The following is a 57,671-nucleotide window of genomic DNA, read 5'->3' on the forward strand; positions in this document are numbered from 1 at the left end:
TCCGTCCTGTGCCCCACGCGGCAGCCCGGACCCTGCGGTCCCGGCGGCCGCCCGGGCAGCAGAGTGAGGACAGCAAATGGGCACCGAAACCATGCGACCCGTCCTGGAGATCGAAGGACTGGCACACTCTCTCGGCGCGCGGACTCTGTTCGCCGAACTTTCGATGACCTTGCGGAGCGGTGAATCCGTCGCTGTGACCGGCCCCAGCGGATCGGGGAAAAGCACGTTGCTGTCCTGCGTACTGGGCCTGATCACACCGGCCGCGGGATCGGTGAAGGTGGCGGGCACCGACGTCGTCGGGCTGCGACCCGCCGGCCTGGCCCGACTGCGCGCCCAGACGATCGGCATGGTCTTCCAGTTCGGTGAACTGCTCCCCGAGTTGAGCCCCTTGGACAACGTGATGCTCGCGGCCCTGCTGGCCCGTACCGACCGTCTCGGGGCGCGGGACAGGGCCCGGCGACTCCTCGACGAGCTCGGTGTGCCGTCGGCGACGACGAGCGACGAGCTGTCCGGCGGCGAGCGCCAGCGGACCGCGGTGGCCCGTGCCCTGATCAACGAACCCGCTCTGCTGCTCGCCGACGAACCGACCGGCGCGCTGGACACGGAGACGCGCGACCGCACGGCCGAGCTGCTCTTCGACCTGCCCCGGCGCTACGCGTGCGGGTTGCTCGTGGTCACCCACGACCCGGTTGTCGCCGCACGGGCCGACCGCATACTGCGCCTCGAAGCGGGCGTCCTGCGGCCGACGGCCTCCGGCGCGTCCGCATGACCGCCGCGACACGCGCGAACCCGGTGACACGCGCCGGGGACGGCCTGGCGCTCGCGAGTCGGCTCCTCGCCATCGGGCGGGTGGCGGGCCGGCGCGCCGAGGCCGGCGGCGTACGCTTCACCGCCCTGCTCCTCGCGACGCTGACCCTCGCTCTCGGCCTGGGGAGCCTCGTCGCCGTCCACGCCGTGTACACGGGCAAGGAGGAGCGCCGGACGGCCAGGACTCCCGTCGCCTCCGACGAGGCCCTGAAGGAAACGTCCGACGCCACGGCCTGGCTGGTGGGGTCCGACTCGCTCGACGGCGAACGCCGTTTCAGCGTCGTGTACTTGTCCCCGCTGAAGGGGGACGCGCCCCTGCCGCCCGGGCTCGACCACTGGCCGGCACCGGGCGAGGCGGTGCTGTCCCCCGCCCTCCGGAAGGCGGGCGCCGGTGAGGACATCGACCACCGCTACGGCCCACTGGCCGGCACGATCGGCGAGCGGGGACTGGACGAGCCGTCCGAGTGGCTCGCGTACGTGCGGCCCCGCGACGGCCTGGACGCCGAGCGGCCCCATTCGGTCGTCACCGGGTTCGGCCCGGCGGCCGGGCGGGTGACGAGCGGTCTGGAGCCGGGCACGGGCCGGCTGGACGAGAAACCCGAGTGGATGTTCCAGGCCGCCGTCCTCGGCATGCTCGTCCTGCCGGCCGTCGCCCTGCTGGTCGTGGCGGCGCGCACCGGTGCTCATGCCCGTGACCGCAGGACCGCGCTCGTCGCCGCGCTCGGCGGACGACGGCGGGACCGGGCGCTGATCGCGAGCGGCGAGGCCGGGCCTCCGGCCCTGCTCGGCACGGGCGTCGGGGCTGTGGCCGTCGCCGCGGCCGTCCTGTACGACGTCCGTATCCCCTACACCGACTACGTCCTCTCCTCCACCCATCTGCGTCCGTACGGCTGGGCGGCCGCACTCGCCCCGCTCGCGGCGCTCCTGGTCGTCCTGACGGCGGTGGTGCTCGCCGACCTGGCACCCCGCCGGGGCGCGTCCGGAACGCGGCCGCTCGGCGCGTCCCGCAGCACCTGGCTGCCCCGCCTCGCCGTGCTGTGCCCCCTCATGATCGCCCTGGCGGTGTGGGGCCCCGAGTTCTTCCCGCCGGACACCCCGACGCGCACGCTCGCCAGCTGGGCGGGCATCGCCGGCACGATCCTGACCCTTCCCGCGGCCATCGCGACCGTCACCGCCAAGGCCGGGAACCTGCTCGCCCGGCAGGGACGGAAGCACGACCTGCCCGGAACGCTCATCGCGGGCCGGCGCACCAGCACCCATCCCGGCGGGACGGCCCGGCTCGTCAGCGGTGTCTCGATCGCGCTCATCCTGCTCATGCAGGCCATCGCCTGGCAGGGGCTGTTCGGGGCACAGGCCACCGAGGCACGGCAGACCCTCGACCGCATCGGCCGCAGCATGGTCACCGTGGGCGCCCGCGGCGAGGTGTCCGCCTCCGCCATGACCGCGTTCCTCACCCGCGCCGAGGGGGCCGAGGCCGTTCTGATGACCCTTCGGCGCGACGGCCGGGACACGCGCATGACCCTCGACGGCGACTGTGCCGCCCTGACCGCACTGGGGCTGCCCTGTCCGGCACGCGAGACACGTCTCGACGCGCTCCCGGCGGACCCGCGACTGCGGGAGCTGGTCCGCCGGACCCCCCAACCGGATCCGGAGGTCGTCGTCCGCCGCACCGACACCCGGACGCTGGCGGAACGCGCTGCTCCAGACGTCCCCGGTGCGACCCTCGTCCTCGTGCGCCCGGACGGACAGTCGCTCTCCGTACCCGCCCTCAAGCGCCTGTCGCACGAGGTGTTCCCACGCGGCGCGGCCGTCAGGGCGCCGGACGAGGATCAACTCACCGCGGGCGTCCCCAACCGTGACCAGGGCCGCTGGAGCGCCCTGTTCGGGATGATCGGCATCGCCGTACTCGCCACGACGGCGGGCCTCAGCGCGATGGCGGAGTTCCTGCGGCAGGGCCGCGCCCTCGCGCCCCTGTCCGTACTCACCGGCGGGCTACGGGTGTTCCGTACCAGCGCGGCATGGTCGGTCCTCGCCCCGCTGGCCCTCGCCGGATCCGCGGGCACCGCCGTGGCGACCGCACTCGCGGCGCCGGTCTCCGCCAGCGGCGAGTCGTACATCACCGGAGGGCTGATCCTTTCGGCGACCGGCGTCGTCCTGGTGGTCAGCGTGCTCCTGTGGACCTGGGCCTCGCGGGTCGCCGTCCGGCAGGCACGGAAGTGGCGCCCGAGCGGGGACTGACTCACGCGGCCGTACGGCGAAGCTCCGCCGCGTCCGCCTCGCAGTACGGGCACTGGCCGGGTTCCGGGGCGCGGAAGGCCGTCTCGTCGCACGTGACGCAGAACTGGATCGGGTACGGCCCGGTGGCCCGGGACGGCGTGGGCAGCGGCGGCGGCAGGAGGCTCGTCAGCCGGTGGGACAGCAGGCCCGCCGGGTGTCTGAGCGTCTCGGGCAGGGACCCGAGCAGGGTCCGGCGTACGGCCTCCAGGCTCGCGCCCCGGGCGAACCAGGCGTCGACCCCGGGCGCCAGGTGCTGGATGTCCCGTACGGAGAGCAGCATGCGGGCGTCGTGACGCCGCAGGTCGAGCAGGAACTCGGCGGCGGGGCCCTCGGGGAGGCGGCCACCGGGGGCCTTACGGACGTCGGGCGACTCGGCGACGACGGGCCCGGGGGCGGCGTCGGGGTCGGGCTCCGGGTCCGGCTCGGGGTCCGACTCCGAGCCCGGCTCCACCTGCCCCGGCTCGTCAGCCTCCGCAGCGACCGTCACCCCGATCGGCTGGTTGTACGACACCGTCCGGGTCTTGATCTCGCCGTTGGCCTGGCGCTCGCGCGTCCGGGACAGGTAGCCGTGCGCCTCCAGTTCGCGCAGGGCGGCGGCGACGCGGATCTCCCCCTCGGGGAAACGCCCGGCCAGCGCCTTGATGCCGACGGGCGTTCCGACGGGCAGCGACTGGATGTGGAGCGCGAGCCCGATCGCGGTCAGCGAGAGGCGCCCGTGCTGCGCGAGGTGGTTGCCGACGATCGTGTAGCGCGTGGTCTGCGGCACGTTGGCGTGGACAACGCCCGTACGGGAAGAGGGCGCGCTAGGGTGCTGAGTATCCATCGGGAAGGTATCGCTTCCTGTTGGTCAGGCCCTCGCCCAGGATTCCAGTCCGGTCGGGGGCCGATCTATTTTCAGTTCAGTCCAGTTCGCCGCGAGCATATGCCAGGCAACCGCCCCGAAATCCACTCCAGTTGGCAGATTCCCTCGTGTGGGTGACGCCCCCTCAGGTGGACCACTCACAGCAGGTGGGGAGGGGTGGGTACTTTCCCTCGGTACTTAAAAGGACGTCGGGACGGACCACGTCGTGGCCCCGAACGATCCGGTCGTCGGTGACCGATGTCTGCCCCGATGTCTGCCCCGATGTCTGCCCCGATGTCTGCCCCGGCGGACCTGTCGGCCGGGGCGTCGAGCGGGTCTCGTGGGGCTGTCCACACCGTCGGCGAAAGACATCAAGGCGATGCAGCACGATCATGGCCCCGAGCACACCACCGAAAGACAGTCCTCAGCACCCAGGAAGTCGGCGCCGCCGAGCGGGGCAGGACTCGCCGCGCTCCAGCGAACCGCGGGCAACGCCGCGGTCGTACGGCTTCTGCAGCGCGCCGGCCACGCCTACGCCGAGCCACCCGCACCGGAAGCGGAACAACATCGGCACGGCGCGGGCTGCGGCCATCCGCAGACGGCGGAACAGCCCCGCCCGCCCTCCGTGCAGCGCTCCGCCGTCCACGACGTCCTGAAGGGCGCCGGGCGCCCTCTGGACACCCCGGTCCGTGAGGACATGGAGGCCCGGCTCGGCGCCGACTTCTCCGACGTCCGCCTCCACGACGACAGTGCCGCCCGCACCTCGGCCACCGAGGTCGGCGCCCGCGCGTACACCAGCGGCAACCACATCGTCATCGGCGACGGCGGAGGCGACAAGCACACCCTCGCCCACGAACTCACCCACGTCATCCAGCAGCGCCAAGGCCCCGTCGCCGGTACCGACAACGGCTCCGGCCTCGCCGTCAGCGACCCCTCGGACCGCTTCGAGCGGGCGGCCGAGGCCAACGCCACCCGGGTGATGCGGAGCGCCGCGCCCCTGCGCGACGACACCGCCGACCCCCGCCGCAGCACGTCGGAGACTCCGACCGGGCCGGTCGCCGTGCAGCGGATGGACTGGGAACCGGCGCGGCTGCCCCGGCTCACGCGTGAGCGCTCGTTCAACCTCACCGGCCCCGGCCCGACGAGCGGTTTCCTGGCCGACGTCCCGGTTCACGGGGAACACTCGCAAAGGGTCGGCATGGCCGACGTCCTGGTGGGCCAGATACAGCTGAGCGACAACGAAAGGCCGCCGACCCAGTTCGGCACCCAGGAAGACCACATCGTCGCATGGACGCTTGTCAGAGAGACGCTGAAGGCCTTCTCCCACCGCCCCGCACGCTCTTTGATCAATTACATCCAAAGCGGGATCCAGAAGCTTTCCCGGCAATCCACAGAAAGAGGTCTCTACACGCAATCAGTCCTGCCTCGGGCTCCGGCAGACTTTGCGGAGAAGATAACAGAAACTCAGGACCTCATTCGCCAGATGATGAGCAACCCGGCCCTCCTGTCCGAGTGGAGGACCGGCCTTTCCAGGCTCATCAGGCTGTACGTGGAGGCTTATCAGCTCAGCCCTCTCGCCACACAGAAGGGAAATTCCGGGGGACACGGCGAGGGCAGCACCATGGCCTACCTTCGCGGACAGGAGAACCTGCCGGCTCATCAGAGGGAGCCCGCGCAGACGTTGGAGAGTTATGTGAACTCCCTCCACGAAATGCCGAGGAATCAGCAGCTGACGGCGCGCACCCGGGCCGAGCTCTGGGAAAACATCGGGGTGGCCTTCCCCGGCGTCGCGGGGTCGGCAGGTCGGCAGCCGTACGCCCTGCCCCAGCAACAGCAGCCCGCATACACGGATGCGAACGTCCAGGGTCTGATCGAACCCGTGCACTTCGGCAGGCTGGACTCGGGCTTCACCGTCATGCTGTCGGTCGAGACCTACAGCGACGGACTGCAGTACGTCGACGAGGCACTCATGAGCCAGAGGGAGCGACCTCCGACCCAGTACGGCGGAACGACACAGAGATCACACACGATCGCCTGGAAACTCACCCATGAAGCGGCTGTCAATTCCCTCAACGGAAAGTCTGTCGGCGACGTACTGGCATGGGCGGAAAGAACACTTCAATACTGCGATCGGTCCGGCGCTCCAAAGGGTGAAAATTCGGACTGGGTGAGGCTCGGGGCCCAACTGACGAGCAAACTCGCATCGTGTCGCAACGCACTTGCATCCAGAGTTCCGGACCATGTCTGGGCAACCGTGCTCAGCAATCTGGTCCGTGGCTGCCTCACCCTGGAGAATTCCAGCCGCATGGCCACGGGCGGTGGCGCCGCAGATGAGCTGGGAGCCGCTCTGGGGCACGGGGAGGCCGCGCTCCACGCGACATTGCGCCGATACGATTCCAGGCAGGAGAACTACACCCAGGAAGACGCCAGAGAACGAGCCGTCGGATTCTTCGACACCGGCGCCGTGCGCACACGGCTGGTGCGCCAGGTGTCCGATGCGATGGAACAGGGCGCAGGCGCCACCGGCCGGCGATCGCAGAGACACCGCGAATCCACGGGCGACCTCGCGGACGAGGTCGCCCGCCGGTTCAACGAACTGCTCGACGGCCGAGAAGCCACTGCCGTCATCGACCGCTGGGTGGCAACCAGCCGGGAGGCCTACCGGAACGTCGACTACGGGTCCGAGAACGACCTGCGCAACGCGGCACTCGCGCAGCTCCTGGTGCCCCGCCAGGGCCAGAACCGCGGGCTTCCCTTCACCGACGCGGAGAGGAGGCTGTTCCCCAACCGCTTCTGACCAGGCCACCGACCGCCGGGTCGCCCCGCGCCAAGACCCGGCGGCGACCCCGCGGAAGAATTCCGGACCGGGATCGCAACCTCGGGGGGTGACGCACGTCTGGTGGGTTGAAGGCGCCCTTCAGCTGATCCACCAGACCGTGTCCGTCCCCTTCCTCGGGAGAACCCCATGTCCAGCCACAGCAAGCGGACCTTCCGCCCCCGCCCCCGGATCCTGGGCGTCGTCGCCGGTGCCGCGCTCCTCCTCGGCGGCGGCTTCGCCGCGCAGGCCATCGCCGACTCCGGTCCGCGGCCCGCCCCGGCCACGCCGAAGGTGACCGCCCCGGACGCCGCCCCTGAGGCCACCCCGGCCCCGGCCGACGCCCCGAAGGCCGTCGCGCCGAAGGCCGAGGCTCCGAAGCCCGCCGCGCCCAAGGCCGCCCCCAAGGTCGTCGATGCCGCCACGCCTGCCCCGGCGGCCGAGCCGGAAGCCGCACCCGCCCCGGCGCCGGCCGCCAAGCCGGCGGTCAAGCCGGGGGCCGATCCCAGTGCCACTCCCGCCCCGGCCCCCGCCGAGGCCGCGCCCCGCGTGATCAAGCCCGGCACCGGCGTCCGGAAGTAGGCATCGGGACGTAGGCATCAGGAAGTAGCCGCGCCCAGCGGTGGACCGCGGGGCGGGCGACCGGGTCGGGCTTGCGCAGGTCCCGGTCCGGTCGCCCGCTCCTCCCGCAACGGATCGAGGACCGTGCACTTGTCGTACGCCGTACCCGCAGCCGTACCCGTGCCCATGGCCGTACCCACGGACCGGCCGCCGCCCTGGTGGGCCCGGCTGCTCGCCAGGGTGTCCCGGACCCGGGCCGACGACGCTCCGGGGGCGGTACGGGGGCGGCATCTGCACGCGGTGGGCACCTCGTACGACTCCGGACCGCCGCCGCCCACCCTCACCGAGCTGTACCGGGCCCGGCGGCTCGACATGGTGCGGCTCGCGCTCTTCCTGGTCGACGACCTGCACAGCGCCGAGGACGTCGTCCAGGACGCGTTCGCCGCCGTGTACCGGACGTACGGCACCTCCCTCCACGGGCTCCAGGACCCGGGCGCGTACCTGCACACCGCCGTGGTCAACGCGGCCCGCTCCGTGCTCCGCAGGCGCCGCACCGCGCGCGCGTACACCCCGCCCCACCCGGTCGCCGGGGCGCCCGTCGACGAGGGACTGCTGCTCGCCGAGGAGCACCGGCAGGTGCTCGACGCGCTCGCGGAGCTGACCCGGCGCCAGCGCGAGGTCCTCGTCCTGCGCTACTGGTCGGAACTGACCGAGGCGCAGATCGCGCAGACGCTCGGGATCTCGCGCGGCACGGTGAAGTCCACCGCGAGCCGTGCGCTCGACGCCCTGGAGAAGAAGCTGGAGGCGGGCCGATGAGACCGCATGACGAGGAGCCCCGCACCGCCACCGAGGAGCGGCTGAGCGCCGCGTTCGCCGCCCGCGCCGACCTCGTCACCTACCGGGACCTGCGGTGCGACGCACCTCCGCAGGGGCGGAGCTGGGGACTGCGGCGGGTGCGCGGGGTCGCCTTCGCGGGGCTCGGCGCCGCCGCCGCCGTGGCAGCCGCGTATCTGCTCGTCCTGCTGCCCGGTGGCACGGTCGCGCCGACTCCGGCGCCGCCCGCCCGTCCCCCGGGCGTCGGCGAACCCCGGCTGACGCCGCCCACTCCCGCCCCGGCCGACCCGTCCGTCGCCGATCCGGGGGCCGTTCCGAAGCCCGCCGAGCCGTAACCGGCGAACGTGCGCGAAGGGCCGGAACCCCGGTGGGGGTTCCGGCCCTTCGCGGAAGGCGTGTTCGCGCGAACTACTTCGCGGGGACCTCTTCCAGGCACAGCACGAACTTGTCCGACTCCAGCTGCTGCGCGAGCGCCGACAGCTCCTCGCCGCACTTGTTGACGTCGAAGGTGTCGTCGATGACCTTGACGACCTTGAACAGGTCGGCCTTGCCCGAGGAGCAGTCCGTGGTGTCGACCTTGGGGTCGTTGTCCGGGCCCGTCACGGTGACGCACTCGCCGGCCTTGGCGTGCACCGGGGCGTCGCCGGTGAGGTACGGCAGGCCGAGCTTCACGGCGAGGGCGACGGCGATCGCGACGACGACACCGCCGACCTTCTTGAGGATGCGGCTGCCCTTCTTCGCGGGCGCGGCGGGCTGCTCGGGAGCGGCGGGCTGCTCGGGGGTGAAGGGCGCGGGCGGCGTCGTCATGAGGGATTCCTTGGGGACGCGGACATGATCAGACGCGAACGTTACATGCGCCAAAAAGGGCAAAAAGGATCATCAAGATCCACTGACCGATCAGATGCCGAGTCGTGATCCTGTCGCTCCGTCAGGAGCGCGGCCCCAGCTGCCTCTGGTGCTCCAGCGCCCGCCGCAACTCCGCCGGAAGCGGGTGATAAGGCCCGTACGCGCGCTCCGCGTCGAACAGCAGCCGCTGGAGCTGGTCCTGCCCGGCCGCGTGCTCACCCGTCGCCACGAGCAGCAGCGCGATCCGCTGCCGGATGTCGAAGGCGCGGGCCGGATCACCCTCGTAGTACGGCAGGACCGTACGGAACTCGGCGAGCGCGGCCGCCGTCTCCCCCAGCTGCTCCAGGCACAGGGCGGCGTCATAACGGAATTGAAGGGCCTGCGGATCCGCCGGGCCCGCCTCCGCGTCGCGGTCCGCCGCGAGGCGGCGCAGCTCCGGCAGCGCGCGCCGGTACTGGCCGTCGTCCATGAGCGTGGACGCGAACTGCTTGCGCAGGATGCGGACGACCGGCGACCGCTCGCCGTGCTCGGCCGCGGCGGCGGGCAGGATGCCGCCGAGCATGTCCACGGCCTGCGTGAGCGCCCCCTCCCCCAGCAGCCGCTTGACCTCTTCGACGGCGGCGGCGACGTCGGGGCGGGCGGCCCCGACGGAGGGGGGCGGCGGCTGCGGCGGCGCATACGGCGCCCTCGGGTCGGTCCGGGGGGCGGTGGGCGGCAGGGGCGGCGGAACGGGCGGCGCCGGAACGGTCGGAGCTGCCGGCGGCCCTGCGGTCACCCCCGGACGGTCCGGCCAGGGCGCATGCGGGCGGAGGAACGGGCGGGTCGGGTCCATCGGGCCCGCCGGGGCCCCGCGCGCGGGGAGCAGCGGCAGCAGGTGCTCGTACACCTCGTGCGCGCCCGAGGGCCGCTCCCTCGGGTCCTTGGCGAGCAGCCGGAGGACGAGCGCTTCGAGGACCTCGGGGACTTCGGGCCGCAGCTGACGGATCGCCACGGGAGGCTCGTACAGATGCCGGTGGAGGACCCCGAGCGCGGTGGAACCGGCGAACGGCACGTTCCCGCTGAGGAGTTCGTGCAGGAGCACCCCGAGCGCGTACAGGTCGGTGCAGGGTCCCACCGCGCCGCCCATGGCCTGCTCGGGCGCCATGTAGGCCGGGCTGCCGATGGGGGAACCGGTGTGGGTGAGGCGGGTGGTGTCGCTGTCCAGGACGGAGGCGACGCCGAGGTCGAGGACGATGACGGACCCGTCGGGGCGGACCATCACGTTCCGCGGCTTGAGGTCGCGGTGCACGATCGGCACGGCGTGGACGGCGGCGAGGACGGCGCACAGCTGCGCGGCGACGCTGACCGCCCACTCCCAGGGGTACGGGTCGTGCTCGGCGAGATGGTCGGCGAGGTCGGCGCCCGCCACGTACTGCATGACGAGATACAGGTCCTCGCCCTCGCTGCCCGCGTCGTGGACGGTGACCAGACCGGGGTGGTCGACGCGCGCGGTCACCCGGCACTCCCGCACGAAACGGCGGCGCAGCTCGTCGGCGGCGGTGGCCGGGCCCGACATGGTGGCCGGCCGGAGCAGCTTCACCGCGACCCGGCGGTCGAGCCTCCGGTCGTACGCCGTCCAGACCTGGCCCATGCCGCCCTGGCCGATGACGGTGGCGAGCTCGTAACGCCCGCCGATGACCCGCCCGTTCATGCCCGACCGTCGTCTTCTCCGGTGTGCCGGAGCAGCTCGCTCAGCTCGTCGAGCTCGGCACGGACCTGATCGATGCGGGGGGCACTGCGGGGGACGCTGGGGGTGGTGGGACCGGGGAAGGCGCCGGACAGGGGTTCGCCCGCGTACGGGTTCGGGGAGGCGGGCCCGCTGGGCGTGGTGACGGCGGTGCCGTACGCGTACCCGAGCGGCTGGTGCTGCTGCGGCTGCGTGCGGAGCGGATCGAAGTGGCGGATCTCCGCGACCAGGTAGTACGCGATCGAGCCGGCCGACAGCAGCACGATCGCACCGATCCCGAGGAAGGCCTCCAGATCGCTGCTCTCCTTCTCCGCCGTCACGACGATGTACGTGAAGAGCGCGGCCGACCCGAGCAGGGCCAGCACGAACAGCGCCCAGTCCCCCGCCTTACGGGTGACGATCGCGAGCCGCAGCAACGGCGCCCAGCCGAGAAAGCCACAGCTGAGCAGGGAAAGCGCGCAGAACAGCACGCGCAGGGCGACGAGCCCGCCGGGGGCGGGGCCCTTCGGCGGCTGCGCCGGCTGAGGCGACTGCGGGGCGTGCGGGGCCTGCGGAGGGCCGTACATTCCTGCTGCTCCTGCTCGAACGGATCGGGTGCGGAGACGAGCGTATACACCGATTCGGACAGCGGATCCGGGATACCCCGAACCGTTGCCGAGAGGAGTCCCCGCGAGCCACCGCGCGCGCCGGGCGGACCGGACGGATCAGGTGGCCGTCAGGGCGCCACCGTGCCGTCGGCCAGTCCGTCGTACAGGCCCTGGACCAACTGGTCGCCGAGGCGGGAGGTCTCGCGCAGGGCGTCCTCGAAGGCGGCCAAGGCGCGGAAGCGGTCGCCGAAGCGGCGCTGTTCGGACAGCGGCAGGCGCGGGAGCTGGAGGCGGCGGACGTCCACGCGGGTCGCGGTGGAGGCGTAGCTGCTGGCCTGCCGGGTGTTGGCGGTGGCCCGGAGGAAGCCCGCCAGGAACCAGGGGTCGAGAGCCGCCGGATCGGGGCGCAACAGCTGGAGGTTGCGGCCGAGCGCGGCGCCCTCCGCCGAGGCCTCGACGACCCGGACCATCGCGCCGCCGCCCAGGACCGGGACGACCACGTCACCGGCGGCCAGGAGGACGGGCTCCTCGGGCGGGCCGTCGGGCAGGGCGCCCGACGGCGGCTGGGCGGAAAGGACGTCGTGGTCGGTGAGGACGGCGACCGGGGTGTCGGCCGGGGTCGTGCCCGCACCTCCCGCGCGGAGCGTCAGGGCCCCGGCGCGCGCGAGTTCGCCGACCGTCGTGGTGGGCCGGCCGACGCCGACGGTGCCCGCCGGGTCCGTCACGGGCGGCGGCGTCAGTTCCCGCGTACGGCGCAGGGTCTCCGTCAGCCGCTCCCGTACCCCCGTCAGCTGGGCCGCGCCCTCGGCGGCGGCGGGTGGCGGCAGGTGCCGGGCCGGAGCGAGGTCCACGTCGTCGTCCAGAAGCTCGATGACGGGGACGGAGCGGCTCGCTCCCGGCGCCCCGGCCACGGTCCCGTCCCGGTCGAACGGCGTCCAGGCCTCCAGTACGGCGGTGTGCACGGCGGCCCAGTCGAGCCGGTCACGGCCCTGACCGTCCCTGGACGGACCGGTGTGGTCGGAGGCGGTGTCGACGAGGAGGAGTTCGGCGGCGTGGCGCTCGCCGGGGACCGGCTTGCGCAGCACCCACAGGTGCAGCGGGACGCCGTACGGGGGCGCGGCGCCCGCGGGCAGCGCGATGACGGCCCGCAGGGCGCCGCGGCGGAGCAGATCGGCGCGGATCCGGCGGCCCGAGCGGCGGGAGGCGGCGGCCGGCGGCATGAGGAGGACGGCGGTGCCGCCGGGGCGGAGCCGGGCGAGGGCGTGCTGCACCCAGGCCAGTTCGGACTCCGTGCGGGCCGGGAAGCCGTACTCCCAGCGGGGGTCGTACGCGAGCTCGTCGTGGCCCCAGTTGCGCTCGTTGAACGGCGGGTGGCACAGGACGGCGTCGGCGGCCAGCGTCGGGAAGGCGTCGGCACGCAGGCTGTCACCGGTCCGGACCCGGATGTCGGCGTCGGTGGAGAGCGCCAGGCGCAGGGCGGTCAGCGCGGCGAGATCGGGGTCGGAGTCCTGGCCGCAGACGGCACCGGGGTGTTCGACGGCGCTCAGCAGACTTCCGGTGCCGGAGGCGGGGTCGAGAACGGTGAGGGGGGTGACGGTCCCGCCTTCCGTACGGGTCCCGGCTCCGCCTTCCGTACGGGTCCCGGCTCCGCCTTCCGTACGGGTCCCGGCTCCGCCTTCCGTACGGGTTCCCGCTCCGGCTTCCGTACGGGTTCCGGCCCCGGGTTCCGTGCGGATTCCGGCTCCGGCGAGTGCTGCCATGAGGGCCGCGGGCCCGGGTGGCGTCAGTGTGTACTGGCGCGGGTTGGCGTCGAGGTGACGGCCGAGCAGGAACTCGAAGGCCTCCTGGACGCCCGTCCCGGCCGCGAGTTCGGCGGCTCCCCGCAGCAGGGGCATGGAGGGCTTCAACGCGGTCGCGGTGGGAGTGAGGACGGCCCGCTCCGGGCCGATGCGCTCGGTGAGCGTCTCCTCCAGCGCGACCGGCAGCACCTCCACGAGCCGCTCGTCCGGGAGCTCGGCCAGCGACGGCCAGGCCGCCGACCGGTCCCGTACGAGAAGGAGCGCGCAGCCCGCGTGCACGAGGGCGGTGACCGCGCCGGCGGGATGGCCCGCGATCTGCTGCCAGACGCGCTCACGGAGCGGGACCTCGGCCAGTTTTCCCTGGTCGCGGAGCCATCGCTCGACCTCGGCGAGGGCGAAGGACGGACTGGTCTCCGTGCCGCCCACGGGCTTGGGGAAATCGGGATGACGGCGGCGCCAGTTGCTGACGGCGGCCCGTCCGACCCCGGCGAGCCGGGCGATCCCGGCGGCGGTCACCTCTGTTGCGCCCGACTCTCCTGCGCTCTCCGGCACCCGACCCATCTCCCTGGCTCACCCGCTGACGCGTCCTCGTGTGACTCCGATCTTACTGACGAACGTCCGCAGCACCACTTCACAGCGTGAGTCGACCCGTCCCTCGTGAACCGTGTTGACTCGGTTCACAGCCTCTGGTCTGATTGACCCATCGCGCCAGACATCTTCTCTGTCCGGGAGGACACACCCATGTCGTACGACACCCAGGTTCCGCCTGCCGCGCCCCACACGCACATGCGCAACGGACTCGGCACCGCCGCCCTGATCCTCGGCATCATCGGCACGCTCTCCGGGCTGATCCCGCTCCTCTTCTGGCTGGCCGGCATCCTCGGCCTGATCGCCCTGATCCTGGGGCTCGTCGGCAAGGGCCGCGTGAAGCGCGGCGAGGCGAACAACAAGGGAGTGACGCTCACCGGCGCCATCCTGGGCCTCGTGTCCCTGGTCCTCTCGGTCGTCGGCCTGGTCATCACGGTCACGGCCGTCAGCGAGGCGGTCGACGAGCTCGACAAGAGCATCAAGGAGACGGCCCCGAAGGACCCGTCGGGCACCCCGAGCGGCAAGGCCCCCGCGGACTCCGCGTCGAAGCCCCCGGCCGACAAGAGCGGCAGCCTGGCGGCCGGCGACACCCAGGTCTACGAGGACGACGTCGAGGTCACGGTCTCCAGCCCCAAGCCGTTCACCCCCAGCGAGTACGCGGCCGGCCACACCAAGGGCAACAAGGCCTACCAGGTCACCGTCGTCGTCAAGAACGCCGGCAAGGAGAAGTTCGACGCCGTGGCCGTCATGGTGAACGCGCGGGCGGGCCAGGACGGCGTCGAGGCCGAGCAGGTCTTCGACGAGAAGGCCGGCACGGGCTTCGAAGGCACCGTCCTGCCCGGCAAGAAGGCCACCGTCACCTACGTCTTCGACGCCCCGAAGGACGCCAAGAACCTGACCGTCGAGGTCACCCCGGGCTTCGCCTACGACGCCACCCAGTGGGACCTGAAGATCGGCTGACCCGAACCGGCCCGGCCCCTCGCCCTCCCCTCGCACTGCCCCTCTCGGAGACACCACCACCATGCGCGCACACGCCCACCCCCGCCCCCGGACCCGTCGGACCGCCGTCGCCGCCCTGCTGTGCGCGACCGTCGCGCTCGGCGCCGCGGCCTGCGGCCCGTTCGGCGAGGACGAGAAGCCGGCGGGCGCGTTCGGGGACCTGACGGGGTCGCAGATCGTCGACAAGGCCTTCGCGGCGACGAAGTCGGCGAAGTCGGTGACCGTGCGCGTCGACCTGAGATCCGCCGACGAGCCGACGAGCGGCTTCCTCGCCCTCGACACCCGGGGGAAGTGCGCCGGCACGCTGACCCTGGGAGCGACCAGCACGGCCGAGCTCGTCAAGGCCGACGGCAAGAGCGTGTACATGCGCTTCGACGAGGCCTACCTGCGCGAGCAGGTCAAGGAGGAGAGCCCGGAGGTGCAGGAGGCCACGCTCAAGGAGCTCAGGGGCCGCTGGCTGGAGGCGCCGCTGTCCGACCCCGACGCGAAGGACATGCTGGAGCTCTGCGACCTGAAGTCGCTCCTCGGCGGGTTCGAGCAGGGGGCGAGCGGCATCGTGAAGGGCGAGGAGACCACCGTCGACGGGCAGAAGGCCCTGAAGCTGACGGAGCCGGGGGTCGACGGCGAGTCGTCCACGCTGTACGTGGCCACGGAGGGCACGCCGTACGTCCTGAAGATGGTCACGGTGGGCGGCGACGAGCCGGGGACGATCGCGTTCTCGCAGTACGGGAAGCCGGTCGCGGCGAAGGTCCCGGCAGCCGACGACATCGTCAGGACCGATTGACCGGATGACACACGCGGAGGACACGCGTACGGGTGAGGGGCCGCTCCCGGGGGGGAGTGCGGCCCCTCACACGTACGTACGCGAACGTCAGAGGCTGTGCCGGACCCAGACGTTGGGCTCGACGTAGACCGCGTAACCGCGCGAGGCCTCGCAGTGCACGGGGACGAGCGCGCCCTCGACCTCGACCGGGCCGTCCGCGTCGAAGGGGAGGCCGGTCCACTTGCGCCACTGCTCGACGGACCCGGAGACGGTCATCGAGGCCGGGGCCACCGCCTCGATGACACCGCCCGCGCGGACGTGGACGCGCAGCCACGCATCGTGCGGCAGGCCGTCGGCCTCGCGGGTACGGAAGGCGTACTCGTGGATGGAGGCCTCGGCCTCCAGGTGCTTGCCGTTGGGGCGGACCGGGGCGACCAGCTCGGTGAAGCCGCGCCCGGCGACGAGCTCGCGCATGGCGGCCAGCATCCGGTGCGAGAGTCCCTGACCCAGGGTGCTCGTGTCGACCGTGATCTCGATGGCGCTGACGGTGTCGGCCTCCCGGCCGTGCTTCAGGTCGGAGAACGCCCAGAGCAGCACCTCGTCCCAGCCACGGGCGGGCAGCTCGCGGCGGCCGTCGACGTCCAGCCGGAACGGGACGCAGAAGCCGCGGGCGACGACCTTGCCCTCCGTGTCGGTGGCCACGAGCACGTACTCCGGGAGCTCACGCACGATCCGCCCGATGTTCGCCCAGCCCACCGGGTCGTACATCATGAACTCGGGCCAGAGGTCGCGCATGCCCCACATCGGCCCTTCCAGTTCGGGGCGCTCGGCGAGGGTCGATATGTTCAGGTCCATGCGAGCAGGCTAAAGATCATTTCCGGCCACGCCAACCGGATTTCCGGGATCCGGCACGCGCTACGGAAGTTTCTGCTGCGGACACCCGCCGAGGACCCGCTTCATCGCGTCCCGCTCGCCGCCCGTCACCCACACCCCGTACTTCTTCTTCACCGCGATCTGCCGGGCCACATAGGTGCAGCGGTACGCCTTGTTCGGCGGCAGCCAGGTCGCCGCGTCGCCGTCGGACTTGCGGCGGTTGGTGGAGGCGTCGACGGCGAGCAGGTTGAGCGGGTCGTTGGCGAACCGGCGCCGGGTCTCCCCGCCCCACTTCTGCGCCCCCTTCTGCCAGGCGTCGGAGAGCGCGACGACATGGTCGATGTCGACCTTGCTGCGGCCCCGGACGTAGCGGACGGTGGTGCCGGTGTACGGGTCGTCGGTGAGGGTGCCCGAGGCGACCTTGCAGCGGCCGTCCGTGAAGCGGACGCCGGCCAGGTCGCGCTTGAGGATGTCGTCGCGGGTGCCGCAGCCGTTGCCGTCGACGTCCACCCACGCGCGGCCGAACTTCTCCCGCTCGTAGCCGGTCTTCGGGGCGCGGCCCTTCACCGTGAGCGTGTCCACGGCAGCGAGGGCGGTCCCGCGCGCGGCGGGCTTTCCGCCCGTGCCCCCGCCGGATTCCGGGCTGTCAGCTCCGGGCGAGCAGGCGGTGGTTATGAGCGCGGCGACGGCGAGTGCCGAGGCGACCAGGGTCCTTCGATACGTCAACACCCTGGAATCCTAGGCCGAGCGATACGGGGGCCTTCGTACCCTTGGTCACGAATCGGACGGCTCGAAGGCCCCACGGACCGCACCGGTTCACACCTTGCCGATGCCGAGGGTGTTCTCGGAGGGCAGCAGGCCGGAGCCGATCGCGGCCAGCCAGGGGCCGCCGAGCAGCTCGGCGAGCCGGGCGGTGCCGTCCGGGCCGAGGGCGGCCCAGGGGACGGCGGCGAGCTCGTCCGTACGCCGCTCGACCTCGGCGCGCAGGCTGCGGCCCGCCTCGGTGGCGGCCCCGTCCGCGTCCAGGAGACCCCGGGCGATGAGGCGGTCGCGCGCCGCCGCCCACTCCTCGGCGCTCCAGCCCCGGCTCTCGAAGACGGGCTCGGGTGCGGCGCCGATCGCCGCGAAGGAGACGAGCGCCTCGACGGGGTCGAGCCCCGCGTCGACGAGGGCGTCGAGGTGCCCGTCACCCCGGTGTTCGCGCAGGATCGTCGCGGCCTGCCAGAGGACCAGGTGCGGGGCCTCGGGCCGGGGCAGGGCGGCGTTGGCGACGGCGAGCGGGCGGGCGGGGGCGGCGGTCGCCGTCGCCCCGTCGGCGGCCGCGCGGGCGAGGGCGGCGGCCTCGGCGAGTTCGGGGCTCGCGAGGAGCTCCTCGCCCAGGACGGCCCGGTACGTGCGGTCGACGGCCCGGAGCCGCGCGGCGAGGACGTCGGCCGGGGCCGCGGTCTCCCAGACGGCGGGGACGTACCGGGCGATCATCGCGGGGCTGAAGCTGTAGAAGGCGTCGGCCACCCGGTCCGGACCGGCGGCACCGAGGGGAGCGGTGCGCCAGGCGAAGTACGAGGGCCAGCGCTCGGAGGTGTCGTAGCCGAGGGCGGCGGCCTCGTCGAAGGCCTCGGGGGCGTAGTAGAGCAGGGCGTGCAGGGGTTCGAGCAGGTGCCACATCTGACGTACGCGTCCGGATTCCACGGCAGGCTCCTCTTCGCTCACTCACTATCTAGTCAGTGACTAGATAGTGCTCCGCGCGTCCCGAACTTGTCAATGACTAGATGACCGCTAGGCTCCTCCCATGACGAGCACGAGCCGGAGTTCCTACCACCACGGCGACCTGCGGCAGGCGGTCCTCGCCGCCGCCCTCGACGTCATCGCCGCCGACGGCCCCGCGGCGCTCAGCCTGCGCGACCTCGCGCGCCGCGCGGGCGTCTCGCACGCCGCGCCCGCCCACCACTTCAAGGACCGCACCGGACTCCTCACCGCCCTCGCCACCGAGGGGTACGGGCTCCTCGCCGAGACCCTCGCCTCCGCACCCGGGCTGCGCGAACGCGGGGTGCGGTACGTGCGGTTCGCGGTCGAGCACCCGGCCCACTTCCAGGTCATGTTCCAGCCGGAGCTGCTGCGCGCCGACGACCCGGACCTGCTCGCCGCCAAGGAACGCGCCTCGGCCGAACTCCGCGCGGGCGTCGCCGACCTGACGGACGTCCCCGACGCCCGTACGGCGGGCATCGCGGCCTGGTCGCTCGCCCACGGTTTCGCGACGCTGCTCCTCACCCACAACGTGACGGGCGCGCTGGGCGACCGGGACCCGGAGGAGTACTTCCGCTCCCTCACCGGCCTGCTCTTCACCGGCCAACTCCCGCCCGGCGAACCGGAAGACGGGGAATAGCCCGCGCCGGTCAGCAATTGACGGAGAACATGAGAACCACGAACACCCTCCGTCGCACCGCGATAGCCCTGCTCACCACGGCCACCATCGCCCTGGCGCCGACCGCCCTCGCCACCCCCGACCACACGGGAGCGGGCGGCTCCTGGCGCGGCGCCTGGGCCGCGTCCCCGCAGGCGCCGACCGCGCCGTTCGCACCCAACTGGTCACAGCAGGGCTTCGACAACCACACCGTGCGACAGACCGTCCGCGTCACCGCCTCCGGTACGCGGGCCCGCATCGAGCTGAGCAACCGCTACGGCACCACCCCGCTGCACGTCACCGGCGCCACCGTCGCCCGCACGGACAAGGGTGGTGCGGTGCGGGCGGGTTCGGTCCGCACCCTGCGCTTCGACGGCCGTCCGTCCACGACGATCCCGGTCGGCGGGACCCTCCTCAGCGACGGAACGCCGTTCCCGGTCAAGGCCTTCGAGTCGCTGACCGTCACCCTCTACCTGGCGGGCCGGACCGGCCCCGCCACCTTCCACCACGTCGCCGGCGCCACCAGCTACCGGGCCGACGGCGACCACCGCGCGGACGTCGACGGCACGGCCTTCAAGGAGACCGGCACCTCCTGGTACTTCCTCTCCGGCGTCGAGGTCACCGGCGGCCGTGACACCGCCCGCCGCGACGGCATCGTCACCTTCGGCGACTCGATCACCGACGGCGTGGGCTCCACGACGGACGCGGACAACCGCTACCCGGACGAACTCGCCGAACGCCTGGCCGCGGCCGGTCGCCCGCGCGCCGTCCTCAACCAGGGGATCGCCGGCAACCAGGTCGTCAACGACACGACCTGGGCGGGCGAGAAGGCCCTGACCCGCTTCCGCCAGGACGTCCTGAACGAGCGGGGAGTCCGCACGGTCATCCTCCTCGAAGGCATCAACGACATCGGCGGCAGCACCGTGACCTTCCCGGCCGCGCCCACCCCCGACGTCTCCGCGGCCGAACTGATCAAGGGCCACCGCACCCTGGTCCGCCAGGCCCACGCGAAGGGCCTGAAGGTCATCGGCGCGACCCTGACCCCGGTCAAGGGCTCCTTCTACGACACCCCCGCCAACGAGGCCAAGCGCGACGCCTTCAACGACTGGGTCCGCACCTCGGGCACGTACGACGCGATCGTCGACCTCGACCACGCGGTCGCGGACCCGACGGACCCCGACCGCATCCTCCCCGCCTACGACTCGGGCGACGGCCTCCACCCGAACGACGCGGGCTACCGCGCGATGGCCGAGGCACTGGACCTGAACGAGCTGTAGCCCCCGGTCGGGGGTGCGCCCTGGGCGCACCCCCGACTTCCCCTACGAGCCGAGAATCGTCGTCAGGAACTCCCCGGTCCACGCGAGCAGTTCGCGTCCGACCACCGGCTTTCCGCCGATCTTGCCCGCCGTCGGGCGCGGCACCAGGATCTGGTGGACCGCCGGCTTGATCACCGTGCGCGGGTACAGCCGCTTAAGGCGCATTTCCTGCGACTCGCGCAGCTCCACCGGGGCGAAGCGGATGTTCGGGCCCTGGAGGACGATCTCGCCGACGCCGCAGGCGCGGGCCAGCATGCGCAGGCCGGCCACCAGGAGGAGGTTCTCGACCGGCTCCGGCAACTTGCCGTAGCGGTCGGTGAGTTCCTCGCGGACCGCCCGGATGTCCTCCTCCGAGTTCGCGGAGGCGATCGAGCGGTACGCCTGGAGGCGGAGCCGCTCGCCCGGTGCGTAGTCGTGCGGCATGTGGGCGTCGACCGGAAGCTCGATCTTGACCTCCAGCGGGGCCTCCTCCTCCACCCCGCCTTCCATCTGCGCCCGGTAGTCCGCGACCGCCTCGCCGACCATCCGTACGTACAGGTCGAAGCCGACGCCCGCGATGTGGCCGGACTGCTCGCCGCCGAGCAGGTTGCCCGCGCCGCGGATCTCCAGGTCCTTCATCGCCACGTACATGCCGGCGCCCATCTCGGTGTGCTGGGCGATCGTCGCGAGCCGCTCGTGCGCGGTCTCCGTCAGCGGCTTCTCCGGCGGGTACAGGAAGTACGCGTAGCCCCGCTCGCGGCCTCGGCCGACGCGGCCGCGCAGCTGGTGAAGCTGCGAGAGACCGAAGTTGTCGCCGCGCTCCACGATCAGGGTGTTGGCGTTGGAGATGTCGATGCCGGACTCGACGATCGTCGTGGAGACCAGCACGTCGAACTTCTTCTCCCAGAAGTCGACGACGACCTGCTCCAGGGCGGTCTCGCTCATCTGGCCGTGCGCCGTCGCGATCCGCGCCTCCGGCACGATCTCGCGCAGCCGCGCCGCCGCCCGGTCGATGGAGTCGACCCGGTTGTGGATGTAGAAGACCTGGCCCTCGCGCAGGAGTTCACGCCGGATCGCGGCGCCGATCTGCTTCTCCTCGTACGGGCCGACGAAGGTGAGGACCGGGTGCCGCTCCTCCGGCGGGGTGGTGATCGTGGACATCTCGCGGATGCCCGTCACCGCCATTTCGAGCGTACGGGGGATGGGCGTGGCCGACATGGTGAGGACGTCGACGTTGGCACGGAGCTTCTTCAGCTGCTCCTTGTGCTCGACGCCGAACCGCTGCTCCTCGTCGACGACGACCAGGCCCAGGTCCTTGAACTTGGTCTCGGAGGCGAAGAGGCGGTGGGTGCCGATGACGACGTCGACCGAGCCCTCCCGCATGCCCTCCAGGGTCGCCTTCGCCTCGGTGTCCGTCTGGAAGCGGGACAACGCCCGTACCTTCACCGGGAACTGGGAGTAACGCTCGCTGAACGTGCCGAAGTGCTGCTGCACGAGCAGCGTCGTCGGGACGAGGACCGCGACCTGCTTGCCGTCCTGGACCGCCTTGAAGGCCGCCCGTACCGCGATCTCCGTCTTGCCGTAGCCGACGTCGCCGCAGATCAGACGGTCCATGGGGACGGTCTTCTCCATGTCCTCCTTCACCTCGGCGATGGTGGACAGCTGGTCGGGCGTCTCCGCGTACGGGAAGGCGTCCTCCAGCTCGCGCTGCCACGGGGTGTCGGAGCCGAAGGCGTGCCCGGGGGCGGCCATGCGCGCCGAGTACAGCTTGATCAGGTCGGCCGCGATCTCCTTGACGGCCTTCTTCGCGCGCGCCTTCGTCTTCGTCCAGTCCGCGCCGCCGAGCCGGTGCAGGGTCGGCGCCTCGCCGCCCACGTACTTGGTGACCTGCTCCAGCTGGTCGGTCGGGATGTACAGCCGGTCGCCGGGCTGGCCTCGCTTGGCGGGGGCGTACTCGACGAGGAGGTACTCGCGGGTCGCGCCCTGCACGGTCCGCTGGACCATCTCCACGTACCGGCCGACACCGTGCTGCTCGTGCACGATGTAGTCGCCGACCTCCAGGGTCAGCGGGTCGATGGTCTTGCGGCGCTTGGCCGGCATCCGCTGGCCGTCCTTGCCGGCCGCCTTCTGGCCGGACAGGTCGGTCTCGGTGAGGACGGCGAGCTTGAGGGCCGCGTCCACGAAGCCGTAGTCGATGGAGCCGGTCGCCACGTGCACGACCGACGGCGAGATCTCCGCCAGGTCGGCGTCGAGGCGGGCGGCGATGCCCTCGCCGCCGAGGACCTCGACCGTACGGGTCGCGGGGCCGTGGGCCTCCGTGACGTAGACCGTGCGCCAGCCGTCGGCCAGCCAGCCCTTGGTGTCGGCGAGCGCGCGGGCGGTGTCGCCGCGGTACGACTCGGGGGCGTGCATGCCGAGGGTGAGGGTGTCCCCGCCGGAGCCGTCGGCCGTCGCGTCCGCCGCGAACGGCGACACCGACCACCAGGCCATCCCCAGCTCGCGCGCCCGGTCCCGGACGTCCGCGATCCCCCACAGCGAGGCCGCGCCGACGTCGATCGGGGCCTCGCCGCCGCCCGCCGTGGCCGCCCACGACGCCTGGAGGAACTCCTGGGAGGTCGCCACCAGGTCCGAGGCCCTCGTCCGCACCCGCTCCGGGTCGCAGACCACGGCCATGGAACCCTCGGGGAGGACGTCGAGCAGCAGTTCCATGTCGTCGACGAGGACCGGCGCGAGGGACTCCATGCCCTCGACCGCGATCCCCTCCGCGATCTTGTTCAGGAGCTCGCCCAGCTCCGGGTGGGCCTCGGCGAGCGCCGCCGCCCGCTCCCGTACGTCCGCGGTGAGCAGCAGCTCACGGCAGGGCGGCGCCCAGAGTCCGTGCTCGGCCACTTCGAGGGACCGCTGGTCGGCGACCTTGAAGTAACGGATCTCCTCGACGTCGTCGCCCCAGAACTCGATCCGGAGCGGGTGCTCCTCGGTCGGCGGGAAGACGTCCAGGATGCCGCCGCGCACGGCGAACTCGCCGCGCTTCTCGACCAGCTCCACGCGCGAGTACGCGGCGGCCGCGAGGCCCTCCACGATCTCGTTCAGGTCCGCCGTCTGCCCCGAGCGCAGCGCCACCGGCTCCAGGTCACCGAGGCCCTTGACCTGCGGCTGGAGCACGGAGCGGATGGGTGCGACGACGACGCTGACGGGGCCGGCCGCCGGGTCGTCGTCCCTCGGGTGCGCGAGCCGGCGCAGTACGGCGAGACGGCGGCCGACGGTGTCGGAGCGGGGCGAGAGCCGCTCGTGCGGCAGGGTCTCCCAGGAGGGGTACTCGACGACCCTGTCCGGGTCGAGCAGCGACCGCAGCGCGGCGGCGAGGTCCTCGGCCTCCCGTCCGGTCGCGGTCACCGCGAGCACCGGCCGCCCCGAGTCCCGGGCGAGCGCGGCGACGGCGAAGGGCCGCGCGGCCGCCGGGCCGACCAGGTCCACGTGCGGGCGGTTCCCGTCGGCGGCGGCCTTCACGGCCTCGGCGAGGGCGGTGTCCTTGACGACTACATCGAGCAGGCCGTGCAGGCTCATGAAGCTTTCCATCCCGGTGGGTGACGGGGGCGGGCAACGCGAACAGCCCGACACGTCTCACGGGCCGGGGTGGTACCGGACGCGTACGGCCCGGCAAGTGACCAGCCTACGACGTGCCACTGTCACTCGCCCGAAGGAAAGGCGCCACCCGGGAGAGTGAAGCGGCCGGCACCCGGACCCGTCGTAACGACGGGTCCGGCCCCGGTGCGTGCGCACCGGGGCCGTACTCCCCCGTTCCCCCGTTCCGTCCCGCGACCGCTACTCGCTCGCGATCGCGTTCAGGACGTTCATCCGGCCCGCCCGGAAGGCCGGGACCAGGGCCGCGAAGAGGCCCACGAAGGCCGATCCGACGAAGACGGTCAGGATCGTCGACCAGGGGATCTCCAGGACCCCGAGGCCTTCCAGGGCCAGGAGCTTCTGGGCGGCGGTGCCCCAGCCCATGCCCAGGCCCAGGCCGAGCAGCGCGCCGAACAGGGCGATCACCACCGACTCCAGGCGGATCATGCGGCGCAGCTGGCGGCGGGAGAGGCCGATGGCCCGCATGAGGCCGATCTCCCGGGTCCGCTCGACGACCGACAGGGCCAGGGTGTTCACGACGCCCAGGACCGCGACGACGATCGCCAGGGCGAGGAGCCCGTACACGATGTTGAGCAGCTGCCCGACCTGGTCCTGCAGCTCTTCCTTGTAGTCCGCCTGGTTGCTCACCTTGTACTGCGGGTACGGCGCGAGCGCGTCCTTGAGGGCCTGGTAGGCCTGGGTCTCCTGGCCGTCCTTCGCGCTGGCGAGGACCAGCAGGCTCTGCGGCATCCGCTCGGCGGGGACGTACTCGGCGAGGGTGGTGACGTTGGTGTACATCGCCCCCTTGTCGACCTGGCCGGTGTCGGCGGTGATCGCCGCGACCTTCAGCTTCGCCTTCTCGCCGCCCTTGAAGGCGACGGTCAGCACGTCGCCGACCTTCACACCGTGCTCGGTGGCGTAGTCGCTGCCGACCGACATGGCGCCCTTGCCGTAGGCGTCGGCGAGGGTGCCGGCGGCGGTCTCCCGACGCAGGTCCTTCATGTACGACGGGTCGGTGGCGGCCAGGTCGGCCTTCGTGGTCTTGCCGCGGGGGTCGGTGACGGTGGCGTCGACCCACTTGTACTCGCTGACGTGGTCCAGGCCCGGGGTCTTCTCCATGGCGGCCTGGGCCTGCGGCACGATCGGCTGCCCGGTGCCGGACTGCACGATGAAGTCGGCGCCGACGGACCGGTCCAGCTCGTCGGTGGCCGAGGCGACCATCGAGGAGCCGACGACCGACAGGGCGGCGACGAGCGCGAGGCCGATCATCAGGGCCGCGCCGGTGGCGCCGGTGCGGCGCGGGTTGCGGAGCGCGTTCCGTTCGGCCATCCGGCCGACCGGGCCGAAGATCCGCAGGACGACGACGCCCAGGGCGCGGACGACACCGCCCGCGAGGAGCGGGCCGATGACGACGAAGCCGAGGAGGGAGAGGACGACGCCGAGTCCGAGCCAGAGGGAGCCGGGGCCGGCCTCCGCGGCGCGGGCCGCCGCCACGAGCGCGGCCGCTCCGGCGGCGGTGAGGGCGAGACCGATTCCGCCGCGCACCCGGCCGGCCTTGCCGTCGGCGGGGGTGCCCGCGTCCCGGAGGGCGGCCATCGGGGAGACCTTCCCGGCGCGGCGGGCCGGGATGTAGGCGGCGAGGACGGTGACGACGATGCCGAGGGCGAGACCGACGGCCGGGGTCGTCCACTTGACGGTGAGGTCGCGGGTGGAGAGTTCCATGCCCACCGCGGACATCAGCTTCATGAGACCGACGGCGAGGCCGACGCCCGCGCCGACACCGGCGACCGAGCCGAAGAAGCCGAGGAGCAGCGCCTCGACGAGGACGGAGCGGTTGACCTGCTTGCGGCTGGAGCCGATGGCCCGCATGAGACCGATCTCGCGGGTGCGCTGGGCGACCAGCATGGAGAAGGTGTTGACGATGAGGAAGATGCCGACGATGAAGGCGATGAAGGCGAAGCCGAGCATCGCGTACTTCATGACGTCGAGGAAGCTCGCGACGTCCTCGCGGCCCGCGTCGGCGGCCTCTGCGGCGGTCTGCAGCTTGTAGCCGCCGCCGATCGAGGCGGCGATGTTCTTCTTCAGGGCGTCGTCGCTGACACCGGGCTTCGCATCGGCCGTGACCTGGGTGAACAGGCCTTCCTTGCCGAGGAGTTCGCGCTGCGCGGTGGCGGTGTCGAAGTAGACGACGGTGGCGCCCGGGTTGGTGACCTTGAACTCGACGATGCCGGAGATCTTCGCGGTGAAGTCACCGGTGACGGAGATCGTCCGCAGCGCGTCGCCGAGCTTCAGGCCGTGCTTCTCGGCGGTGGCGCCGTCGACGATCACCTCGGTGGGACCGCGCGGCTCATGGCCGGAGGCGATCTCCACCGAACGCAGCTCGTTCGGGCTCCAGTTGACGGCGATGGTCGGAGCGCCGCCGGTGGGGCCGAGGTTCTTGTTCTTCGCGTCGACGACGGTGACGCTCGTCGAGATGACCGAGCCCTGCGCGGCCTGGACGCCCTCGGTCTTCCGGACCTGCTCGACGAGCGAGGCGGGGAAGGACTCGGGGCGGCCGGTCGCCCCGGTCCCGTCCTCGACCGCCGCGCCCTTGGGGCTGACGGTGACGTCGGAGGCGGTCGAGGCGAAGAGCTTGTCGAACGTCGTGTTCATGGTGTCGGTGAACACGAGGGTGCCGCTGACGAAGGCGACGGAGAGCAGGACGGCGACGGCGGAGAGCGCCATCCGCCCCTTGTGCGCGAAGAAGTTGCGCAGCGAGGTCTTCAGGACACTCATGACGTCCGCCCGCGCGCGTCGAAGTCCTTCATGCGGTCGAGGACGGCGTCGGCGGTCGGCCGGAGCATCTCGTCCACGATCCGCCCGTCGGCGAGGTAGAGGACCCGGTCCGCGTAGGAGGCGGCGACCGGGTCGTGGGTGACCATGACGATCGTCTGGCCCAGTTCGTCGACCGAGGTGCGGAGGAAGCCGAGGACTTCGGCGCCCGCCCGCGAGTCCAGGTTTCCGGTCGGCTCGTCCCCGAAGATGATCTCGGGCCGGGCGGCGAGCGCGCGGGCCACGGCCACACGCTGCTGCTGACCGCCGGAGAGCTCGTTCGGCCGGTGCTTGAGCCGCTCGGAGAGACCGACGGTGTCGACGACCCGGCGCAGCCACTCGGCGTCGGGCTTGCGGCCGGCGATGTCCATCGGCAGCGTGATGTTCTCGATGGCGCTCAGGGTCGGCAGCAGGTTGAACGCCTGGAAGATGAAGCCGATCCGGTCCCGGCGCAGCTGTGTGAGCTTCTTGTCCTTGAGCCGGGTGATCTCGGTCTCGTCGAGGAAGATCTCGCCGCTGGTGACGGTGTCGAGCCCGGCGAGGCAGTGCATCAGGGTCGATTTGCCGGAACCCGAGGGTCCCATGATCGCGGTGAACTGTCCGCGGGCGATGTCGACGTCGACGGAGTCCAGCGCGACGACCCGGGTCTCCCCGGAGCCGTACGCCTTGACGACCTGACGCGCCCGCGCGGCGACGGCCGTACGCCCTCCAGTACCCCCGTGCCTGGGGATGGTCACAGCCGTGGTCACGGTTTTCTCCTCGGAGCGGTGAGTGGAGCAGTGGGTGGTTTGTAAGTTCAAGTTAAGAACCGCGAAGGCCGGTTCTCCTCCTCCGCCGGGACGAAGCACCCCTGGCCCGTAAGGGGGAGATGCCCCTAGGGGTTCCTCCACCCGTGGGCTTGGTGGGACCCTGACCCCGAACATTTAGGTGTACGAAGAAAGGAACGCCGCGGTGACGGAGCCGTACGTGAAGGGGGTCGCGCAAGCGGTTCCGACCACCCCAGCCGCACACCGCGGTCCCGTAGTGGCCGCCCTGATGCTCGGCATGGGCCTCGCCGCCATCGACGGCACGATCGTGTCCACCGCCGTCCCCCAGATCGTCGGCGACCTCGGCGGACTCGCCGTCTTCTCCTGGCTGTTCTCCGGCTATCTGCTCGCCGTGACCGTCACCCTGCCCGTGTACGGGAAGCTCAGCGACACCTTCGGCCGCAAGCCGGTCCTGATCGCCGGGGTCGTCCTATTCCTCATCGGCTCCCTCCTGTGCGCGGCCGCCTGGAACATGGCCGCCCTCATCGCCTTCCGCGTCGTCCAGGGCCTCGGCGGCGGCGCGCTCCAGGGCACGATCCAGACGATCGCCGCCGACCTGTACCCGCTGAAGGAACGCCCCAAGATCCAGGCGAAGCTCTCCTCCGTCTGGGCCGCCTCCTCGGTCGCGGGCCCGGCGGCCGGCGGACTCCTCGCGGGGTACGCGGACTGGCGCTGGATCTTCCTGATCAACCTGCCGGTGGGCCTGGTGGCGCTGTGGCTGATCGTCAGGCACCTGAAGGAACCGGCCGCCGCCCGCACCACGCCGCGCGAGCGCGTCCGGATCGACTGGGCGGGAGCCCTGTCGATCTTCGCCACGGGAGCACTCCTCCTCACGGCCCTGGTCCAGGGCGGCGTCGCCTGGCCCTGGCTGTCGGCCCCGTCCCTCGGCCTCCTGACCGGGGCGGCCGTCCTGGGCGCGGTGACGGTCCTCGTCGAGCGGCGCGCTGCCGAACCGATCATCCCCGGCTGGATCTGGCGCCGCCGCACGATATCCGCCGTCAACCTCGCCCTGGGCGCGCTGGGCCTGCTCATGGTCGCGCCGACGGTCTTCCTGCCGACGTACGCCCAGTCCGTCCTGGGCCTCGGCCCGATAGCCGCCGGGTTCGTCCTGTCGGTGATGACCCTGAGCTGGCCCATCACGGCGGCGTTCTCGAACCGGGTGTACGGCAGGATCGGCTTCCGCCTGACGGCCGTCATCGGCATCTCGCTCGCGCTGGCCCTGCTGCTCGCCTTCCCGTTCCTCCCGTTCCCGGGGGAACCCTGGCAGCCGGCCCTGATCATGCTGCTGCTCGGCGGCGCGCTCGGCCTCTTCCAACTGCCGCTGATCGTGGGCGTGCAGTCGACCGTCCCGTACGAGGAGCGCGGTACGACGACCGCGTCGGTCCTCTTCTGCCGCCAGGTCGGACAGAGCGTCGGCGCGGCGGTCTTCGGCGCCGTCGCGAACGGCGTCCTCGCCGCCCGCCTGGGCGGCGGCGACCTGGACACCCTGGCCCGCGCGCTGGACGCCCCCGGCTCCCTGACGGCCGAGACGATGGACGGCCTGCGCCGCGCGGTCGACACGGCGGTGGACTACGTCTTCGTGGGCGCGGCGGGCGCGGCCGCCCTCGCCCTCCTGGTCCTCCTGACCCTGGCACCGCGCCGCTTCCCGGTGTTGAAGGAGGCGACGGGGGACGCCCGGGGCGAGGACCAGGCACCGTAGGGAAGGCGAGAGCCCGCCTTCCGACGCGGACAGGCGGGCTCGCGCGCGTACAAGCGGTGGCTGTACTACTCGGCCGAGGCAAGCCCGACGAAGCCGGCCCAGGCGTCCTGCGAGACTCGGAGGGCCGGGCGGGCCACGTCCTTGGAGTCACGGACGTGGACGGCTCCCGCGCGGGTCGCTACCTCGATGCAGTCGCCGCCCTCGGCTCCGCTGTAGCTGCTCTTGAACCAGGCGAACGCGACCTCGATGCAGTCGCCGCCGTCACCGCCGCTGTAACTGCTCTTGAACCAGGCGAGGGTCTCCGCGCTGTTCATAGCTCTCCCAACAGTTTCTCGATCAACTCCAGTGACTCTCGCGGGCTGAGAGCCTGCGACCGGATGATCCCATAGCGGGCTGCAGCAAGAACCGTCTGCTTGGGGTCGGTCTCCAGGGCACTGGTGCTCTGGGCTTCGGCGTAGACAAATCTCTTGCCGTCCTCGCGGGTGACGACCGTGAACGGCCCTTCCAAGCCCGCGTTGTCCTCACAATCGAGTGGCATGACCTGGATCTCGACATTCCTTTGCCCGCCGATGAGGAGGAGCTGCTCCAGCTGGCCGCGCAGCACCTCCCTGCCGCCGACCTTGCGCCGCAAGACGGATTCGCACATAACGAAGCTGAGGAAGGGTGCGGGGCGGCGCTCGAAGATGGCCTGTCGAGCCAGCCGCGCGGTCACGCGCTGCTCGATGGTCTCGGCGTCGAGCGGTGGACGCCGGTTACTCAGCACCGCTCGCATGTACTCCTCGGTCTGCAACAGCCCCTTGACTGCCAGCGTGTCGTACGCCAGCAGCTCTATGGCCTGCTTCTCCAGCTGCGCCATCCCCTGGAAGAACGCCGGGTACTGCGCCCTCTCCAGCTGGTCTTTCCAGACCTTCAACAGCCCGCCCGCGTCCAGCACTTCATCGGCGCGGTCGATCGCGCGCGGCGGCGGAATTCTCCGGCCCTGCTCGAACGACGCGATGGTCGACGCCGAGTAGCCCAGCCGCTTGCCGAACTCCTCGCGTTCCATCCCCGCCCGCGTCCGCAGCGTCTTCAGGCTCTGCCCGAACGCCGTCACCACGCCTTGCGCGGACTTCTCCGCCGTCTGGCCCGCGTCCACCTCTGGCCCCGACTCCGGCTCCACGCCCGCCTGCTCTTCCGCCACCGCGCCCCGCCTCTCGTACCGGCACCGACACGGCACGTACAAGCTCATCACGTCGGTGCGTCACCAGTGGTCACGCTACGCCACCAAGAGGAGCGTGGGAGCATGACGAGCAACAACCTCACCCCCACCAGCACCACCCAACTCCCCGCGCTCTCTCCTTACTTGGGCAGCAGGATCTTCTCCCTGCGGTTCACGTCGACCGCAAGGGGCGCCCGGCTCGCGCGCCGCCTCGTCGCCGTCCGGCTGGACGAGTGGGGCGTCCCGTACGGGACCGGGCCGCACGAGACCGTCGTTCTCGTCGCCTCCGAGCTGGCGACGAACGCCGTGCGGCATGGGCACGTGCCGGGGCGGGACTTCCGGCTCTCCCTGCGCGTCACCGGCGGGCTCGCCCGGGTCGAGGTGAGCGACACGCGGGCGGAGCGCGTACCGCCCCGGCCCGGAAAGCTCCCCGACCCCGGTCCGGAACTGACGGACGGGGGCCGGGGATTGCTGCTCGTCGACGCGCTCGCCGACCGCTGGGGCTGGTGCCCGAGGCCCGGGGCGCCCGGGAAGACGGTGTGGGCGGAGTGCGCCCTGCCCTGAGGAGCCCCGCCCTACTCCCAGGTGGCCGTGTCGGGGTCGATGCCCCGGGCGCGCGGCGGCGTCGACGACGCGACGGAACCACGGGGCGAGGCCGGGGCGGATGCCGTCGTAGGGGCCGTGTGCCCGCGGCCGGGTGCGTCTAGAAGACGGCGTCGTACCGCGCCCAGCTCGTGGCGTCGGTCTTCACCCCGGCCTTGAGGGGCGCCTTCCAGTCCCCCGTACCGGCGTAGAAGCTGACGCCCCAGGCGGACGGGGTGGGAGTGGTGGAGACCATGAGGTCGGCGCGTCCGTCGCCGTTGGCGTCGCCGACGCCGACGAGGTTCAGGAAGCCGCCCCAGCCGCCGCCGACCCGGCTGCGGGCGGCGAAGGTACCGTCGCCCTTGCCGAGGTACAGCCAGAGGACGCCGTCCTTGTCCCGGGCGAGGAGGTCGCCGGCGGGGCCGCCGGCGAAGTTCCCGACCGCCGAGAGCTCGTTGTAGACGCCCCAGCCGCCGCCCACCCGCTTGGCGGCGGAGAAGGGCACGTTGGCGTTCCCGGTGCCCGCGTAGAGCCACAGGACACCGGACTTGTCGGTGGCGAGGAGGTCGGGCCGGCCGTCGCCGGTGACGTCGCTGCCGGCCGCGATCCGGTCGTACACCTGCCAGCCGCCGCCGATCCGGGTGCGGCCGGAGAGGGGCTGCGCCCGGTCGCCGTTGCCCTGGTAGAGCCACAGGGTTCCGGCGGTGTCCCGGGCGAGGACGTCCGGCCAGGTCGCGCCCGCGATGTTCCCGGCCGTCTCGATCCGGTCGTAGGCCTGCCAGCCGGCGCCGATGACGCCCCAGGTGGCGCGCTTGACCGAACCGCCGACCGCGACGGGCTGGGTCTGGAAGCCGCGCAGCAGACCGCCCGGCTCCCGGGCGAACAGGTCCACGCCGCCATCGCCGTCGAAGTCGTGCGGCATCGGGGGCCGGTTGACCGTGAACCGGCCGGAGGTGACCAGCGCGGGGCCCACCCCTTCCTCGGGCCGCGCGGAGAACTGCCACTCGTACTCTCCTGAACGGGCCGGGCTCAGCACCCCGTCCAGGCGCTCCAGGTCCTTGCCGTCCCAGTGCCAGGTGACCCGGCCCGGTGTCCCGTCGGCGCCGTCGGCGGGGGCGGGCCACGTCGTGAGGATCGACCGCCCGCTGCGGATGTGCTTCAGGCTGACCTGTACGGACGCGTCCCCTCGGGACAGGTCCCAGCTGAAGTCGACCCCTCCGGCGAGCTGCTCGCCGGAAAGCGTCTTGGGCGTGCTGGAGCCGGTGAGGGTGATGACGGTCGACTGCCCCGTCGACGCGACCAGTTCGACGTCGGGCAGGCCGCCGTCGGCACGCGGCGCGATCCGATAGAGGCCCTCTCCGTGCTCGGGGGTGCCACCGCGCACCAGGAGGCTGCCGCCGGGACCGGCGACGGCCGAGGAGAACGCGGTGAGGACGGTCTCCTTCTCGCCGGTCTCGATCGACTGCAGGGTGAACGGCCGCACCGTCCCGGCGGCCGCGCCGCCGGGGGCGGGCGCGTCGATGTGGGCCTTCTGGCCGGACGCCACCCAGCTGCCGACCAGGTACACCGGGTCTTCCAGCGGGTCGTCCGACGGGATCCACAGTTCGTCGGTCTTGTCTCGCTGGTGGGCGACGATCCCGTGGAGGGAACGGCTTCCCGACATCCGCGCCTCACGCCAGGCGACGTGCGTGGCGGAGACCGCGCCCGGCCGGGCGTACTCGTCGGAGGACTGCACGTACGTCTTCCGGGTACCCGAGGCGAAATCGACGAGGACCTTGCTGCTCAGCCCGACCTCGGTGAACTCGCACTCGTAGAGCGCGGAACCGGTGTCCGTCCAACCGTCGTATCCGTTGTAGCAGTCGATGCCGGCCGCCCCTTCGACCCACCTGGGCTTCGGCGTCGAGCCGTCGAGAGTGGCGGCGTACTGCCGCACGGTGCCGGATGCCTCGTACCGCCCGAGGAGCAGGGTCTTGCCTGCCAGGCCCTCGAAGAAGTAGCCGTCGCCGAGCGCTTCGAGGTCCACCTCCTGCGGTGCCACGGCGGCGGTGGCGGGCGTCGACAGGTCGTAGACCTTGAGCACCCGCCCGGCGACGGGCGCGGTCCGGTCGACGGTGACGACGAGGTCCGTACCGCCGGCGGCGGCCGTGGTGGCCCCGGGCAGCACGATCGACGAGCCGTCCGCGTACCAGGTCCAGCGGAACTCCGGCGTGCCGCCGCGCGTCTGCGACAGGAAGCCGCTCGGGCCCGCGCCGACGACGTCGGCGTTGCGCGGGAACGGCACGGGGGCCTGCTGGTCCTCCTGCGCGGCCCCCGGCGCGGGCGCGGGCGCGGCCGTTGCCGGGAGCGCGGTGAGCGCACCGCCCGTGGCGGCGAGGACGAGGGTGACGGCGGCGGCCGCGAGACGACGGCCGCGCGGATACGCGTGCTTCACGTAGGGGTTCTTTCCGTGGATGACGAAGGAGCGGGGCCGGATCGCACCGGCCGGGGTCCGCGCGGCAGCGTGCGCGGACCCCGGCCTGCGGAACGGGATGCGGAACGGGCGACGGGTCAGAAGACGCGGTCGGTGCCCAGCGTCGTGGACTCGCGCCGGGGGCCGGCCCTGAAGGGGGCCTTCCAGTCACCGGAGCCCAGGTAGTAGGAGACGAGCGCACCGGTGCGGGCGAGGAGGTCCTGGCGGCCGTCGGAGTTCACGTCGCCGATCGCGACCAGTTCCTCGAACCCGTCCCAGCCGCCGCCGACCCGCGTACGCGGCGCGAAGGTCCCGTCCCCCTTGCCGAGGTACAGCCAGAGGACACCGGCCCGGTCCCGGGCGAGCAGGTCACCGGCAGGGCCTCCGGCGAGGTTCCCGGTCGCGGTCACGTCGTTGTAGATCCCCCATCCGCCGCCGACCCGCTTGCGCGCGCCGAAGGGGGACGTGGCGTCGCCGGTGCCCGGGTAGGCCCACAGGACGCCGGCCCGGTCGGTGGCGACGAGGTCGGCCCGGCCGTCGCCGGTGACGTCGCTGCCGCCCGCAAGGTGGTCGTACGTGTTCCAGCCGCCGCCGACCCGTACGCGGTCGAGGAGCGGCCGCTGCCGGTCGCCGGAGCCCCGGTGCAGCCAGAGCACGCCGCTCCCGTCGCGGGCCACGAGGTCGGCGAGGGGCGACCCCGCGAGGTCACCCGACGACTCGATCCGGTCGTAGGCGTACCCGGCGATGACCGTCTTCTCGCGGAGGGCGGGTGGTGTGCCGGGCGTTCCCGGGACGATGTCGACGGACTTGAACGGTCCGCCGTTCCGCTCCAGAGCGAACAGTTCGGGCGCGCCGTTGCCGTCGTAGTCGTGCAGGCCGGGGGTACGGCGGACGGTGAACGTGCCGGAGCCACGGACCGGTTCGCCGACCCCGTCGCGCGGCTTCGCCTCGAACGTCCAGGTGTACGTGCCCGCCGGGGCGGGCCTCCCCGGGGTGACGAGGTCCTCGCCGTTCCAGTGGAAGCCGACGGCGTCGTCCCCCATGGCCTTCAGGCCCCTGCGTTCGACCGACTCGACGCGCCCGGTGCCGGTCCTGCGGGTGATCGTGACGTTCGCGTACGCGTTCTGCCGGGACAGGCGCCAGCGGAGGTCGACGCCGTCCAGACGGTCGAAGTCGATCGTGGCGGGGATGTCGGCACCGCCGTACACGAGGACGCTCGGTTCGCCGGTGGTGGCGACGAGTTCGGCGACCGGGGCGCCCTCCGCCCCGGCCGTGACGCGGTAGAGCCCCTCACCGTGCGCGATCGTCCCGCCCCTGGCCAGCAGGGAGCCGTCCGGGCCGGGTGCCAGCGATTCCACGCGGTCGAGGATCTGCACTCTGCCGCCGCTGCCGTCGGCACGTTCCGCCTGCAACGGGGACCAGCCCTCGCCGGGCGCGCCGAAGACCAGCCAATCCCCCACCAGACCGTACCGGTAGTACGTGGGGACGGTGGTACGCCGCATGCTGTCGGAGCCGCGGAGGCCGACGGCCAGGTGGAGGAGGTCCTCCGGGTCGCCCCAGGCGACATGCGATGCCGACAGGGCCCCCGACTGGCGATGGTCCAGGGAGGCGGGCACCGGGACGGCGTCGGTGACCGTGGCGGACGCGAGGTCCAGGACCGCCCGGGTGGAGCGGCGGGCGTCCACCGGCCCTGCCGACACGTACAGCAGGGCGGATCCGGACATGGTGCCGCCCTGCTGCACGACGGTGAAGCCGGCCTGGTCGGCGGGCAGCCCGGTGATCACCCGCTGCTGCGGGCCCCCCGGTCCGGGGACGAGCAGCCGGCCCTCGACGGTGCCGTCCGCCTTCCGCACGGCGACGACGAGCGTGCCGCCGACGACACCCCGGTAGGAGTAGGTCGCGCCGTCCTTCTCCAGCGCGGCGAGGTCGACGACGTACGGCTCCGCCCCGGAGGCCAGGTCGCGGACCGTGAGCACCCGGGACGCCAGGAGCTGGTTCGCATGGTCACCTCTCACCAGGACGTCCGAGGCGACGGCGTACGCGCCCGTACCCGTGTGCAGGCCGTCGATGACCGGCGTCGTGACGCCGTCCGCGTACCGGGTCCAGCTGACGGTGCGCGTCCGCGGGGTGTGGGTGAAGAAGCCGGCGCTGCCGCCGCCGAGGACGTCCACGTCCCCCTTCGGGTACGGCGCGATCGTCTGTTGGTCCTCCTGCGCGGCCCCCGACACGGGTGCGGCCGTCGCCGGGAGCGCGGTGAGCGTGCCGCCCGTGGCGGCGAGGACGATGGTGACGGCGGCGGCCGCGAGACGACGGCCGCGCGTGCGTGCGTAGTTCAAGTAGGTGTTCCCTCCCCTGGGAAAGGGGAGATTAGCCGACGGACGGCTTCCGGCCGCCACCGGCCTTCGTCACCTGCCCGGCCGCTTCCGGGGCGAGACGCAGAAGGGATGCCCGGCCGGGTCCAGGACGACCCGCCACAAGTCGGGGCGCGGCTGGGCCGATGGCACCATGGCACCCCACTCGACGAGCCGGGCCACCGCCTCGTCCAGGTCGTCGACGTCGAAGTCGAGGTGCAGCTGCTGCGGCACGTCCGGGCCCGGCCAGGTCGGCGGCCGGTAGCCGTCGACCCGCTGGAAACCGAGGAGCGGCCCGTCCTCACCGCCGCCGAGCCCGGCGAACTCGCCGTCCGAGCGTGCGTGGAGCGGGAGCCCGGTGGCACGGTGGTAGAAGTCGGCGAGGGCCAGGGGGTCGGCGCAGTCGAGGTTGACCGCCGTCAGTTTCATCAGCATGACGAGGAGCCTAGGAGTACGAAGCTTCACGAGACATGACGAGGCTTCACGAGGCACTACGAGGCTGTACGAGGCTCTTGGTGAGGCGGCGACCGCGGCGGCCTTCGCCGGGCTGGGACACGCGCGCGACGAGGAAGAGCAGCACGCCACAGGTGGCGACCAGGATCCAGCCCGGTCGGGACGCGTGCGCGAGCCCCGTCGGGCCGGTGGCCGCGACCAGGCCGCCGGCGAGAGCGATGCCGAGGGCGGAGCCGAGTTGCCGTGCCGTGGAGGTGATCGCCCCGGCCACGCCGGCGCGGGCGGGAGGCAGTCCATTGACCGCGGTGTTGGTGATCGGGGCATTGGCGAAGCCGAACCCGATGCCGATGAGCGCGTATGCGGCCAGCAGCAGGAACACGCTCGTGTGCGGGGTGAGCCGGACCATGCAGAGCCCCCCGGCCGTGATGAAACCGCCGGCGAGGAGCAGCGGCAGCCGCGGTCCCGTACGGCCGACCATGCGGCCGGACCAGGGGGCGCAGAGGGTCGCTCCGACGGCCAGGGGCAGGGTCGCCACTCCGGCGGCCAGTGGCGTCCATCCCCGAGTGTGCTGCAGATAGAGGGTGTTCAGGAGCAGCGTCATGCTCAGGGCGACGAAGACCGCCACCGCGCCCAGGACCGCGCCGCTGAAGACCGGCCGCCCGAAGAGCCGCAGATCCATCAGCGGCTCACGTCGGCGGGACTCGACCCCCACGAATCCGGCTGTCGCCACGACAGCCCCCACGTATCCCGCCAGCGCCGTGGGCGACGTCCAGCCGATGCGCGGCCCCTCGATCAGGACCCCGACCACGACGGCGAGGACCACGGTCAGCAGGACCTGGCCGGGCAGATCGAGCCGCCGGGCCCGCGGCGCCCGGGACTCCGGTACGAACACGGCGCTGAGCAGCAGAGCGGCCGCGATGACGGGTGCGTTGATCCAGAACAGCGCCCGCCAGTCCAGCCCCGCCAGCAGAGCGCCGCCCGTGACCGGTCCGGCGGCCATGCTCAGCCCGAACACCGACGCCCAGATGCCGATCGCCTGCGCCCGTTCCTTCGGGTCGGGCATCGCGTTCACCACGATCGCGAGCGCCACCGGGCTGAGCATCGAGGCGCCGACACCCTGCAGGGCGCGGCCCGCGACGAGTACGCCCGCCGACGGAGCGAGGGCGCAGAGCAGTGAGGCCGCGCCGAACAGGACCAGCCCGCACTGGAACACCCGGCGGCGTCCGAAGCGATCCGCCAGTGCTCCGGAGGAGATCAGGAGACTGGCCAGAACGAGGGTGTAGGCGTCCACGATCCATTCGAGACCGCGGGTGCCGACATCCAGGCCGCGCCCGATGGCAGGCAGACCCACATTGACGATGGTGGTGTCCAGGCCCACCAGAAACATGCTCAGGCAGCAGACGGCCAGTACCGTCCAGCGTCTGCGCGCACTCGGCACGGGTTGAACAGGGAGGGTCGTCGCGGCAGTCATGGTCCACCTCTGATGTCCGGGAACAATGCCCGGCAAGGCTCGGCCCGAGCGACGGCCACAGCCCACCGATTTTGCGGACACTGCAAAAATGGATCCATGAACACGGGATCCGGCGACGCGGAGTTGGAGCAGATCCTCGACGGCATCGGGCCACGGCTGCGCAGCCTGCGCAGGGACCGGGGACTCACCCTCGAAGCGCTCGCGGCCATGACCGGGATCTCGGTCAGCACACTGTCCCGGGTGGAATCGGGCCATCGGCGCCCGACCCTGGACCTGCTCATCCCGCTGGCACGGGCGCACCGCGTGGCACTCGACCAGCTGGTCGCGGCGCCGGCCAGCGGTGACCCCCGGGTGCACCTCCGGCCCCTGCGCAAGGAGCGCGGGAGCGTCCTCGTGCCCCTGACGCAGTACCCGGGCCGAGTGCAGGTCTTCAAGCAGGTACTGGCACCCCGGCAGCCGGAACTGGTCACTCACGAGGGCTACGAATGGCTCTACGTCCTCGCCGGGCGGCTACGCCTCATCCTCGGGGCGCGGGACTTCACGCTGCGGCCGGGCGAAGTGGCCGAGTTCGACACCACCGAGCCCCACTGGTTCGGCCCCGCGGACACGAACGCCGTGGAGATCCTGCACCTGTTCGGTCCACGAGGAGACCAGGCCGTCGTCCGCGCCGGACCGTCCACGACCGATCCGGCCCAGCAGACTCGCCCCGGCTCCTCCGGCCAGACCGGCCCCTAGGACTCGTCCCGGCTCGCCCGGCCAGACCGGCCCCTACGACTCGTCCTGAGCCCCGTCCGGCCAGACCGGCCCCTACGACTCGTCCTGAGCCTCGTCCGGAGTCCGGTCCTGAGCCTCGTCCGGCCCCACCCTCCCCGTAAGCGCCGCCAGCGAGTTGCGGATGTGCTCCATGTGGCCGTGGATCTCGTCCCGGGCCTCCTCGTGCTCCCGCAGCACCCGCTCCGTCTCCCGCTCGGCCCGCTCCGCCTTCATCCGGGCCTCCGTGAGCAGCTCCCCCGCCCTCGCTTCGGCATCCTCCTGGCCGTGCCTGGCCTGCTCCTCGGTCTCCGCCAGGGACCGCTGCGCCTCGGCGAGCCGGGACTCCGCCCGGGTCAGCAGCTCCTCGTGACGGGCGTCCAGGGCGGCCGCCTCGCCCTCCGCCGTGCGCTCCGCCTCGTCCCGTGCCGCCGACTGCTTCGCGCCCTGCTTCTCCAGCAGTTCCGCCGCGCGCCGCTCGGTCTCCTCGAAGACCTGCCGCGCCCCGGTCAGCCGCTCCTCCGCCTCGCGGCCCGCCTCCGTCGTCAGCTCCTCGGCCCGCCCCCGCGCCGCCTCCAGGGTCGCGCGGGCCGCCGCCTCGGCAGCCGCCCGGACGCCCTCCGCATACGCCCGCGCGGACTCCGCCGCCTCCCGGGCCGCCGCCTCGGCAGCCTCCGCGAGGGACTGCGCCTCGGCCTCGGCCGCCCGTACGAGCGTCTCGTCCTCCTGCTCGGCCAGGTCCAGGATCTTGCCCGCCCGGTCGCCGAGTGCTTCGTAGCGGTGCGGCACGAGCGCCTCGACGGCCTCGCGCAGCCTGGCCGCCTCGGCCTCCATCTCCTTCGCGAGGACGGTGAGCCGCGCGGCCCGCTCCCATGCTCCGTCACGGTCCTCGGAGAGTGCGGCGAGATGGCGGTCGACCTGCTCGGGCCGGTACCCGCGCCCCCGTCCGACAGCGAAACTCATCCCTGGCGCCCCTTCCCTGTGACCCGAACGTCCAGGATGCTTCATCAGAACGGACAAAAGGCGCCCAACGTGCATACACGTCGAGCGCCTTTCATCACATTCTGTCCAGCACAGTCTGTCCAGCGGCGTCAGCGGGAAACCCCGGCCACTCCCCCTACAGCAGGCCGTCCCACATCTGCTCCAGGAGCACCGACCACCAGTTCTCCGGCGACGACAGCGCCGCCGGGTCCAGCATCGCCAACTGCGCCTGGAAATCGACCGTCCAGCGACCGGCCTGCTCGGGGTTGAGCCCGAACCGCAGCCGCCACATCCGCCCGAGCAGCGCCATCGCCCGCGTGAACTCCGGCAGCCCGGTGTTCACGAACTGCGGCGGCACCGACTGCCCGCCCGGACCGGCCTCCACCGGCACCGCCACGATGTGCGCGGTCCCGTACTGGACACAGATCGCCCGGCCGAAGTCCGAACCGAGCACCAGGTACGAACTCGCGTCCGGCGCCGCCTGAACCTGCCGCTGCGCTGCCAGCTCGGCCAGCGTCGGCACCACCGGCATCGCGGGCTGCGCCCAGAAGAACGGCCCGAAGTCGGCCGGCAGACCCGCCCACACCAGCGTCCGCGCCACCAGCTCCGGCACGCCCTGCCGGGACACCGCGCGCTGGTCGAAACGGAGGACGCCCGGACCGAACGCCCCGGCCAGCTCCTGCGCGATCGCCTCCGGCGGAACCGGCGGCGCCGGCTGCACCTGCGGCAGCGGCGCCCGCACCGGGGCGGGCCGTGCGGGACCGTCCGCGACCTGATGCAACTCGCCCTGATGAGTGATGAGTTGCTGCATGCCCTGCTGACGGCCCGCGTGATCACGACCGTACGGGGCAATGCTGGTGATCCGCGCCTGCGGCCAGGTCTCCCGGATCATCCGCGCGCAGTAACCGCCCGGCAGCTCACAGGACTCCAGCTCCGTGTGCAGTTCGAGCACCTGCTGCGGCGGCACGTTCATCGCGCGCAGCTCGTGCAGGATCTGCCACTCCGGATGCGGGGTGCCCGGCGCCGAACGCCGGATGATCTGCGTCTCGGAGCCGTCGGGCGCGCGATAACGCAGCACCGCCTGGTAGCCGGGACCGACCGTCGGCTGACCCGCGGGCTGCGGATACCCGTACGCGGGGGGTACGGGACCGGGGACGGGACCGGGGACGGGACCCGACGCGGGACCGGGCGCGGGCGGTCCCGCGTACGCCTGCCCCCCTTGCATCGGCCGCACCGGACCCGGCGGGCCCGGAGGCTGCGGCGCCGCCGGAGCGGCCGGACCCGGGTGGGCCAGCATCGTCGCGGCATGCTCGATACCGCCCGCGGGCGTGCCGGGCACACCCGGCGGCGGCGGGGGCGGCGGAGGCGCGCCCGGACCGCCCTGGTTCGGATGCGCCAGCATCGTCGCCGCGTGATGCACGGGCTGAGGCGGCGTCGGCGGACCGGGCGGCGTCGGAGCGGGCGGCGGACCGGGAGGACCCGGCGGCGTGGGCGCGGGCGGCCGGAGCCCCTCGGGCCCGAGCTGCGACACCAACTGCGTGGGGATGTACGCCCCCGCACCCGACGAGCCACCCGGAACACCCGGGGCACCCGGCGGCGGAGGCGGCGCCGCAGGACCGCGGCCGCTCTTCGGCGGCAGCGCGGCCTTGCTGGTCGCGGCGTCGGCGATGTCCCCGCCCCCCGGCGCCGAAGGCGCGGGCGGCGGAGGAGGCAGCGGCGCTCCAGGACCGGCCGGAGGAGCGGGCGGAGCCGCCTGAACGCCCGCCGGCGGCGGCGCGGCCGGGTCGAGCCGGGGCGCCACGGCGGTCGGCGGCAGCGCGCTGCCGCCCTTCATCAGGGCGGTCGGCGCGTCGGCGCCCACCTGCGGCGGCGGCGTGTCCTCGTCGTCCGTCCCCGACAGCGCGGGCGCGAACACGGTCGCGGGCAGCGGCACCGCCCCGTCCGCGCCACCGGAACTCGCATTGGCGTCGGCCCACGGACTGGGCGCGGGCGCGGGAGTCGGCGCGGACGTCGACACAGGAGCCGGGGCCGGCGCCGGGACGGGCGTCGGCGAGGGCACCGGGGCGGGCGTCGGCGCAGGCGCGGTCGGAGGCGCAACCGGAGCAACCGGAGCCGGAGCCACGGCCACCGCCGCCGGCGTCTCCGCCGGAACCCCGTCCATCGCGGTCGGCTCGTACGCGACGCCACCCCCCGCGTCTCCCCCACCCAGGGAAGAGGACGAAGAAGACGAAGCGACCGAAACCGAAGGCGCGGTCTCGCCCGCCGCCACCGGCTCCGACACGTCGTCCACCGAAGCCGACGAACTCCCGCTCTCCTGCGACGCGTTCGGCTGCTTCGGCAGCCCGATCCGGTCCGCCGCGTCCTGCAGCCACTCCGGCGGACTCAACAGGAACGACGTCTGGTTCAGATCGATCCGGGCCGCCGGAACAGCAGCCTGCGCCGGAACGTCCTCCGCGGCCCCGTACTCCTCCTCGTACCGGCGGATCACCTCACCCACCGGCAGCCCCGGCCACAGCGTCGCCTCACCACTGTCACGGGCGATCACCAGCCGCTGACGGCCGCCGTCCGAGGTCGGACCACCCTCACGGTCCTCCGCCCACACCACGAAACCCAGTTCGAACTCACGCACCCGCACCTCACGGTGCTGGTACGACGGCAGCTCGCCGTTGATCCATTCCTCAGCGCGCTCCTGCGCCTGCGCGAACGTCACCACAGCCCACTCACTCCCCCACCGGGACCACGGGCACCGCACGCGCGAAGCCACCGTCCACCATCAGGTTCGCCACCGTCTCAAGCTCCGGCGGATTACCCGCCAGCCGCTGCAAGAACACGTCGAAGTCCGCACCACAGGGCAGCAGCAGACGCTCCACCCGCTCACCCACCGACCAGCCGGCCGCCACCTCGCCGGAGTCCCGGGCGTCGTCGTACGCGCAGAACCACACCGAACCGACCCCCTCACCCCGCACCTTCAGCGCGATCAGACCGCCCTGGACGAACGCGACGCCCAGATAGTCCTTGGTCAGATGGTCACGCAGGCACTTGTTGACATAGACGAGGTCATTGACACCCGCCTCCTCCCGCACCGTGAAGAACGGCTGGTCGACCAGGAGCCCCAGCTCCGCGTCGAGCGCCGCACCCACCGGAGCGCAACCACCCGCCGCCTTCAGGAACGAGCGGTACGCCCCCGGAAGCCGGTAGCCGAGATCCTCCTCGACACCCTGGAGCTGCTGCTCCGACACCGACACCAGACCCTTCGGCAGCCCGAAGTGCGCCGGCCGGGTCTCCTGCAACGGGCGCGTACCCCGCTTCGTGTGGTCGACGGCGGCCGTCGCCACCCCACCGTGATGGCGCAGCAAGGCCTTCACCTCGACCGGGACCAACTCCATCCGGCGACCGCGCGCCACGTGGTGCCAGGTCCAGCCGTGCGGCGTCGCCACCGCCGGAATCGTGTCCCACAGCTCATGACCGGTCGCCGCCATCGCCGCGTTCGCCGACACGTAGTCCGTGAGCCTCAACTCGTCGACACCGAAACCCTCCGGCGGATCCGCGATCTCCGCCGCCGCACGCGCGTACGGCGAGAAGTCCGGATGACCGAACTCGTCCACCCGCACCCCTCTCGGGTGACGGGAAGCACGGACCGGGTCCGGGAAGTGCACGACCTGCCCGGCATAGGCCGCGTTCGGTGGCGCGGTGTCCTGCCCGAGCCGACCTGTCGTCATGGCGGTTGCCCCCTGCACTGGCGTCGCTGACTGCTACTACCCGCAGCCGCTGGCTGCATCCTGACTGATGCCGCACAGCCTATGCGCTGCCACAAGAGCCCGAACCGGCCCGATCCGACGGTGACCAACTGTCACGACGCCATGACAGGTGCACCATGATTCCGACACACCGAAGCCACGTTTCGGCGCCCCAGCTTCCCCATATGGCTCCCTATTTGGCAGGCTGTCCACGCAACTCGGGGGATTGCAGGAGGGGAAGAACCGCACCATGCAAGCAGCACCTACGCCCACACAGGGTGACCCACGCCTCAACTGGAGCAGCAGCGCCGAAGCCACGCGCGCGCCCTTACTGCGACAGCGCCGCGACGGCATCCTTCCCACCGTCGGGGCCGCCCTCTCCGTACGCGGCGAGACGACCCTCACGTGCACCGCCGGCCGCGGCGACCGGCCGCCCGCCCTGCACGCCCTCGTCCAGGACTTCCTGGACACGCTCACCAGCGGCCAGCGCGAACGCTTCACCGGCCGATGTCCCGAGGCGATCCTGCTCTCCCGGCACCTCACCGCCACCGAGAACGCACGCTCCAAGCGCGCCCAGCGCAAGGCGCTCACCCACGGCGAGGCCCGCCGCTCCCTCAAGCACGCCAAGCTCACCGCGCGGCGCATCCGCGAGGACGGCGACCCGCTGCACGGCAGCTACGCCGCACCTTGCCGCTCCTGCACGGCGATGCTCGCCCACTTCGGTGTCCGCACCGTCGACCCCACCACTGTCGAGAACGGCTGACCGCTCACCCATGCCCGACCACCTCAGCACCACCCGGTTCCCGGTCAACGTCGACGCCGCCCTCCGCGAGGCCGGCTGGCAGCCCGGCCGCTGGGACATCAAGCTCGCCGAAGAATGGGCCGACACCCTGCGCGCCCACATCTCCCCCGCCGGCCACCGGCACAGCGTGTTCCCCGCGGCCGTCGAGGCCTGGGCCGAATTCGGCGGCCTGCGGATCACCGCGCCCGGCCACGGACGCCAGATAGCTCCGGCGGCCGTACGCTTCGACCCGCTCGCCGGACTCCACCTCTCCCGCACCCTCGCGGACCTCGGCCGCGCCCTGGACACGGAGCTCGCACCGCTCGGCGAGGAGGGCGACCACCAGGCGATCCTCGCCATGGACATGGAGGGACGGGTCTACAGCCTCGACCACGCCGGCGACTGGTACCTCGGCAAGGACATCGACGCGGCGCTCTCCACCCTGATCACCGGGGCACAGCCGCCCCGCCTGACGGCGGGGTGACGGACGGGGTGAACCTCACTCCCCGGTGACCGTCGGCAGCACCGCCGACACCTTGAACCCACCGGCGTCGGTCGCCCCGGAGACGAACACCCCGCCGAGCCGCAGCACCCGCTCCCGCATGCCCACGAGCCCGTTCCCGCCACTCGGCAGCCACACGTCGGCGACGCCCGCGTCCGTGGGGCAGGGACCGTTCTCCACCTGCATCGCGACCTCGGCGCCCCGGTGCGCGAGCCGCACCACGACCTCGGCACCCGCCGCGTGCTTGTGGACGTTGGTCAGCGCCTCCTGCACGACCCGGTACGCCGTCCGCTCCACGTCCGCCGGATACGCACGCGCCTCACCGATCACCACGAACTCCACGACCGCCCCGGCCAGCCGCGACTGCTCGCACAGGGCCTCCAGAGCGTCCAGACAAGGCCCGTCCTCGGCGGCCGCCTCGGCGGCAGCGGCGGCGGCCCGCCCCACAGCGGCCAGCGGCACCGGAGCGGGACCCACGGGAGCGGACCCCTCCCGCAGCACACCCAGCATCTCCCGCAACTCCGTCAGCGCCTGCCGCCCCATGTCCCCCACCAGAGCGGCGTTGCGCACCGCCTTCTGCGGATCCTTCAACGCCACCGCCTGCAGCGCCGCCGCGTGCACCACCATCAACGACACCCGGTGCGCCACCACGTCGTGCATCTCGCGGGCGATCCGCGTCCGCTCCTCCTGCCGCGCCCACTGCGCCCGCTGCTCCGCCCGGTCGGCGAGCAGCGACAACTCCTGCTCCAGACTGTCCGCCCGCTCCCGCAGGCTCTCCATGAGCCGGCGGCGCGCCCCTATGTAGAGGCCGAAGAGCATCGGTGGCGCGTTGAGCCCCAGGGTCATGAAGAGCGCGACGACCGTCACGTACCAGCCACTCGGGTCGATGTCCGGCTGCCCGACATCGGCCTGGGCGACGTCCTGCCGCATCCGCACCACGGTCACGACGAACACGGCGACCGTCGACATGCCGGTGAGCAGCGCGGTGATCCGCCGGGGCACCTCGGAGGCGGCGAGCGAGTACAGCCCGACGATCCCCATGAGGAAGCCCATCTCGGCGGGCGTCACGGCGATGGAGACGAGCACGACCCAGATGGGCCAGCGGCGCCGCACGAGCAGCACGGACCCGACGATCAGCCCGAACAGCACCCCGACGGGCACGGGCAGCGAGGCCTGCTCGGCGAACCGAACCCCTTCGAGCCCGCACTCGACGGCGGACACGAGGGCAAGCCCCACATCGAGAACGACACTCCGCCGTCTCCCCCACCACCACCAACTCCGGACGCCCTCGGCGTCCCGGTCTGCCCCCGTTGCGGTCATACCCACCACCCTACGGGCGAGCCCCACCGTCAACGTTTGGACACCAGTCCCTCGAACTGTTGAATCGCCCAGATCTTCGACCCGGATGTCCGCATTCCGGACGAGGGTGGTGCGTATGACAGCCGAGACGAGCCGGTACGCCGACTTCGAAACCCTCCGGGAACAGGCCGTCGCCCTCCGCCGCGAGGGCCTCAGCCTCCGCCAGATCCGCGACCGCCTGCAGGTCCACAACAACGACCTCCTCCACCGCCTGGTGAAGGGCGAGCCGCCCCCGGAATGGACGAAGCGCCCGAACGCGAAGGACGACCTCCGAGAGCGAGCGAGGGAGCTCCGCCTCCAGGGCATGACCTACGACCAGATCCAGGTCGAGCTGGGCTGCTCGAAGAGCTCGATCTCGCTGTGGGTCAGGGACCTGCCGAAGCCGGAGCCCCGCTATACCGCCGAGGAGCGCCGGGCCCGGATGGACGCCGGCCTGGCCCGCCTCCGCTCGGCGCGGGAGGAGGAGCGCCAGGAGACGAAGCGCCTGGCCCGGGAATCCATCGGTGCGCTGACGGACCGCGAACTGCTCGTCGCGGGGGTCGCGCTCTACTGGGCCGAGGGCGCCAAGGACAAGACGTACAGCAGACGCGAGTGCCTGCAGTTCATCAACAGCGACCCGAACGTCATCACCCTTTACCTGCGATGGCTGGACCTCTTGGGCGTCACCCGCGACCGCCTCCACTTCCGCGTCAGCATTCACGAGAGTGCCGATGTCGCGAGGGCGGAACAATTCTGGGCGGAACTGGCCGGAGTCGACAGCTCCACGCTCCAGAGAGCCACCCTGAAGCGCCACAATCCCCGAACCGTTCGGAAGAACACCACAGAGGCCTACCGCGGATGCCTCGTCATCTACGTCACGAGGAGCGCGGAGCTATACCGTCGCATGGAGGGCACCTGGTACGGCATAGTGGAGGCCGCCGGGGCATAGGACCGACAGCATGTCCGTTTAGCCCCATAAGCCATCCCCTGTGGTGTAATTGGCAGCACTGAGGCTTTTGGTGCCTTATGTCCGGGTTCGAGTCCTGGCGGGGGAGCTTGTTCGCTCGGGTCCTGACCGTCCAGGTCAGGACCCGCACTCATGTCCGCCCCCTTGCCCCCCGGTATCCTTCGTGGGTCCACCACCCAAAGCCGAAGGGCATTCCCGTGAGCGCCAATCGCCCGGCAGCCGTCGTCGTCCTCGCAGCGGGTGAGGGCACCCGCATGAAGTCGAAGACCCCCAAGGTCCTCCACGAGATCGCCGGGCGGTCGCTCGTCGGGCATGTCGTCTCCGCCGCCCGGGAGTTGGAGCCCGAGCACCTCGTCGTGGTCGTCGGGCACGCCCGCGAGCTGGTGCGGGGGCACCTGGAGGAGCACTACGCCGGGACCCGTACCGCCGTCCAGGAGGAGCAGAACGGCACCGGGCACGCGGTGCGGATCGCCCTGGAGGAGCTCGGGCAGGCGCCCGACGGGACCGTGATCGTCGTCTGCGGCGACACCCCGCTGCTCTCCGGGGAGACGCTGCGCGCCCTCGCCGACACGCACGCCGCCGACGGCAACGCCGTCACCGTGCTCAGCGCCGAGGTCCCCGACTCCACCGGGTACGGGCGGATCGTGCGGGACCAGGTGACCGGCGCCGTGACCAAGATCGTCGAGCACAAGGACGCCTCCGACGCCCAGCTCGCCATCCGCGAGATCAACTCCGGCGTCTTCGCGTTCGACGGCCGGCTGCTCGCCGACGCCCTCGGCAAGGTGCGGACGGACAACAGCCAGGGCGAGGAGTACCTCACCGACGTGCTGTCGATCCTCCGCGAGGCCGGGCACCGGGTCGGCGCCTCCGTCGCCGGTGACCACCGCGAGATCCTCGGGATCAACAACCGCGTGCAGCTCGCCGAGGCCCGCGCCCTGCTGAACCAGCGGCTGATCGAGCAGGCCATGCTCGCCGGTGTGACCGTGGTCGACCCCGCGTCCGTGTTCGTGGACGTCACGGTGACCTTCGAGGCCGACGCCGTCGTCCTGCCCGGTACGCAGCTGACCGGTGCCACGCACATCGGCGAGGACGCCGTGGTCGGGCCGAACACGCGCCTGAAGGACACCCGCGTCGGCAACGGCGCCCGGGTGGACAACAGCGTCGCCGACTCCGCCGTCATCGGCGAGCGCGCCTCCGTGGGGCCGTTCGCGTACCTCCGTCCGGGCACGAACCTGGGCGCGAAGTCCAAGGCCGGCACGTACGTCGAGATGAAGAACGCGACGGTCGGCGAGGGCACCAAGGTCCCCCACCTGTCGTACGTGGGTGATGCCACGATCGGCGAGTACACGAACATCGGCGCGGCGAGCGTCTTCGTGAACTACGACGGTGAGGCGAAGCACCACACCACGATCGGGTCGCACTGCCGGACCGGGTCGGACAACATGTTTGTGGCTCCCATCACGATCGGGGACGGTGCGTACACCGCCGCCGGGTCCGTGATCACGAAGGACGTGCCGGCGGGTTCGCTCGCCGTCGCCCGGGGCCAGCAGCGGAATATCGAGGGTTGGGTCGCCCGGAAGCGTCCCGGCAGTGCTGCCGCACAGGCCGCTCAGGCCGCGGCCGAGGACTCCGCCGGCGCAAGCTGACCGGAAACGGGTACGTCGAACTCGGCGTACCGTGATACGTGCACACAAATTCGGCTGGCTCGCACACGCGCACGACAGCTCGTGGAACGCGGCCAGACAACACGTCTGAGGAGACAGTGCTGTGACCGGGATCAAGACGACCGGCGAGAAGAAGCTGATGCTCTTCTCCGGCCGCGCCCACCCCGAGCTGGCCGAGGAGGTCGCGCACCAGCTGGGCGTCGGCCTCGTTCCGACCAAGGCGTTCGACTTCGCCAACGGTGAGATCTACGTCCGCTTCCAGGAGTCGGCCCGTGGCGCGGACTGCTTCCTGATCCAGAGCCACACGGCTCCGATCAACAAGTGGATCATGGAGCAGCTGATCATGATCGATGCTCTCAAGCGGGCCTCGGCCCGGAGCATCACCGTGATCATCCCGTCGTACGGCTACGCCCGTCAGGACAAGAAGCACCGCGGCCGTGAGCCGATCTCGGCGCGTCTGGTGGCGGACATGCTGAAGACGGCCGGTGCGGACCGCATCCTGACGGTGGACCTGCACACGGACCAGATCCAGGGCTTCTTCGACGGCCCGGTGGACCACCTGTCGGCGCTGCCGGTGCTGGCGGACTACGTGGGTGCGAAGGTCGACCGCGCCAAGCTGACGATCGTCTCCCCGGACGCGGGCCGCGTGCGGGTCGCCGACCGCTGGTGCGACCGTCTGGACGCGCCGCTGGCCATCGTGCACAAGCGCCGTGACAAGGACGTCGCCAACCAGGTCACCGTCCACGAGGTCGTCGGTGACGTGAAGGGCCGCGTCTGTGTCCTGGTGGACGACATGGTCGACACCGGTGGCACGATCTGCGCCGCCGCCGACGCCCTGTTCGCGCATGGTGCGGAGGACGTCATCGTGACGGCCACGCACGGCATCCTCTCCGGTCCGGCCGCGGACCGGCTCAAGAACTCCAAGGTCAGCGAGTTCGTGTTCACGGACACGCTGCCGGTGCCGGGCGCCCTGGAGCTCGACAAGATCACGGTGCTGTCGATCGCGCCGACGATCGCGCGTGCGGTCCGTGAGGTGTTCGAGGACGGTTCGGTGACGAGCCTCTTCGAGGAGCACTGAGCCGTAGCCGCTCGATGGACATGAGGGCCGCTTCCCCGTTCGGGGGAGCGGCCCTCCGTCGTGTTTCGGTGATCGAATTGGGTGGTAGGGCGGTGGGCCGGTAGACTGCCGTAGTTGCTCGGCGAGGGAGGCCGTACCCGTACGGATGTACAGGGTCACGGCGGTCCGTTATCGACGCGCTCTTCGTAGCAGGCCATCGCCAGTCGTGGCCGGGTGACCACATTTTCGTCGTCACCTTTCTACGAGGAGTGCACCATGTCCGAGGTCAAGATCGCCGCTGCCGTCCGTACCGAGTTCGGTAAGGGCGCCGCCCGTGCGATCCGCCGCGCCAGCCAGGTTCCCGCGGTCGTCTACGGCCACGGTTCCGAGCCGGCGCACGTGACCCTCCCGGCCCACGAGCTGGCCCTCGCCCTGCGTACGCCGAACGTCCTGCTCTCCCTGGACGTGGACGGCAAGAACGAGCTGGCGATCCCGAAGGCCGTCCAGCGTGACGCCATCAAGGGCTTCCTCGTCCACGTCGACCTGCTCCTCGTGAAGCGCGGCGAGAAGGTCACCGTCGAGATCCCCGTGCAGGCCGAGGGCGAGCTCGCCGCCGGTGGCAACCTGCTGGAGCACGTGCTCAGCACCCTCTCCATCGAGGCCGAGGCCACCCACATCCCCGAGGCCGTCACGGTCTCCGTGGAGGGCCTGGAGGCCGGTGCCTCCATCCTCGCCAAGGACATCACCCTCCCCAAGGGCTCGTCCCTGGTGACCGACGCCGACGCCGTGGTCCTGCAGGTCCTGGCCGCGCAGGCCGAGGAGCCGGCCGCCGAGGCCGAGGCCACCGAGGGCGAAGAGGCCTGAGCCGTAGGCTCTGCTTGACGTGACGGGGTGACGGGCCGCACGGCCCGTCACCCCGTTTTTTCGTATCCGGACGTGTCTGGATGCATCTGGACGAGGAGACGTGGAACGGATGACCGACGACGCGAACGCGCCCTGGCTGATCGTCGGCCTCGGCAACCCCGGACCCGAGTACGCGGCCAACCGGCACAACATCGGGTTCATGGTGGTGGACCTGCTGGCCGAGCGGATGCGCGGCTCGTTCAAGCGGGCGGGGAAGGCACAGGCGCAGGTCGTCGAGGGCCGGATGGGGCCGCCGGGGCCCGCGAGCCGCCGGGTGATCCTCGCGAAGCCGATGTCGTACATGAACCTGTCGGGCGGTCCGGTGACGGCGCTGCGCGACTTCTACAAGGTGCCGACGGCGCACATCGTGGCGATCCACGACGAGCTGGACATCGACTACTCGGTGCTGCGGCTGAAGATCGGCGGCGGCGACAACGGGCACAACGGTCTGAAGTCGATGACGAAGGCGATGGGTGCGGAGTACCACCGGGTGCGGTGCGGGATCGGGCGTCCGCCGGGTCGGATGCAGGTGGCGGACTTCGTCCTGAAGGACTTCTCCTCGACGGAGCGCAAGGACCTGGACTGGTTCGTGGACCGGGCGGCGGATTCGGTGGAGTGCCTGGTGGCCGAGGGTCTGGAGCGGGCCCAGTCGGCGTACAACTCCTGAGGCCGGCGGGGCTCTCGCGGTACGACTGTACGATCCCGGGTCATGACGCACGTCCGTAACGCCGCCATGGCGCTGGTCGCCCTCCTTCTCGTGGTCGCGGGCGCCTGGGCCTCCTGGAACTCGGCCCAGCACGTCCTGCTCGCCAAGGGGCGGGAGCACGGGACGCTGACCGTGACCGGCTGCACCGAGGAGACGTGCAGCGGTCGCTACACCCCGGAGGACCCCTCCTCGACCCGCCGGACGCTGACGATCGCGCGTTCGGTCGCGGCGGAGCGGGGCGCGACGATCCCGGTGGTGGTGAAGCCGGGTACGGACGAGGGCGTACGGACGGGCTGGGGCGGTGGGCTGCACGCGTGGCTTCCGCTGGGCGGGGCGCTGCTGCTGGCCGCGCCGCTGATCGGTGGCGGTCTGCGGCTGCGGAGGACGGCGTGGTCGTCGGCGGGTGTGGGCGGGGCGCTTCTGGTGGCGGCGTTCTTCGCACTGTGAGGGTGTGAGGGCCCAGGGTTGTGGTCGGAATCCACCAGTTCCCGGCGCAATCGTTATGGAGCTCTGACTTAAGGCTGACTTAAAGCGACGGATAGGCTGCCCCCCTGCCACCCCCTACGGCATCCCTCACCCCATAGATGGACGACTGCACATGCGACGTTCTCTCATACCCGCCGCCGCGCTTGTCGCGGCCATGGCAGGCTCCCTCGTACTGGCCCCGGTGGCGTCCGCCTCGGAGGGCCCCGTGCCGCTCCCCCTCCACCAGGTCGAGGATCTTCCCCTGACCGCCGCGGAGTTCGGCGAGAAGGGCGACTGCCCGACCGTGCCGTCCGGCAAGGACGGCTGGCACTTCGTGCTGCCGGGCAGCGGCAAGGGCGACTCCGCCGTCTTCACCAAGCTGACGGTGGAGTTCGAGCCGGGTGGCGTCCAGACCATCACCACCTTCGGTCCGCCCAGCGACAAGCACGCCTACGCGGTCTCCGAGCCGGGCGCCAAGCTGGTCGCCGCCTCGGCCGAGGTGTCCGCCGAGGTCAAGCAGGGCTGGTTCAACCTGTCCCACACCTGCCCGGCCACCCCGGTCACCGAGACCACCCCTCCCGCCACGGAGACGCCCGGTACCGAGACGCCCGGCACGGAGACCCCCGGCACGGAGACTCCCGGGACGGAGACTCCCGGGACCGAGAGCCCCTCGCCGTCGGAGACCACCCCGGGTTCCTCCGAGACCCCTGGCGCCTCCGAGACCCCCGGTGGCACCGAGTCGCCCTCCGCGACGGCCCCCGCGGGTGAGACCGGCGGTACCGGTGGCACGGGCGGCACCGACAGCAAGGACGGCAACCTCGCCGAGACCGGCTCCAGCGCCCCCGTCGGTGTCCTCGCCGCCGTGGCAGTGGCCCTCGCGGGTGCCGGCGCGTTCCTGGTGACCCGTCGTCGCAAGGCCCAGCAGCACTAAGGGCCGACAGCACTGACGTACCCCCGTCATGACGGTGCCCCCGTGGAAGGAATCCACGGGGGCACCGTCATGTGTCCGGGCAGGCGTCAGCCGGTGTTGCGCAGGCCCGCCGCGACGCCGTTCACGGTGAGGAGCAGGGCCCGTGCGAGCAGCGGGTCCGGGTCCTCGCCGCGCTCGGCGGCACCGCGCTGGCGGGCGAGGAGGGCGACCTGGAGGTAGGAGATCGGGTCCAGGTAGGCGTCACGGATGGCGAAGGTCTGCTGGAGGACCGGGTTGGAGTCCAGGAGCTTCTCGCCGCCGGTGACCTTGAGGACCTCGGCGACGGTCAGCGCGTGCTCGGCCTCGATGGTGTCGAAGACGTGCTTGAGGTCGTCGGGGACCAGGGTGTCGACGTAGTGGCGGGCGATCCGCAGGTCGGTCTTCGCGAGCGTCATCTCGACGTTGGAGAGGAAGTTGCGGAAGAAGCCCCAGCGCTCGTGCATCTCGCCGAGGACCGGGTCGAGGCCGGCCTCGCGCAGGGCCTTGAGGCCGGAGCCGACGCCGAACCAGCCGGGGACGATCTGGCGGGACTGGGTCCAGCCGAACACCCAGGGGATGGCGCGGAGTCCGTCGAGGGAGACGCCGGAGCCGGGGCGGCGAGAGGGCCGTGAGCCCAGGTGCAGGTCGGCGAGCTGGTCGACGGGGGTGGAGGCGAGGAAGTACGCCGGCAGGCCGGGGTCCTCGACCAGCTTGCGGTACGCGGTGTGGGCGGCGTCCGAGACGGTGTCCATGGCCGCGTCCCAGCGGGCGAGGGCCTCGTCGGACTGGCGCGGCGCGGTGTGCAGGGCGGAGGCCTGCAGGGTGGCGGCGACGGTCAGTTCGAGGTTCTCGCGGGCGAGGGACGGGATCAGGTACTTGTCGGAGATGACCTCGCCCTGCTCGGTCACCTTGATCTCGCCCTCCAGGGTGCCCCAGGGCTGGGCCAGGATCGCGTCGTGCGAGGGGCCGCCGCCGCGGCCGACGGTGCCGCCGCGGCCGTGGAAGAGCCGGAGGCGTACGCCGTAGCGGTGGGCCACGTCGCGGAGGCGACGCTGGGCGCGGTGGATCTCCCACTGGCTCGTGGTGATGCCGCCGAACTTGGAGGAGTCCGAGTAGCCGAGCATGACCTCCTGGACGTCGCCGCGGAGCGAGACGAGGCGCCGGTAGGAGGGGTCGGCGAGCATGCCGTCGAGGATGACGTCGGCGGCCTTGAGCTCGTCGGTGGTCTCCAGGAGCGGCACGATGCCGATCTTGGCCCAGCCGCCGTGGAGGTCGACGAGGCCGGCCTCGCGGGCGAGGACGGCGGCGGCGAAGACGTCGTCGGCGCCCTGGCACATCGAGATGATGTACGACTCGATGACCTCGGGGCCGAAGCGCTCGAAGGCCTCCTTGATGGTGTGGAAGACGCCGAGGGTCTTCTCGCCCGCTGCGTCCAGCGGGGCCGGGGTCGGGGCGAGCGGGCGGCGCGAGCGCAGCTCCTTGGCGAGCAGCTTCTGCCGGTAGTCGCGCGGCATGTCGGCGTACCGCCAGGACTCCTCGCCGAGGCGGTCGAAGAGCTGCCCGAGGGCGTGGTGGTGGGCGTCGGCGTGCTCGCGGACGTCCATGGTGGCGAGCTGCAGACCGAAGGCCGACAGGGTGCGGATGGTGCGGTCCATCCGGCCGTCGGCGAAGAGCCCGCCGCGGTGCTCGCGCAGCGAGGTCTGGATCAGGGTGAGGTCGTGGACGAGCTCGGCGGTGCCGAGGTAGTCGCGGCCGTCCTGGTGGGGGGTGCCGGAGGCGAGGCGCTCGCGGGTGTTGACGAGCTTCTGTCGGATGCAGGTGGCCTTGAGCCGGTACGGCTCCTCGGCGTTGAGGCGCTTGTAGCGGGGGCTGATCTCCGGGAGGAGTTCCAGGTCTCGCTGGAGGGAGTCCAGGAGTTCCTGGGTGGCTCCGGCGTAGCGGATGGAGTTGGAGAGGAGTCCGCGCAGGTAGTCGACGAGTTCGAGGGCGTCGGTGATGCCGTGCTCGTGCTGCAGGATCAGGACGTCCCGGGTCACCTGGGGGGTGACGTTGGGGTTGCCGTCGCGGTCGCCGCCGATCCAGGTGCCGAAGGTGAGCGGGCGGGTGCCTGCGGGCAGTTCGACGCCGACGCGCTCCAGCTCGGCGGCGAGGTCCTCCAGGACGTCGCCGACGGCGCCGGCGTGCAGCTCGTCGAGGTAGTAGATGGCGTTGCGGGCCTCGTCGGCGGGCTCGGGGCGGACGACCCGGAGTTCGTCGGTCTGCCAGATGAGGTCGATGTTCTCGGCGAGCCTCAGGTCGTGGCGGCGACGGTCGGCCTCGATGACCGGGGTCTCCAGGAGGGCGGCGATCCGGCGCAGCTTGTTGAGGACCGAGCGGCGGGCGGCTTCGGTGGGGTGCGCGGTGAAGACGGGCCGTACGTTGAGGTTCTTGACCGTCTCGCGGACGTGCTCGGGGTCGCCGTCCTTGAGCATGTCGGCCGTGCGGGCGAGGAGGCCGCCCTCGGCGGCGCGCTTCTCGCGCATCTCGCGGCCACGGTGAACCTGCTCGGTGACATTCGCGAGGTGGAAGTACGTGGAGAAGGCGCGCACCAGCTTCGCGGCCGTCTCGAGTTCGACGCCACGGAGCAGCTCGGCGGCGTCCTCGCCGTTCTCGCGGGTGAGGCTGCGGACCCGCTCGACGAGGTCGAGGAGCTCGTGGCCCTCCTGGCGGACGAGGGTCTCGCCGAGGAGATCGCCCAGTCGGCGGATGTCGGCGCGCAGCTCGGCGCTGGCGGTGGGGGTCTGGTCGGCACTGCTCACAGGTGCGGCTCCTTGCAGTGTTTGAGCACGTCTGGAGGGGTTCTGGAGGCTTGCGGACCGCGCTGTCCGACGCCCCCAGGATAGGTGTCCACATTGTGGTCGGCGGGCAGGGCCCTCTTGTGCCCCCTTGCCGCGCGCCCCGGCGCTGCCATACTTACGACGCCGTAGGTTACGGAAGCGTAGCCTCGCGCTCTTTTCACACCGTTCCGCTCCTTTTTCATCCTCATCCCTTCATCCCTTCATCCCCAGGGGACACCCATGACCACAAGTACCGAGATGCCCGAGACCGAACAGGACGTGCTGCCCTCCGGCACGCTCGGCGGGGACAAGAAGCGGTCGATCGAGCAGATCACGCTGCTGTTGTTCATCACGGTGCCGTTCGTCGCCCTGATCGCCGCGGTGCCGCTGGCCTGGAGCTGGGGTGGCGTGTCCTGGCTCGATCTGGGGCTGCTCGTGGCGATGTACTACATCGGCTGTCACGGCATCACGATCGGCTACCACCGTTACTTCACCCATGGTTCCTTCAAGGCCAAGCGGCCGCTGCGGATCGCGCTGGCGATCATGGGTTCGCTGGCGGTGGAGGGTCCGCTGGTGCGCTGGGTGGCGGACCACCGCAAGCACCACAAGTTCTCGGACGCGGAGGGCGACCCGCACTCGCCGTGGCGTTTCGGCGAGACGGTGCCGGCCCTGATGAAGGGGCTGTGGTGGGCGCACATCGGCTGGATGTTCGACGAGGAGCGGACGCCGCAGGCCAAGTACGCGCCCGATCTGATCAAGGACCCGGCGATCCGGCGGATCTCCCGTGACTTCATCTTCTGGACGATGCTGTCGCTGGCGATCCCGCCGCTGGTGGGCGGTCTGGTGACGATGTCCTGGTGGGGCGCGTTCACCGCCTTCTTCTGGGGTTCGCTGGTGCGTGTCGCGCTGCTGCACCACGTGACCTGGTCGATCAACTCGATCTGTCACGCGGTGGGCAAGCGGCCGTTCAAGTCGCGGGACCGTTCGGGCAACGTGTGGTGGCTGGCGGTGCTGTCCTGCGGCGAGTCCTGGCACAACCTGCACCACGCGGACCCGACGTCGGCGCGGCACGGGGTGCTGCGCGGTCAGGTCGACTCCAGCGCGCGGCTGATCCGCTGGTTCGAGCTGGCGGGCTGGGCGAGCGACGTGCGCTGGCCCGCGAAGGAGCGCATCGAAGCCCGCCGCCAGAGCGCGTCCGCAGACGCGGCATGATGGAAGACGTGGCGATCGACGGCAGGACCAGTGGCACCGGCAGCGGCGAGCAGAAGCCCCGGCGGGGCCGCCGGGTGCGGATGACGGGCGCGGAGCGCCGGGAGCAGCTGCTGGACATCGGCCGCACGCTCTTCGCCGAGAAGGGTTTCGAGGGCACGTCGGTGGAGGAGATCGCGGCGAAGGCCGGGGTCTCCAAGCCGGTGGTGTACGAGCACTTCGGCGGCAAGGAGGGGCTGTACGCGGTCGTGGTCGACCGGGAGATGCGCCAGCTCCTCGACGGGGTGACGGGCGCGCTGACGGCGGGGCATCCGCGGGAGCTCCTGGAGCAGGCGGCGTTCGCGCTGCTCGACTACATCGAGAACTACACGGACGGGTTCCGGATCCTGGTACGGGACTCGCCGGTGGCGCAGTCGACGGGGACGTTCGCGTCGCTGATCAGTGACATCGCCACTCAGGTGGAGGACATCCTGGGCCTGGAGTTCAAGGCCCGTGGCTTCGACCCGAAGCTGGCGCCGCTGTACGCGCAGGCCCTTGTGGGCAGTGTGGCGCTGACGGGTCAGTGGTGGCTGGACGTCCGCAAGCCGAAGAAGGCGGAGGTCGCGGCGCATCTGGTGAACCTGGCGTGGCACGGTCTGGACGGTCTGGAGCCGAAGCCGCGGTTGATAGGGCACCGGAAGAACTGACGGAACGAAAAACCGTTCGACTCCCCAAGATCGCCCGGCAGTACACTCCTCCCCACATCCGGGGGGGTGTTCGCCCCCCGTACGTGCCTTCGGCCGTGCGGGGGCGTCGCGGATCCCCCGTTCCGGTCCTCGGTTCACGTTCCCCAGGGGGGGATCTTTTGCGTTCCGCATTCTTCGGGCCTGCTCGGCGCGTCACCACCTGCACCGCGCTCGCCCTGTCCGTCGGCATGGCCGTGGCGTCACCCGCCGTCGCCGAGACGGGCCCCCGGTCCGTAGTGGAGCAGCCGCAGAGCGCTGACACGACGACGCCGAAGCTGGACATGTCGCAGCCGGCCGTCGGGACGGGCACAGCCCGCGCCGCCGCCGCGGCGGCCGTCGTGCCGGCCCGTTTCGACGTGGACGGCGACGGCAGGACCGATCTGATCCACCGCAAGCAGGACGGCCGGACGTACATCGCGCCGACCGCCACGGCGCAGGCCACCAAGTTCGAGACCGCCGACTCGCTCCTCTTCCAGAACCTCGACCTCGTTCCGCTCGGCGACCAGAACGGCACGGGCAGGCCCGAGCTGCTCACGGTCCCCCGGAACGGCGTGCTCCGGCTGTACACGGAGGTCACCAGGACCTCCGGCTCGCTCGCCTGGTCGGGCAACGGCTGGAACATCTACAACAAGGTGTTCTCGCCCGGTGACATCAACGGTGACGGCAGG

Annotated in this window: 47 protein-coding genes and 1 tRNA gene (1 of these 48 cut by a window edge); 26 read left to right on the plus strand and 22 right to left on the minus strand. The window is 71.9% G+C overall.

Features of this window, described 5'->3' with window-relative positions; translation table 11 throughout:
* Positions 1-76: 76 nt before the first annotated feature.
* On the plus strand, positions 77-769 hold the full coding sequence (locus tag OG514_RS09035; protein WP_266892685.1) for an ABC transporter ATP-binding protein: 693 nt from the start codon (positions 77-79) through the stop codon (positions 767-769).
* Positions 766-3,045 carry an ABC transporter permease gene (locus OG514_RS09040; RefSeq protein ID WP_266892687.1) on the plus strand — a complete coding sequence of 760 codons (2,280 nt, stop codon included), beginning with the start codon at positions 766-768 and terminating at the stop codon, positions 3,043-3,045. Before OG514_RS09035 ends, OG514_RS09040 begins: the two co-directional genes overlap by 4 nt.
* A gap of 1 nt (position 3,046) precedes the next feature.
* Here the strand turns inward: OG514_RS09040 and OG514_RS09045 are convergent, their stop codons facing one another.
* Positions 3,047-3,850: a helix-turn-helix domain-containing protein gene (locus OG514_RS09045; RefSeq protein WP_266892689.1), complete on the minus strand. Its 804-nt coding sequence runs from the start codon at positions 3,848-3,850 to the stop codon at positions 3,047-3,049.
* A 454-nt stretch (positions 3,851-4,304) separates the two neighbouring features.
* Here OG514_RS09045 and OG514_RS09050 point away from each other — a divergent pair, with 454 nt between their 5' ends.
* The 4 genes from OG514_RS09050 (at position 4,305) to OG514_RS09065 (ending at position 8,470) form a co-directional block, all read left to right on the plus strand.
* Complete coding sequence (locus OG514_RS09050) at positions 4,305-6,722, plus strand: DUF4157 domain-containing protein (RefSeq protein WP_266900796.1); 2,418 nt, start codon at positions 4,305-4,307, stop codon at positions 6,720-6,722.
* A gap of 168 nt (positions 6,723-6,890) precedes the next feature.
* The gene (locus OG514_RS09055; RefSeq protein ID WP_266892691.1) at positions 6,891-7,322 is read left to right on the plus strand and encodes a hypothetical protein; all 432 of its coding nucleotides are present in this window, start codon (positions 6,891-6,893) and stop codon (positions 7,320-7,322) included.
* A 123-nt stretch (positions 7,323-7,445) separates the two neighbouring features.
* The gene (locus OG514_RS09060; RefSeq protein ID WP_266892693.1) at positions 7,446-8,117 is read left to right on the plus strand and encodes an RNA polymerase sigma factor; all 672 of its coding nucleotides are present in this window, start codon (positions 7,446-7,448) and stop codon (positions 8,115-8,117) included.
* Entirely contained in the window at positions 8,114-8,470 is a 357-nt protein-coding gene (locus OG514_RS09065) for a hypothetical protein (protein WP_266892695.1), read from the plus strand. The genes OG514_RS09060 and OG514_RS09065 overlap by 4 nt, the downstream gene beginning before the upstream one ends.
* A gap of 73 nt (positions 8,471-8,543) precedes the next feature.
* On the opposite strand, the gene OG514_RS09070 is transcribed toward OG514_RS09065, so the two are convergent.
* The 4 genes from OG514_RS09070 to OG514_RS09085 all read right to left on the minus strand — a co-directional run bounded on the left by OG514_RS09070 (position 8,544) and on the right by OG514_RS09085 (position 13,609).
* Positions 8,544-8,942: a hypothetical protein gene (locus OG514_RS09070; RefSeq protein ID WP_266892696.1), complete on the minus strand. Its 399-nt coding sequence runs from the start codon at positions 8,940-8,942 to the stop codon at positions 8,544-8,546.
* 121 nt (positions 8,943-9,063) lie between these two features.
* Complete coding sequence (locus OG514_RS09075; protein WP_266892698.1) at positions 9,064-10,671, minus strand: serine/threonine-protein kinase; 1,608 nt, start codon at positions 10,669-10,671, stop codon at positions 9,064-9,066.
* Positions 10,668-11,273, minus strand: coding sequence for a hypothetical protein (locus tag OG514_RS09080; protein ID WP_266892700.1), 606 nt, complete (start codon positions 11,271-11,273; stop codon positions 10,668-10,670). The genes OG514_RS09075 and OG514_RS09080 overlap by 4 nt, the downstream gene beginning before the upstream one ends.
* A gap of 149 nt (positions 11,274-11,422) precedes the next feature.
* Positions 11,423-13,609 carry an N-6 DNA methylase gene (locus OG514_RS09085; RefSeq protein WP_266900797.1) on the minus strand — a complete coding sequence of 729 codons (2,187 nt, stop codon included), beginning with the start codon at positions 13,607-13,609 and terminating at the stop codon, positions 11,423-11,425.
* A gap of 225 nt (positions 13,610-13,834) precedes the next feature.
* Here OG514_RS09085 and OG514_RS09090 point away from each other — a divergent pair, with 225 nt between their 5' ends.
* Both OG514_RS09090 and OG514_RS09095 read left to right on the plus strand, forming a co-directional pair.
* A complete protein-coding gene (locus tag OG514_RS09090; protein WP_266892702.1) occupies positions 13,835-14,641 on the plus strand; it encodes a DUF4190 domain-containing protein in 807 nt (268 codons plus the stop codon).
* A 61-nt stretch (positions 14,642-14,702) separates the two neighbouring features.
* Positions 14,703-15,464, plus strand: a complete 762-nt coding sequence (locus OG514_RS09095; protein WP_266892703.1) for a hypothetical protein — start codon at positions 14,703-14,705, stop codon at positions 15,462-15,464.
* A gap of 87 nt (positions 15,465-15,551) precedes the next feature.
* Here OG514_RS09095 and OG514_RS09100 read toward each other — a convergent pair whose 3' ends face one another.
* From OG514_RS09100 to OG514_RS09110, 3 genes are all read right to left on the minus strand, one after another.
* Positions 15,552-16,298: an N-acetyltransferase gene (locus tag OG514_RS09100; RefSeq protein ID WP_266892705.1), complete on the minus strand. Its 747-nt coding sequence runs from the start codon at positions 16,296-16,298 to the stop codon at positions 15,552-15,554.
* Between the two features lie 60 nt (positions 16,299-16,358).
* Positions 16,359-17,045, minus strand: coding sequence for an HNH endonuclease family protein (locus tag OG514_RS09105; protein WP_266892707.1), 687 nt, complete (start codon positions 17,043-17,045; stop codon positions 16,359-16,361).
* A gap of 87 nt (positions 17,046-17,132) precedes the next feature.
* Complete coding sequence (locus OG514_RS09110) at positions 17,133-17,981, minus strand: hypothetical protein (protein WP_266900798.1); 849 nt, start codon at positions 17,979-17,981, stop codon at positions 17,133-17,135.
* A gap of 124 nt (positions 17,982-18,105) precedes the next feature.
* Here OG514_RS09110 and OG514_RS09115 point away from each other — a divergent pair, with 124 nt between their 5' ends.
* Together OG514_RS09115 and OG514_RS09120 are read left to right on the plus strand one after the other, a co-directional pair.
* The gene (locus OG514_RS09115) at positions 18,106-18,699 is read left to right on the plus strand and encodes a TetR/AcrR family transcriptional regulator (protein ID WP_266892709.1); all 594 of its coding nucleotides are present in this window, start codon (positions 18,106-18,108) and stop codon (positions 18,697-18,699) included.
* Between the two features lie 29 nt (positions 18,700-18,728).
* Positions 18,729-19,994, plus strand: coding sequence for an SGNH/GDSL hydrolase family protein (locus OG514_RS09120; RefSeq protein ID WP_266892711.1), 1,266 nt, complete (start codon positions 18,729-18,731; stop codon positions 19,992-19,994).
* 42 nt (positions 19,995-20,036) lie between these two features.
* Here the strand turns inward: OG514_RS09120 and mfd are convergent, their stop codons facing one another.
* From mfd to OG514_RS09135, 3 genes are all read right to left on the minus strand, one after another.
* Entirely contained in the window at positions 20,037-23,576 is a 3,540-nt protein-coding gene (gene mfd / locus OG514_RS09125) for a transcription-repair coupling factor (RefSeq protein WP_266892713.1), read from the minus strand.
* 258 nt (positions 23,577-23,834) lie between these two features.
* Positions 23,835-26,408 (minus strand): ABC transporter permease, encoded by a 2,574-nt coding sequence (locus OG514_RS09130; protein ID WP_266892715.1) that lies wholly within the window; start codon positions 26,406-26,408, stop codon positions 23,835-23,837.
* Positions 26,405-27,193: an ABC transporter ATP-binding protein gene (locus OG514_RS09135; RefSeq protein WP_055601397.1), complete on the minus strand. Its 789-nt coding sequence runs from the start codon at positions 27,191-27,193 to the stop codon at positions 26,405-26,407. Before OG514_RS09135 ends, OG514_RS09130 begins: the two co-directional genes overlap by 4 nt.
* 217 nt (positions 27,194-27,410) lie before the next feature.
* On the opposite strand from OG514_RS09135, the gene OG514_RS09140 reads away from it, so the two are divergent.
* A complete protein-coding gene (locus tag OG514_RS09140; protein WP_266900799.1) occupies positions 27,411-28,949 on the plus strand; it encodes an MFS transporter in 1,539 nt (512 codons plus the stop codon).
* Between the two features lie 65 nt (positions 28,950-29,014).
* Here OG514_RS09140 and OG514_RS09145 read toward each other — a convergent pair whose 3' ends face one another.
* Positions 29,015-29,263 (minus strand): DUF397 domain-containing protein, encoded by a 249-nt coding sequence (locus OG514_RS09145; protein ID WP_266892720.1) that lies wholly within the window; start codon positions 29,261-29,263, stop codon positions 29,015-29,017.
* The gene (locus tag OG514_RS09150; protein ID WP_266900800.1) at positions 29,260-30,108 is read right to left on the minus strand and encodes a helix-turn-helix transcriptional regulator; all 849 of its coding nucleotides are present in this window, start codon (positions 30,106-30,108) and stop codon (positions 29,260-29,262) included. The genes OG514_RS09145 and OG514_RS09150 overlap by 4 nt, the downstream gene beginning before the upstream one ends.
* A 123-nt stretch (positions 30,109-30,231) precedes the next feature.
* Between OG514_RS09150 and OG514_RS09155 the strand changes: the two genes are divergently transcribed.
* The gene (locus OG514_RS09155; RefSeq protein ID WP_266892722.1) at positions 30,232-30,711 is read left to right on the plus strand and encodes an ATP-binding protein; all 480 of its coding nucleotides are present in this window, start codon (positions 30,232-30,234) and stop codon (positions 30,709-30,711) included.
* Between the two features lie 139 nt (positions 30,712-30,850).
* On the opposite strand, the gene OG514_RS09160 is transcribed toward OG514_RS09155, so the two are convergent.
* The 4 genes from OG514_RS09160 to OG514_RS09175 all read right to left on the minus strand — a co-directional run bounded on the left by OG514_RS09160 (position 30,851) and on the right by OG514_RS09175 (position 37,453).
* Positions 30,851-33,160 (minus strand): VCBS repeat-containing protein, encoded by a 2,310-nt coding sequence (locus tag OG514_RS09160; RefSeq protein WP_266892724.1) that lies wholly within the window; start codon positions 33,158-33,160, stop codon positions 30,851-30,853.
* Between the two features lie 116 nt (positions 33,161-33,276).
* Positions 33,277-35,514 (minus strand): VCBS repeat-containing protein, encoded by a 2,238-nt coding sequence (locus OG514_RS09165; RefSeq protein ID WP_266892726.1) that lies wholly within the window; start codon positions 35,512-35,514, stop codon positions 33,277-33,279.
* Positions 35,515-35,583: 69 nt separating this feature from the next.
* Complete coding sequence (locus OG514_RS09170; protein WP_266892728.1) at positions 35,584-35,964, minus strand: VOC family protein; 381 nt, start codon at positions 35,962-35,964, stop codon at positions 35,584-35,586.
* Between the two features lie 46 nt (positions 35,965-36,010).
* Positions 36,011-37,453 carry an MFS transporter gene (locus OG514_RS09175; protein ID WP_266892730.1) on the minus strand — a complete coding sequence of 481 codons (1,443 nt, stop codon included), beginning with the start codon at positions 37,451-37,453 and terminating at the stop codon, positions 36,011-36,013.
* A gap of 96 nt (positions 37,454-37,549) precedes the next feature.
* Between OG514_RS09175 and OG514_RS09180 the strand changes: the two genes are divergently transcribed.
* A complete protein-coding gene (locus OG514_RS09180) occupies positions 37,550-38,188 on the plus strand; it encodes a helix-turn-helix domain-containing protein (RefSeq protein ID WP_266892732.1) in 639 nt (212 codons plus the stop codon).
* Between the two features lie 72 nt (positions 38,189-38,260).
* Here the strand turns inward: OG514_RS09180 and OG514_RS09185 are convergent, their stop codons facing one another.
* The 3 genes from OG514_RS09185 to OG514_RS09195 form a co-directional block, all read right to left on the minus strand.
* On the minus strand, positions 38,261-39,166 hold the full coding sequence (locus OG514_RS09185; RefSeq protein ID WP_266892734.1) for a cellulose-binding protein: 906 nt from the start codon (positions 39,164-39,166) through the stop codon (positions 38,261-38,263).
* A 154-nt stretch (positions 39,167-39,320) separates the two neighbouring features.
* Entirely contained in the window at positions 39,321-41,897 is a 2,577-nt protein-coding gene (locus OG514_RS09190; RefSeq protein WP_266892736.1) for an SUKH-4 family immunity protein, read from the minus strand.
* A gap of 7 nt (positions 41,898-41,904) precedes the next feature.
* Positions 41,905-42,903, minus strand: coding sequence for an SMI1/KNR4 family protein (locus OG514_RS09195; RefSeq protein WP_266892737.1), 999 nt, complete (start codon positions 42,901-42,903; stop codon positions 41,905-41,907).
* Positions 42,904-43,171: 268 nt separating this feature from the next.
* Between OG514_RS09195 and OG514_RS09200 the strand changes: the two genes are divergently transcribed.
* Entirely contained in the window at positions 43,172-43,684 is a 513-nt protein-coding gene (locus OG514_RS09200) for a YwqJ-related putative deaminase (protein WP_266892739.1), read from the plus strand.
* A 10-nt stretch (positions 43,685-43,694) separates the two neighbouring features.
* Positions 43,695-44,186: an SUKH-3 domain-containing protein gene (locus tag OG514_RS09205; RefSeq protein WP_266892741.1), complete on the plus strand. Its 492-nt coding sequence runs from the start codon at positions 43,695-43,697 to the stop codon at positions 44,184-44,186.
* 15 nt (positions 44,187-44,201) lie between these two features.
* Here OG514_RS09205 and OG514_RS09210 read toward each other — a convergent pair whose 3' ends face one another.
* Positions 44,202-45,524, minus strand: a complete 1,323-nt coding sequence (locus OG514_RS09210) for a sensor histidine kinase (protein WP_266892743.1) — start codon at positions 45,522-45,524, stop codon at positions 44,202-44,204.
* Between the two features lie 115 nt (positions 45,525-45,639).
* On the opposite strand from OG514_RS09210, the gene OG514_RS09215 reads away from it, so the two are divergent.
* The 8 genes from OG514_RS09215 (at position 45,640) to OG514_RS09250 (ending at position 52,235) form a co-directional block, all read left to right on the plus strand.
* Complete coding sequence (locus tag OG514_RS09215; protein WP_266892745.1) at positions 45,640-46,491, plus strand: hypothetical protein; 852 nt, start codon at positions 45,640-45,642, stop codon at positions 46,489-46,491.
* A 34-nt stretch (positions 46,492-46,525) separates the two neighbouring features.
* A tRNA-Gln gene (locus OG514_RS09220) sits at positions 46,526-46,597 on the plus strand.
* Positions 46,598-46,706: 109 nt separating this feature from the next.
* The gene (glmU, locus tag OG514_RS09225) at positions 46,707-48,155 is read left to right on the plus strand and encodes a bifunctional UDP-N-acetylglucosamine diphosphorylase/glucosamine-1-phosphate N-acetyltransferase GlmU (RefSeq protein ID WP_266892747.1); all 1,449 of its coding nucleotides are present in this window, start codon (positions 46,707-46,709) and stop codon (positions 48,153-48,155) included.
* A 121-nt stretch (positions 48,156-48,276) separates the two neighbouring features.
* A complete protein-coding gene (locus OG514_RS09230) occupies positions 48,277-49,251 on the plus strand; it encodes a ribose-phosphate diphosphokinase (RefSeq protein WP_266892749.1) in 975 nt (324 codons plus the stop codon).
* 255 nt (positions 49,252-49,506) lie between these two features.
* Positions 49,507-50,094, plus strand: coding sequence for a 50S ribosomal protein L25/general stress protein Ctc (locus OG514_RS09235; RefSeq protein WP_266892751.1), 588 nt, complete (start codon positions 49,507-49,509; stop codon positions 50,092-50,094).
* Positions 50,095-50,203: 109 nt separating this feature from the next.
* Positions 50,204-50,800: an aminoacyl-tRNA hydrolase gene (gene pth / locus OG514_RS09240; protein WP_189833458.1), complete on the plus strand. Its 597-nt coding sequence runs from the start codon at positions 50,204-50,206 to the stop codon at positions 50,798-50,800.
* 42 nt (positions 50,801-50,842) lie between these two features.
* On the plus strand, positions 50,843-51,286 hold the full coding sequence (locus tag OG514_RS09245) for a hypothetical protein (protein WP_266892755.1): 444 nt from the start codon (positions 50,843-50,845) through the stop codon (positions 51,284-51,286).
* 151 nt (positions 51,287-51,437) lie between these two features.
* Entirely contained in the window at positions 51,438-52,235 is a 798-nt protein-coding gene (locus OG514_RS09250) for an LPXTG cell wall anchor domain-containing protein (protein ID WP_266892757.1), read from the plus strand.
* Positions 52,236-52,321: 86 nt separating this feature from the next.
* On the opposite strand, the gene ppc is transcribed toward OG514_RS09250, so the two are convergent.
* On the minus strand, positions 52,322-55,051 hold the full coding sequence (gene ppc, locus OG514_RS09255; RefSeq protein ID WP_266892759.1) for a phosphoenolpyruvate carboxylase: 2,730 nt from the start codon (positions 55,049-55,051) through the stop codon (positions 52,322-52,324).
* Positions 55,052-55,309: 258 nt separating this feature from the next.
* Between ppc and OG514_RS09260 the strand changes: the two genes are divergently transcribed.
* The 3 genes from OG514_RS09260 to OG514_RS09270 all read left to right on the plus strand — a co-directional run.
* Positions 55,310-56,281, plus strand: coding sequence for a fatty acid desaturase (locus tag OG514_RS09260; RefSeq protein WP_266892761.1), 972 nt, complete (start codon positions 55,310-55,312; stop codon positions 56,279-56,281).
* Entirely contained in the window at positions 56,281-56,964 is a 684-nt protein-coding gene (locus OG514_RS09265; protein ID WP_030315379.1) for a TetR/AcrR family transcriptional regulator, read from the plus strand. Before OG514_RS09260 ends, OG514_RS09265 begins: the two co-directional genes overlap by 1 nt.
* Before the next feature lie 158 nt (positions 56,965-57,122).
* Positions 57,123-57,671: the start of an FG-GAP-like repeat-containing protein gene (locus OG514_RS09270; RefSeq protein ID WP_266892763.1), read on the plus strand. The gene runs 1,167 nt beyond the window's last position; only the first 549 of its 1,716 coding nucleotides appear in the window; it begins with the start codon at positions 57,123-57,125; the stop codon falls past the right edge of the window.

Source organism: Streptomyces sp. NBC_00572, from assembly GCF_026341815.1.
Lineage (GTDB): Bacteria > Actinomycetota > Actinomycetes > Streptomycetales > Streptomycetaceae > Streptomyces.

What these genes read in the sequence shown, in the direction of transcription:
- OG514_RS09035 (WP_266892685.1), top strand. Translation starts at nt 77, where the DNA reads ATGGGCACCGAAACCATGCGACCCGTCCTGGAGATCGAAGGACTGGCA.
- OG514_RS09040 (WP_266892687.1), top strand. Translation starts at nt 766, where the DNA reads ATGACCGCCGCGACACGCGCGAACCCGGTGACACGCGCCGGGGACGGC.
- OG514_RS09050 (WP_266900796.1), top strand. Translation starts at nt 4,305, where the DNA reads ATGCAGCACGATCATGGCCCCGAGCACACCACCGAAAGACAGTCCTCA.
- OG514_RS09055 (WP_266892691.1), top strand. Translation starts at nt 6,891, where the DNA reads ATGTCCAGCCACAGCAAGCGGACCTTCCGCCCCCGCCCCCGGATCCTG.
- OG514_RS09065 (WP_266892695.1), top strand. Translation starts at nt 8,114, where the DNA reads ATGAGACCGCATGACGAGGAGCCCCGCACCGCCACCGAGGAGCGGCTG.
- OG514_RS09070 (WP_266892696.1), bottom strand. Translation starts at nt 8,942, where the DNA reads ATGACGACGCCGCCCGCGCCCTTCACCCCCGAGCAGCCCGCCGCTCCC.
- OG514_RS09075 (WP_266892698.1), bottom strand. Translation starts at nt 10,671, where the DNA reads ATGAACGGGCGGGTCATCGGCGGGCGTTACGAGCTCGCCACCGTCATC.
- OG514_RS09080 (WP_266892700.1), bottom strand. Translation starts at nt 11,273, where the DNA reads ATGTACGGCCCTCCGCAGGCCCCGCACGCCCCGCAGTCGCCTCAGCCG.
- OG514_RS09090 (WP_266892702.1), top strand. Translation starts at nt 13,835, where the DNA reads ATGTCGTACGACACCCAGGTTCCGCCTGCCGCGCCCCACACGCACATG.
- OG514_RS09095 (WP_266892703.1), top strand. Translation starts at nt 14,703, where the DNA reads ATGCGCGCACACGCCCACCCCCGCCCCCGGACCCGTCGGACCGCCGTC.
- OG514_RS09100 (WP_266892705.1), bottom strand. Translation starts at nt 16,298, where the DNA reads ATGGACCTGAACATATCGACCCTCGCCGAGCGCCCCGAACTGGAAGGG.
- OG514_RS09110 (WP_266900798.1), bottom strand. Translation starts at nt 17,981, where the DNA reads ATGTGGCACCTGCTCGAACCCCTGCACGCCCTGCTCTACTACGCCCCC.
- OG514_RS09115 (WP_266892709.1), top strand. Translation starts at nt 18,106, where the DNA reads ATGACGAGCACGAGCCGGAGTTCCTACCACCACGGCGACCTGCGGCAG.
- OG514_RS09120 (WP_266892711.1), top strand. Translation starts at nt 18,729, where the DNA reads ATGAGAACCACGAACACCCTCCGTCGCACCGCGATAGCCCTGCTCACC.
- mfd (WP_266892713.1), bottom strand. Translation starts at nt 23,576, where the DNA reads ATGAGCCTGCACGGCCTGCTCGATGTAGTCGTCAAGGACACCGCCCTC.
- OG514_RS09130 (WP_266892715.1), bottom strand. Translation starts at nt 26,408, where the DNA reads ATGAGTGTCCTGAAGACCTCGCTGCGCAACTTCTTCGCGCACAAGGGG.
- OG514_RS09145 (WP_266892720.1), bottom strand. Translation starts at nt 29,263, where the DNA reads ATGAACAGCGCGGAGACCCTCGCCTGGTTCAAGAGCAGTTACAGCGGC.
- OG514_RS09155 (WP_266892722.1), top strand. Translation starts at nt 30,232, where the DNA reads ATGACGAGCAACAACCTCACCCCCACCAGCACCACCCAACTCCCCGCG.
- OG514_RS09170 (WP_266892728.1), bottom strand. Translation starts at nt 35,964, where the DNA reads ATGCTGATGAAACTGACGGCGGTCAACCTCGACTGCGCCGACCCCCTG.
- OG514_RS09175 (WP_266892730.1), bottom strand. Translation starts at nt 37,453, where the DNA reads ATGACTGCCGCGACGACCCTCCCTGTTCAACCCGTGCCGAGTGCGCGC.
- OG514_RS09180 (WP_266892732.1), top strand. Translation starts at nt 37,550, where the DNA reads ATGAACACGGGATCCGGCGACGCGGAGTTGGAGCAGATCCTCGACGGC.
- OG514_RS09185 (WP_266892734.1), bottom strand. Translation starts at nt 39,166, where the DNA reads ATGAGTTTCGCTGTCGGACGGGGGCGCGGGTACCGGCCCGAGCAGGTC.
- OG514_RS09195 (WP_266892737.1), bottom strand. Translation starts at nt 42,903, where the DNA reads ATGACGACAGGTCGGCTCGGGCAGGACACCGCGCCACCGAACGCGGCC.
- OG514_RS09200 (WP_266892739.1), top strand. Translation starts at nt 43,172, where the DNA reads ATGCAAGCAGCACCTACGCCCACACAGGGTGACCCACGCCTCAACTGG.
- OG514_RS09205 (WP_266892741.1), top strand. Translation starts at nt 43,695, where the DNA reads ATGCCCGACCACCTCAGCACCACCCGGTTCCCGGTCAACGTCGACGCC.
- OG514_RS09210 (WP_266892743.1), bottom strand. Translation starts at nt 45,524, where the DNA reads ATGACCGCAACGGGGGCAGACCGGGACGCCGAGGGCGTCCGGAGTTGG.
- OG514_RS09215 (WP_266892745.1), top strand. Translation starts at nt 45,640, where the DNA reads ATGACAGCCGAGACGAGCCGGTACGCCGACTTCGAAACCCTCCGGGAA.
- OG514_RS09235 (WP_266892751.1), top strand. Translation starts at nt 49,507, where the DNA reads ATGTCCGAGGTCAAGATCGCCGCTGCCGTCCGTACCGAGTTCGGTAAG.
- pth (WP_189833458.1), top strand. Translation starts at nt 50,204, where the DNA reads ATGACCGACGACGCGAACGCGCCCTGGCTGATCGTCGGCCTCGGCAAC.
- OG514_RS09245 (WP_266892755.1), top strand. Translation starts at nt 50,843, where the DNA reads ATGACGCACGTCCGTAACGCCGCCATGGCGCTGGTCGCCCTCCTTCTC.
- OG514_RS09250 (WP_266892757.1), top strand. Translation starts at nt 51,438, where the DNA reads ATGCGACGTTCTCTCATACCCGCCGCCGCGCTTGTCGCGGCCATGGCA.
- OG514_RS09260 (WP_266892761.1), top strand. Translation starts at nt 55,310, where the DNA reads ATGACCACAAGTACCGAGATGCCCGAGACCGAACAGGACGTGCTGCCC.
- OG514_RS09265 (WP_030315379.1), top strand. Translation starts at nt 56,281, where the DNA reads ATGGAAGACGTGGCGATCGACGGCAGGACCAGTGGCACCGGCAGCGGC.